Genomic DNA, 57,671 nt, shown 5'->3' on the forward strand with positions numbered 1-57,671 from the left:
GTGCACGCGGCGGGCGTACGTGACGACGGAGTCGTGTCCTCGCTGACCCCCGAGCGCGTCGACGCGGTGTTCCGGTCGAAGGTCGACGCCGCGCTGGTCCTGCACGAGCTGACAGCCGAGCTGAACCTCGACGCTTTCATCCTGTTCTCCTCCGCGGCGGGCGTCCTCGGCGCTCCCGGTCAGGGCAACTACGCCGCCGCGAACGCTTTCCTCGACGGGCTGGCCGCATACCGGCACGCTCTCGGGCTGCCCGCACTCGCCCTGGCGTGGGGATTCTGGGAGCAGGCAGGTGACATGACCGGCGACCTTGACGCCGCCGACCGCGACCGCATGTCCCGCAACGGCTTGCTCGGGCTGGCCGCCACGCAGGGATTGGCCCTGTTCGACGCCGCGCTCGGCGCGGCCGCCGACGTCGCGGTGCCCGCCAGGCTGGACCTGGCGGGTCTGCGCGCCCGGGGCGAGCCACCGCAGTCGGTGCTGCGCGGGCTGGTTCCTGCCGTGCGCCGCACGGCCGCAGGTGGCTCGGCAACCGGTGGCTCGTTCGCTGAGACGATCGCCCGGCTGCCCGAGGCCGATCAGGTCGCCGCCGCGCTGGACCTGGTGCTGGGCCGGGTGGCCGTGGTCCTCGGCTACGGCTCCGGTTCCGCGGTGGACCCCGAGCGGGCCTTCCGCGAGTTGGGCTTCGACTCGCTCAGCGCCGTGGAGTTCCGCAACCACCTCGGCGAGGCGTTGGGCAGACGGCTGCCTGTCACCCTGGTGTTCGATCATCCGACCCCGCGCGCGCTGGCCCGGCACCTCGTCGCCGAGTCGACCGGAACGGCGGTCGCCGGGCCGCCGGCCATCACCGGCGGTTCGGCCGCCGACGAACCGATCGCGATCGTGGCGATGGCCTGCCGCTACCCGGGTGGGACGACCTCGCCCGAGGACCTGTGGCGGATGGTGGCAGGCGGCGTCGATGTGGTCTCGGACTTCCCGGCCGACCGCGGCTGGGACGTCGAGCGGCTCTACGACCCCACCGGAGAGCGGCCCAACACCAGCTACGTGCGCCAGGGCGGGTTCCTGCACGACGCGGCCGACTTCGACGCGGACTTCTTCGGCATCAGCCCCAACGAGGCCCGCGCCATGGACCCGCAGCAGCGGCTGCTGCTGGAGGTCGCGTGGGAGGCGTTCGAGCGGGCAGGCATCGACCCGGTGTCCCTGCGCGGCAGCGACACCGGCGTGTTCGCGGGCCTGATGTCGCACGACTACGCCGCCAACAGCAGCACCGGCGCGATCGCGTCCGGCCGGATGTCCTATGTGTTCGGTCTGCAGGGCCCGGCGATCACCGTCGACACGGCGTGCTCGTCGTCGCTGGTGGCACTACACCTGGCTGTCCGGTCGCTGCGGGACGGGGAGTGCTCGCTGGCCATCGCCGGCGGTGTGTCGGTACTGGCGACGCCGGAGATGTTCGTCGAGTTCAGCCGCCAGCGCGGACTGTCCCCGGACGGACGCTGCCGGACGTTCGCGGCGGGCGCGGACGGCACGGGCTGGGGCGAGGGCGCGGGCGTGCTGCTGGTGGAGCGGCTCTCGGATGCGCGTCGCCTCGGTCATCCGGTGGTGGCCATCGTCCGGGGCACCGCCGTGAACCAGGATGGCGCGTCGAACGGGCTGACCGCGCCGAGCGGTCCCGCCCAGGAGCGGGTGATCGCCGCTGCACTGGCGGACGGCGGTCTCACTCCGTCCGAAGTGGACGCTGTCGAGGCGCACGGGACGGCCACGACGCTGGGCGATCCGATCGAGGCGCGGGCACTGCTGAGCGCGTATGGGCAGGATCGGTCCGAGCCGCTGTGGCTGGGATCGGTCAAGTCGAACATGGGTCACACCCAGGCCGCGGCCGGTGTCGCCGGAGTGATCAAGATGGTGCAGGCCATCTCGCACGGGACGTTGCCCCAGACCCTGCACGTGGACGAGCCGACGCCGCACGTCGACTGGTCCGACGGGCAGGTGCGGCTTCTCACCGAGCCCCGGGACTGGCCCGCGGTCGACCGGCCGCGCCGGGCCGGGATCTCCTCATTCGGGATCAGCGGCACCAACGCGCACGTCATCGTCGAACAGCCGCCTGCCAAGGACATCGCCGGCGCTGAGGTGCTGCCACTTCCGGCCGTACCGGTTGTCGTGTCAGGCAAGACCGCGGCAGCCCTGCGCGAGCAGGCCCAGCGGCTGGCTGTCGCTGGTGACACCGCGCTGCTCGACCTCGCCTACACGGCCGCGGCGCACCGGTCCGCCCACGACTACCGGGCAGCCGTCGTCGCCGAGGACCGCGATGGCCTGCTGGCCGGACTGGCCGCGGTGGCAGCCGGTGAGACCACCCCGCACGTCGTGACCGGGCTCGCCAGGGAGATCGGCGGCACCGCGTTCCTGTTCACCGGACAAGGCGCCCAGCGCGTAGGCATGGGCCAAGAGCTGTTCGCGACCTTCCCGGTGTTCGCCGCCGCCTTCGACGCCGCGGTGTCCGAACTGGACGAACATCTGGACACACCGCTGCGCGAGGTGATGTGGGGTGGCGCGCAGGCCGCGCTCAATCGCACCGAGTTCGCGCAGCCCGCGCTCTTCGCCTTCGAGGTGGCGCTCTACCGGCTGGTCGAGTCCTGGGGCCTGCGCCCGGACTTCGTGGTCGGGCACTCGATCGGCGAACTGGCCGCCGCGCACGTCGCCGGGGTGTTCACCCTGTCCGACGCCGCCACCGTGGTGGCCGCCCGGGGCAGACTGATGCAGTCGCTGCCCGATGGCGGGGCCATGCTCGCGGTAGCCGCCGACGAGGACGAGATCGACGGTCCGGTGGACATCGCCGCGGTCAACGGTCCGGGCGCCGTCGTGCTGTCCGGCCCCGAGCCGGCGATCGCGGACGCACAGGAGCGTTTCGCCGCACTCGGGCGCAAGACATCGAGACTCGCCGTCTCACACGCCTTCCACTCGGCGCTCATGGACCCGATGCTCGACGAGTTCGCCGCGGTGCTCGGTAAAGTCACCCTGGCCGCGCCCGTTCTTCCCGTCATCTCGACGGTGAGCGGCGAGCGTTCGGTGGACTGGGCCGATCCCGATTATTGGGTTCGGCAGGTCCGCGCCACTGTGCGCTTCGCCGACGCCGTAACGACGGCCGCCGCCGCGGGAGTCCGCACGCACCTGGAGATCGGGCCGGACAGTGTCCTCAGTGGACTCGGCTCGGCCTGCGTTGACGCGGCCTTCGTGCCCGTCCAGCGCCGCGACCGGCCAGAGCCGGCCACCGTCGTAACGGCCGCGGCGACGGCGCACACCCGCGGGGTCGCAGTCGACTGGCAGGCGTTCTTCGCGGGCCGCGGCGCGACACGGGTCGACCTCCCCACCTACGCTTTCCAGCGCTCCCGGTACTGGATGAGCGCCCAGGACTACTGGCGTGAGGCGTGGGCGGGCAGCGCGGCAGGCCTCGGCGACGCGGCGTCCGCCGGACTGGACCCGATCGCCCACCCGCTGCTCACCGCGGTGGTCGAACTGCCCGGTTCCGACGAGACGATCATGACCGGCCAGATCTCCGTCGCGGCCCAGCCCTGGCTGCGCGACCACGCGCTCGGCGACACAATCCTGTTCCCTGGCACCGGTTTCGTAGACCTGGCACTGACCGCGGCAAGCCATGTCGGCGCCGCCGCGCTCGCCGAACTGACCCAGCACGCCCCGCTCGCCCTGTCCGAGACCGGTGCTGCGGCACTGCGCGTCGTGGTCGCCGAAGACCGCTCGATCACCGTGCACTCCCGGCTCGACGACGAACCTGACTGGACCCTGCACGCGAGCGGAATACTCGGCGACGCACTAGGCACGGCAGACCCGCTGCGCTGGCCCCCGCCCGGCGAGGCCATCGACCTCGGCGGCTTCTACGAGACGGTCGCCGAAGCGGGTCTGCGCTATGGGCAGACGTTCCAGGGCCTCCGAGCGGCTTGGCGCAGCGGGGACGAGATCTACGCCGAGGTCTCCCTGCCGGTCACAGGCGGCTTCCTGGCGCATCCCGCCCTGATCGACGCCTGTCTGCACGCGCTGGGGTTGGACCAGGACTCGGTGCGGCTGCCGTTCGCCTGGACCGGTGTGTCCGCGCACGCCACGGCAGCCACCGACGTCCGGGCCCGGCTGAGGGTCGACGGCGACAAGGTCGCCGTGACCGTCACCGACCACACAGGACAGTCGGTCCTGAGCGTCGATTCGCTGGTCCTGCGCCGGCCACCCGCCCTCGCCCGGCGCGTCGACTCCCTGCACGCGATCACCTGGTCCAAGGTCGACGTCAGGAGCCGAGCCGAACCCGCCGCGGTAGTGGACATCGAACCCGGCGTGCACGACGCCGTGCACCGCGCGGTCGAGCACGTGCGCGACTGGCTGTCCGACGAACGCGGCGCCTTGGTCATTCGAACCCGCGGTGCGGTGTCGTTGGACGGCGAGGACATCACCGACCTCGCCGGAGCCGCTGTCTGGGGTCTCATCCGGTCCGCGCAGGCGGAGAACCCCGGCCGCTTCATCCTCGCCGACTGCGCCCCCGAGGACGTCGGCCTGGTCGTCGCCTCCGGCGAACCCCAGGGCGCCGTCCGAGACGGAGCGGTGTGGGTCCCACGGCTGACCCGTGTCGCCCCGGGCGGGGAGGCCCCGCGCTTCGCAGGCACCACCCTGGTGACCGGCGCGACGGGCGCGCTCGGCGGGCTGGTGGCCCGGCACCTGGTGACCGCGCACGGAGTCCGTGACCTCGTACTGGTGAGCAGGCGAGGTGGCCAGGCGCCCGGCATGGCCGAGTTGGTCGCCGACCTGTCCGGCCTCGGCGCGTCGGTCACTGTCGCCGCCTGCGACGCCGCCGACCGCGAGGCGATGGCCGCGGTGCTGGCGGGCATCGACGACCTGCGCGCCGTCGTCCACGCGGCGGGGGTGCTGGACGATGGCCTGGTGACCGGCCTCACCCCATCGCGGGTGGAGGCCGTCCTGCGCCCCAAGGTCGACGCCGCGCTTGTCCTGCACGAACTGACCGAGGACCTGGACGAGTTCGTCCTGTTCTCCTCGGCGGCAGGCGTTCTCGGCAACGCGGGCCAGGGCAACTACGCGGCGGCGAACAGCTTCCTCGACGCCCTCGCCGTGCACCGCCGGGCGCACGGCCTGGCGGCGCGGTCCCTGGCATGGGGCCCGTGGGACGCGGCGGGGATGGCGGACGCGCTCGCCGACACCGACCGCCGTCGGCTGGCCGAGTCCGGCATCGTCAGCCTGACCACGGAGCAGGCCCTTGCCCTGCTCGATGCTCCGACCGACCGCGCCGCTGTGGTCCCGATGCGCGTCGATCCAGTGAAGCTGGCGGCTGTCGAGAACCTGCCCCCTGTGCTCGGTTCGCTGGCCCTCGGCCCCACCCGTCGCAAGACGGCCGCCGTCGCTGACCTGTCGTCCCGTATCGCGGGCCTGTCAGGTTCGGACCTGCACGCGGCGTTGGTCGACTTCGTCCGCGGCCAAGCGGCCATCGTCCTCGGCCACGCCGACGCCGAACGGATCGAACCTGACCGCGCGTTCAGCGAACTGGGCTTCGACTCCCTGACCGCGGTGGAGTTCCGCAACGCGGTGCACAGGGCGAGCGGTCTGCGCCTGGCCGCGACAATGGTGTTCGACTACCCCAACGCCAACGCGCTTGCCGACGAACTGGCCACCATTCTGGCCCAGTCCGAACCGGTGTCGGAGGACGACGACCGCATCCGCAGGTTGCTGCACTCGGTCCCGATCGAACGTTTGCGCGCCGAGGGCCTCATCGACCGTCTGCTGTCCTTGGCGACCGAGCCGCCGACTGCGGACACCTTCCCCGCGGCCAGCACCGCGGACCTGGACACCTTGGCCGCGGAGGACTTGATCGCCATGGCCCTCGGCGACAACTGACCGGCAAGAGAAAGCAAGGCACGGCAAGACAATCCGCATATGAAGGCAACGTAACCACCCGAGTGCGCGACCCACGCCAAGCAGAGGCCCTAGGGTCCTGCATCGGAATTCGCGCCGTGAGTCCGTATCGATATCCGGCTGTTTCGCGCCTGGTCCGGGTTAATGAGCGTTCTAGTGAGGGGTAAGGCGAAGGTGGCGTGATGCCAAGGTGTGTCGCGAAAGCCACTTTCGCGACGTCAGATGTCCCGAAAGTGGCTTTCGCGACGCGGCCGCTGGGTGGTCGTGAGTGTTTCGGGTCGTTAGAACGCAATGCCACTCAGCTTGAGTTGATCATGAGCGGGGGTCTTCAGTGGCCGCCGGTCTGCTTGATCAAGCCGGATAAGTCACCGGCAGCGGACCCGGCGTGCGACTGTCCACACGGGACACCGATCGAGATCCGTGTGCCCGATTTGGGTGCTTTGCGCGGCTGCGTGCAGGGGTCGTGAGTGGCAATGAGCGTTAGAACGACCTTTGCCACTCACGACCCCTTGACAAAGCCGCCCATTTCGTCATCAATCGGACATTCAGTCAAGGAAATGTGTCCACAATGGACGCTCGGGGGCGTGGCAGCTCCCGTCAGGCAGGGCAACCGAGCGCTTGACCTGCGGCCGCTGAAGATCCCCGCTCATGATCAACTCAAGCTGAGTGGCATTGCGTTAGAACGACACATGACACTCACGACCACCCAGCGGCCCCCTGTCCTTGGACACTCCGCACGGGGCCGGCTCCCGTGGCGGTCCGGAACCTCGCCATGAAGGCTTCCTGGCTACCTTGAAGTCAGCGAAATGCTCGCGGCCTCAGCCGGCATCGTCACCGCACGAAACAAGAAACAAGATCCTTCGGCGCCACGCCGAATCACCACCCGAGCGACGCGCCCGCGCCACGCCAAGCGGAGGCCCTAGGGGCACTTAGGGGTGGGGACACCGCCACTACGCGAATAGCGTCGTTCATGGCTCGCACACACCGGGAATCCCTGACTGAGAAGGCAACGATGACTGATCTCGCCAACGTCGATCCCAGCATCAGCGATCTGCCTACCTTCCCGCTGGCCCGCAAGTGCCCATTCAGCGGCACCCCGGAGTACGACCGCCTCCGCGCCGAAGAGCCGGTCAAGCGAGTCCGCATGCCGGTCACCGGCAAGCCCGCTTGGGTGGTGGCCCGCCATGACCTGGTGAAGGACGTCCTCAACAGCCCCACCATGAGCTCCAGCTGGAAGAACCCCGGCTACCCCCACCAGGTCCCCCTCTCCGAGGACTTCCTCGCCAACGTGGAACTCCCCCTGCTCGCCCTCGACGCCCCAGCCCACACGGTCCGCAGGCGCCTGCTGATCCCGGAGTTCACCGTCAAGCGCATGCAGGACCTCCGCCCCCGCATGCAGCAGATCGTCGACGACCGCATCGACGCGATGCTGGCCGACGGCGGCCCGATCGACCTGGTCCAGGCCCTCGCCGTCCCCGTCCCCACCCTGCTGTTCGCCGAGCTGATGGGCGCCCCGCCTGAGGATTCGGCCATGTTCCGGCGGCACGCCGAAGCCACCATGACCCGCGGCATCGACGCCGAAGCCCTCGACCACCTCCAGACGCGCATGGAAGCGCACCTGGACAAGCTGGTCACCGAGAAGGCAAGCCACCCCACTGACGACCTGCTCAGCCGCATCATCGGCAAGAACAGGGAGGACGGCGAACTCCAGCACCACGAGATGGTCGCCATCGCCCGCATGCTCATGTTCGGCGGCTTCGACACCGCCGCCAACATGATCTCCCTTGGCACGCTCACCCTGCTGCGCCATCCCGACCAGCTGGACCAGATCAAGCGCGACCCGTCGCTCACCCCGAAGGCGATCGGCGAGCTGCTGCGCTATCTGAGCATCAACGATTCCGCCAGCGGCCGGGTCGCCACCGCCGACACGAAGATCGGTGACGTGCTGATCCGCGAGGGCGAGGGCGTCGTGCTGCTCTACGGCTCGGCCAACCGCGACGAGGACGTGTTCCCCGACGGCGACACCTTCGACATCCACCGCGACACCCGCGGCCATGTCGCCTTCGGCGGCGGCGTGCACCAGTGCCCAGGCGCGAGCCTGGTCCGGCTGGAGTTGGAGATCGTCTTCAACACGCTGTTCGCCCGAATCCCCGGGCTGCGCCTCGCGGCGCCGTTCGATGAGCTGTCGTTCAAGGAAGACGCGCTCGTCTATGGCATGTACGCGTTGCCGGTGACCTGGTGAGCCGGCCGCACCTGGAGGTGGACCGCGAGCGGTGCGTCGGCACCGGCTCCTGCGTGTTCGCCGCCCCCGAGGTATTCAGTCAGTCCGAAGTGGACGGACGGGTCGTCGTGCGGGACAACCATCCCGGCGAAGACCAGCGTGAGGCCGTCGAAGAGGCGGTCGACGTGTGCCCCGTCGCGGCGATCCTGCTGCGCGGCGCGGCCGAATCAGAGGGAGCCCGACCATGACCGGATCCGTCGTGCTGGGCGGTGGACTGGCGGGGATGCTCGCCGCCGCGGCGCTGGCCCGCCACTGCGACACCGTCACCGTCGTCGACGGCGACACGTTCCCCGCCGAGCCCGCCCCGCGTCGCGGCCTGCCGCAGGGCAAGCACAGCCACATGTTCATGGCGGGCGGCGTGGAAGCGCTCAACGCGCTCGTGCCCGGCCTGGTCGACGCGCTCGTCGCCGGAGGCGCGAACCGGCGCGGGATGCCGTGGGCCATGCTCACCCTTTCCGCGGGTGGCTGGTTCCCCCGCCACGAGGGCCCCTCGTACATCGTGGTGTGCAGCCGCGACCTGATCGACCACGTGGTGCGCGACCGGGTGCTGCGCGACCCCAAGATCAGCCTCGTCCCCGCCACCCGCGTCGTCGGCCTCACGGGCGACAGCGCACGGGTGACCGGTGCCCGCGTGTCCGGGGCGGACGACGTGGAGCGGGTGCTGCCCGCCGACTTCGTCGTCGACGCGACCGGCAGGCGCTCCAAGGCGCCGGAGTGGCTGGCCGAGCTGGGGGTGGACACGGTCGACGAGGAGTTCGTCGACTCCGGCCTGGCCTACGCGACCAGGCTGTTCACCGCGCCGAAGGGCACCAGCCCGGAACTACCCGCTGTGCTGGTGCAGCCGCGCGCCGGGACCGGCGAGCCCGGCCGGGGCGGCACGCTGTTCCCCATCGAGGGCGACCGGTGGATTGTCACGATGACCGGCACCCGCGGCGGCGAGCCACCGACCGACGACGCGGGTTTCGTCGAGTTCGCCCGGTCGCTGCCGAGCCCGCTCATCGCCGAGCTGTTCGCCAAGGCCGAGCCGATCACCGACGTGGCGCCCTACCGCGGCACCGTCAACCGGCGGCGCCACTTCGAGCGGATCGATGGCCCGGAGGGCTTCGTGGTGCTCGGCGACGCGCTGGCCGCGCTGAACCCGGTGTACGCGCACGGCATGTCCGTTGCGGCCCAGGAAGCCTTGGCGCTGCGCGACGAGCTGGACAGTATCGGCGTCAAGCCAGGGCTGGCCGCCGCCGCGCAGGCCGCGATAGCCGCCCGGGTGGAGACGCCGTGGGCGATGGCGGGGGATCAGGACCTCGCCTTCCCCGACGTGCGCACCAATCGGCGGCCGTCGCCGCCGCCGAGTCAGCAGGAACTGGACTTCCTGGCCCGGATGGCGCAGACCGCGCTCAGCGAGCCCGAGGTCGCCAACGCCCTGTTCGGCGTCTACACGCTCATCACGCCGCAGGCGGAGATGATGACGCCCCGCCTGCTGGAGCTGATCGAGCGCGGGCCGACCGCGGCGCCGCTGACCGCCGAGGCCGCCGTCGCGAACTTCCCGGAGTTCGGCGACCTTCTGTGACGTTTCCGGTTGTCCACTTTCCAATGAATGCCAAGGGGGTGCCCCGTGGGCGGTGACCGGTTTCCCTGGGTGGTGTCGGGGGCGGGTGCGGCTGCGCTGCGCGGGCAGGCCGCCCGGCTGCGGGAGCACCTCACCGGCGACATCTTCCGTCCGGTCGATGTCGGGCTCACGCTGACCAGCCGGTCGGCGCTGCGGCACCGCGCCACGGTGATCGGGTCCGATCCGGAGGAAATGCTGGCCTCGCTGGACGCGGTGGCCGCCGGCCGGCCCGGCGTCATCGCCGGCGTCGTGGCAGACCGTCCTCGGGTCCTCATCGACTACTCCGACGGGGAACCGGTGAACGCGGGTGCGCTGCTCGACGCATACCCGGCGTTCGCCACGCGGATCGCCGAGTGCGGACGGGCACTGGCCGACGTCGTCGACTGGGACCTGGAGCGGGTGCTGCGGTCGGGCGCGGACTCCCCGGACGTGGCCGGCGTCGCCACGTGGGCCGTCCAGGTCGCGCTGGCTGAACTGTGGCGGTCGTTCGGTGTCGTCCCCGACGCCGTCCTTGGCGACCGTTCCGGTGAGGTCGCCGCCGCTTGTGTCGCCGGCCTTCTGTCCCTCTCGGACGGTGCGCGGATCGCGGTCGTGCGGTCGAAGATGGTCGCCGCGGGCGCGGGTGCCACGGTCGCGGTGCGCGAGGCGATGTCGGTGCTGCTGGGCCAGGTGCGGACGACGACAGGCCGGATTCCGCTGTACTCCGGGCTGGCAGGGGAGGAGAAGGCCACCCTCGACGCCGACCACTGGTACCGCGGCCTGCACGAGCCGTCCCGCCGGGCGGACGCGTTGGCCGAAGCCCGTGCCGACCTGGTCATCGGAGCAGGCTCCGACCTGCTCACCGGGCTTGCCGAGGCGTGGGTGAAGGGCGTCGCCGTGAACTGGCCGGCCTGGTTCGCGGGCGCCGACGCGGTGCCGGTCGACCTTCCGACGTACGCATTCCAGCGCAAGCGCTACTGGATGGACGCGACGCGCGGCGACCGTGCCGTCAACGGGGCGGACTCGATCGACCACCCGCTGCTTGCCACCGTCGCCGAGCTGGCCGACGGCACGGGCCACCTCTTCGTCGGCGACATCGCGACGCGAACCCACCCATGGCTGGCCGACCACGCCGCGCTGGGCACGGTGCTGCTCCCAGGCACCGCCTTCGTCGAACTGGCCTTGTGCGCGGGCGAACGCCTCGACGCGGGCACGCTCGCGGAGCTGACCCTGGAGGCGCCGCTGCCGGTGCCCGCCGTGACGTCCGTCCGATTACAGGTGATGGTGGGCGCCCCAGAGCCCGACGGTGGCCGCACCGTCGCCATCCACTCCCGCGTCGCGGACGGTGCGTGGGTACGCCACGCCGTCGGCACCCTGACCTCCCGCTCCGCCGACGTCCCCGCCGCGATCGCCTGGCCCCCGCCCGGCGGCGAGCGCCTCGAGCTCACCGACGCCTACGACCTGCTGCGCGAGCGTGGCTACGCCTACGGCGCCACATTCCAGGGCCTGCGCGCCCTGTGGCGACAGGACGATGTTCTGTTCGCCGAGGTCTCCCTTCCCGAGTGGACCCACCCCGACGCGGTCCGGTGCGTGCTGCACCCCGCCTTGCTCGATGCCGCCCTCCACGCCGACCTGGTCGCGGGCCCGGACAGCGGGCCGGTCCTGCCGTTCGCCTGGCACGGCGTGACCGCCCACTCGACCGGCGCGACCACTCTGCGCGTGCGCCTCGCCCCGGCTGGGCAGGACAAGACCGAGATCACAGCGGTGGACGAGGCGGACCGCCCGGTCCTGTCGGTGACCTCGCTGTCGGCCCGCCCGGTCACCGCCGACCGAATCGCCGCGGGCCGCTCCACCACCGCCCCGCTAGGCCTGGTCTGGAACCCCGTCCCCCTGCCTGAGCCCGCCGCTTCCCTCCGCCTGGCCTCGCTGAACGAGGCGAACCCCTTCGAACTCCCCGGCTACACCGAGGTCCCGGACGCCGAGCTTGTCCTCTGTCCCATCACCCGGTCCGGCGGTGCTGTCCCCGACGCCGTCCGGGCGAGCGCCGCCCGCGTTCTCGAGCTCGTCCAGCGCTGGCTGGCCGAAGATCACGCCGCCCGTCTCGTCGTCATCACCGCCGAGGCCATGGCGGCCGGCCCCGCCGAGTCCGGTGACCCCGCCCTTGCGCCCATCTGGGGACTCGTCCGCGCCGCCGAAGCCGAACACCCCGGCCGGTTCGTCCTCGTCGACACCGACAGCTCCGCCGAGTCCACCGCCGCCCTGCACGACGCCTTGGCGCTCGGGGAGCCCGAGTTCGCCCTGCGCGCGGGCGAGGTCCGGGTGCCAAGGGCAGCCCGCCGCGCGCCCACCGACTCGGCCCCACGGCTCGACCCTGACGGCACCATTCTCGTCACGGGTGGCACCGGCGGACTCGGCGCGGTCGTCGCCCGCCACCTCGTCGCCGCGCACGGTGTGACACGGCTGCACCTGGTCTCCCGCCGCGGCCCCGCCGCCCCCGGTGCCGGCCAACTCCGCGACGCCCTGACCGCGCTCGGCGCGGAGGTCACCATCGCCGCCGCCGATCTCGCCGACCGGGACGCGGTCGCCGCGCTGCTAGGCGGCATCGATCGGCTGACCGGCGTCGTGCACTGCTCGGGCGTCCTCGATGACGGGGTGATCGAGTCGATGACACCCGAACGGCTCGACGCCGTGCTGGCCGCCAAGGCCGACGCCGCCTGGCACCTGCACGAACTCACCGAGAACCTCGCCGTCTTCGCGGTCTTTTCCTCGGCCGCCGGCGTCCTCGGCGCGGCGGGCCAGGCCAACTACGCCACCGCGAACGTATTCCTCGACGCCCTCGCCGCGCACCGTCGCGCACAGGGCCTGCCCTGCACCGCCATCGCCTGGGGTCTCTGGGCGGGTGACGGCATGGGCGCGCACCTGACCGAGACCGACTTGAGCAGGCTGCGCCGCCAGGGCTTCCCCGCACTGTCCCAAGAGGATGGTCTGGCGCTCTTCGATGGCGCTCTGCGTGCCGACACCCCGGTCGTCCTCGCGCTCAAGCTCGACATTCCGGCACTGCGCGCCGACGGAGCGAGTCAGCCGGTGCTCCGTGACCTGGTCCGGGCCCGCCAGACCCAGACCGCCGACTCCGACCTGGCCCGCAGGCTGACCGGGCTGACCGGCGCCGACCGCGACCGGGCTCTGCTCGACATCGCCCGCGCCCATGTCGCCACCGTGCTGGGACATGAGACCACGGACGCCGTCGAGCCCGATCGCGCGTTCTCCGAATTGGGCTTCGACTCCCTCGCCGCCGTCGAACTGCGCAACCGCCTCCAGACGGACACGGGGGAGCGGCTGGCCGCCACCCTCGTGTTCGACCATCCGAGCTCCCGCGCCGTCGCCGAGCACCTACGCGACCGGATCAGCGCGCCTCCAGTCGCCCGCCAGGCCGTCGTGACCGCCAAGACCGACGAGCCGATCGCCATCGTCGCGATGGCGTGCCGCTACCCGGGCGGCGTGCGCTCGCCGGAAGACCTCTGGCGCCTGGTCGACGATGGTGTCGACGCGACCTCCCCGTTTCCGGCGAATCGTGGCTGGGACGTCGACGGCCGCTACCACCCCGAGCCCGGCACCCCCGGCCGCACCTACACCCGCCGCGGCGCGTTCCTGCACGACGCCGGCGCCTTCGACCCCGCCTTCTTCGGCATCTCGCCCGCCGAAGCGATCGGCATGGACCCGCAGCAGCGGCTGCTGCTGGAGCTGTCCTGGGAGCTGTTCGAGCGGGCGGGTGTCGACCCGGCCACGCTGCGCGGCAGTGACACCGGTGTCTTCACCGGCGTCATGTACCACGACTACCCGCTGGCGAGTGCGATCGGCTCGATCGTCTCCGGCCGCCTCGCCTACAACTACGGCCTGGAGGGGCCCGCGATCTCGCTGGACACGGCGTGCTCGTCGTCGCTGGTCGCGCTGCACCTCGCGGTTCGTTCGCTGCGGTCTGGCGAGTGCTCGCTCGCGGTCGTCGGCGGTGCGACCGTCATGGCCACCATGGACACATTCATCGAGTTCAGCCGCCAGCGCGGGCTTTCCTCGGATGGCCGCTGCCGCTCCTTCGACGCCGCCGCCGACGGCACCGGCTGGGGCGAGGGCGCGGGCCTGCTGCTGATCGAACGCCTCTCCGACGCCCGGCGGCACGGCCACCCGATCCTCGCGATCGTCCGCGGCACCGCCGTCAACTCCGACGGCGCGTCCAACGGGCTCACCGCCCCCAACGGCTCCGCTCAGCAGCGGGTGCTCACTCAGGCGCTGGCCGACGCCGGGCTCGAACCCTCCGATGTGGACGCTGTGGAGGCGCACGGCACCGCGACGACCCTCGGCGACCCGATCGAGGCGCAGGCCCTGCTCGCCACCTACGGCCAAAACCGGACCGAGCCGCTCTGGCTCGGTTCGATCAAGTCGAACATCGGCCACACCCAGGCCGCCGCCGGGGTCGCCGGTGTGATCAAGATGGTCGAGGCCATCCGCCGCCGCGCCCTGCCGCGCACCCTGCACCTGACCGAGCCCACCCCCGAGGTCGACTGGACATCGGGCGCGGTCGCCCTGCTCGCCGAGCCACAGCCATGGCCCCACGCCGACCGGGCCAGGCGCGCGGGGGTGTCGTCCTTCGGGATCAGCGGCACCAACGCCCATGTCATCATCGAGCAGGCCGACGCCCTCGACCGGTTCGCGCTGCTGTTCACCGGACAGGGCGCCCAGCGCCTTGGCATGGGCCGCGACCTGTACCACCGGTACCCGGAGTTCGCGTCCGCCTTCACGGCGGCGGTGTCCGAACTGGACGACCACCTCGCGACCCCGCTGCTCGACGTCATGTGGGGCGACGACGACTCCGCCCTCGGCCGCACCGAGTACGCGCAGCCCGCCATCTTCGCGATCGAGGTCGCGCTCTACCGGCTGCTGGAGTCGCGTGGCGCCGCGCCGGACTTCCTGGCCGGGCACTCGATCGGCGAGCTGGCCGCCGCGCACGTGGCCGGAGTGCTGACCTTGCCCGACGCCGCCCGCCTCGTCGCCGCGCGTGGACGACTCATGGGCGCGCTCCCGCCGGGTGGCGCGATGCTGGCGGTCCAGGCGAGCGAGGCCGATGTGGCGCACCTGTGCGGACCGGACCTCGCGCTCGCCGCAGTCAACGGCCCCGACGCCGTCGTCTTGGCGGGCGCCGAAGCGGCCGTCGAGGCGGCGCGCGCGGCGCTCAAGGACCACAAGACCAAGCGCCTCGCCGTGTCGCACGCCTTCCACTCCGCCCTCATGGAGCCGATGCTCGCCGATCTCGCCGAGGTCGCGCGGTCGATGACCTTCCATGAGCCGCGCATCCCGATGGTGTCGACGGTCACCGGCAAGATCGCCACCGACCTGTGCGACCCCGACTACTGGGTGCGCCAAGTCCGCGCCACCGTCCGCTTCGCCGGCGCCCTGCGCACCCTCGCCGCCGAGGGCGTGTCCCGCTTCGTCGAGCTGGGGCCCGAAGCCGTGCTGTCCGCGGCGGGACCCGCCAGCGTGGAAAACGGCGTCTTCGTCCCGGCCGTCAGCAGCCGCGACCCGCGGGCGCTCGACACCGCGTTCACTCTCCTGGGCCTGCAGGCCCGCCCAGTGGGTGACGTCGTGCCACTGGTCATCTCGGCACCGACCGCGGACACGCTCGCCAGCCAGGCCGCCGCGCTCCGCGAGCCGCTGGCCGAGAACCGTCCGCTCGATGTCGCGTTCGCCGCGGCGACCACCCGCACTCCGATGCGCCACCGTGCCGTCGTCGTCGGCGCGGACCGGGAGGAGTTGTCGCGTGGCCTCGACGCGGTCACGACGGGGGAGCCGGTCACGACCGGCGGGCTCGCGTTCTTCTTCACCGGCCAAGGCGCCCAACGCCTGGGCATGGGACGGGAGCTGGCGGCCGTGTTCCCGGTGTTCGCCGAGGCGTTCGACGCCGTCGTCGCCGAGCTGGACCGCCATCTGGACCGGCCGCTGCGCGACGTCGTGTGGGGCGACGACCAGGACACCCTCGACCGCACCGAGTTCGCCCAGCCCGCCCTGTTCGCCATCGAGGTCGCGCTGTACCGGTTGTTCCGGTCCTGGGGCGTGACGCCGGACCTGCTGGCCGGGCATTCCATCGGCGAGCTGGCCGCCGCGCACGTCGCGGGTGTCTGGACGCTGCCGGACGCCGCCCGCGTCGTGGCCGCCCGCGGCAGGCTGATGCAGGCGCTGCCGCCGGGCGGTGCCATGGTCGCGCTGACCGCGACCGAGGCCGAGGCCCTGACGCTGTGTACCGACCAGGTGAGCGTCGCCGCGGTTAACGGGCCCGCCTCCGTCGTGCTGTCCGGGCAGGCCGACGCGATCGCCGAGATCACCGCACGGTTCGTCGCCGACGGCCGCAAGGCCAAGCGGCTCGCGGTCTCGCACGCCTTCCACTCGCCGCTGATGGAACCGATGCTCGACGAGTTCGCCGCCGTCCTCGCGGGCGTGGAGTTCGCCGAGCCCGCCGTGCCGATCGTCTCGACGGTGACCGGTGACTTGCTCAAGGACTGGAACGACCCGGGCTACTGGGTTCGCCAGGTCCGCGAGCCCGTGCGGTTCGCCGACGCCTTGTCCGCCGTGGACCGTCTCGGCACGGGCACCGGCTTCGAACTGGGACCGGATGCGGTCCTCACGGCTATGGGCGCCGACTCGAACCTGGGCGGATTCATCGCCGCCCTGCGCCGCGACCGCGGTGAGGAACACGCTGTCGTGACGGCCGTGGGCGCTGTGCACACCCGCGGTCACGCCGTCGACTGGCAGGCGTTCTTCGCAGGCCGCGGCGCCCGCCGCGTCGACCTGCCCACCTACGCCTTCGGGCACCGGGAGTTCTGGCTGGAGGCGCAAGCGGCAGGCGACGCGACCGCCGTCGGGCAGACGGCCGCCCTGCACCCGCTGCTCGCCGCGGTCGTCACCCTGCCGGAGACCGGCGGGGTCGTGCTGACCGGCAGGCTGGGCGTCGCCAACCAGCCGTGGCTGGCCGACCACACCGTGCACGGCGTGCCCGTGTTCCCGTCGGCAGGCCTGGTCGAGCTGGCCCTGCACGCGGGTTCCTATGTGGACACTCCCATGCTCGCCGAGCTGACCGTCGAGCGGCCGCTCGTCACCGCCCACCTGGTCGCGGTCCAGGTCGCGGTCGGAGCGGCAGGGGAAAGCGGCGTCCGGCCGGTCTCCCTGCACTCCCGCCGCGAAGGCGGGTCATGGGTGCGCAACGCCGTGGGCACGCTCGCCGCCGCGGACGACGCGCCCGTCGACCTGACCGGCGAGGACGTGGACGTTCCCGACGGCATCGACCCGTCGGGGTACGGGCTACACCCCGCCGTGCTCGACGCCGTGCTCGCCGGGGACGGCGTCATCGCTCGTCGCTGGCGCCGGGTCGTCCTGCACTCCCCGGGCGCACATCCGGCCCGGGTTCGGAGGAGTTCGCCGCCCGACGACGGTGTGGGCGTCGCCGTGTTCGACGCCATGGGCTCGCCCGTGCTCACCGTGGAATCCGTGGTGTCCGGCCCGGTCACCCCCGAGGAGGTCGCCGTGCCCGACGACTCGCCCGCCCCGTCCCTGTTCGGCCTGCGGTGGGAGGTCCTCGCCGACCCGCCCGCCCCGGACGGCACGCACTTGGTCACCATCGAGGAGGCACGCGGGCTCGACACCGTGCCTGCCGTCGTCATCTACCGTTGCCCCCACGCGGACGGGACGCCCGCGGAAGCCGCGACCGCGGTGGCCCGCGAGGTGCACGAGGTGCTGGACGAGTGGCTGTCGGACCCCCGCTACGCCCACGCCAAGCTCGTCATCGCCACCGACCGCGGCGTCGTTATCGAGGACAGCCCGATCACCTTGGCGCAGGGGCCGCTCTGGGGTCTCTGCTGGTCAGCACAGGACGCCAACCCCGGCCGGTTCATGCTGCTCGACACCGACGACAAGAGCGACGCCCTGCTCTCCGCCGTCGCCATGACCGGCATGCCGGTGGCGGGCCTGCGGGAAGGCCGTGTTTTCGCCCCGCGCCTGCTTCCCGCGCCCGACAACGCGAACCCCGCGCCCTGGCGCACGGGCGGCACGGTCCTCATCACCGGCGGCGCAACCGGTCCAGGCGCGCTGATCGCCCGACACCTCGTAGCCGCGCACGGAGTACGCAAGCTGATCCTCACCGGCCCGCCCGCCCCGGACCTCGTGGCGGAACTGACCGCCGCGGGCGCCGAAGTCCGCATCTCCGACGATCTTCCGGAGCTGCCCGACCTGGCGGGCGTCATCCACACCGACGGGGCGGCCGACCCAGCGGCCGACGACGCGGTCGTCGACACCGTGGTGCTTCCGCGCGCCGAGCGGGCCTGGCGGCTGCACGAGCTGACCCGGGACATGGACCTGTCGGCGTTCGTCCTCGTCTACAGCGCCGCCGGTCTGCTCCCCGGCCCGGCCCAGCCCGTATACGCCGCGGCGAACGTCTTCCAAGACGCGCTCGTCCGCCACCGCGCCGCCGCCGGGCTACCCGGCCTGTCGCTGGCGCTCGGCCCGTGGAGCGTCGACGGCTCGCCCGGACTTGCCCCCGCCCAGGCGCTCGCCGTCTTCGACGATGCGGTCCGCAGGCCCGACCCGGTGCTCATGCCGCTGGTACTGGACCAGATCGCCGCCCGCGCCGAGGTACCGAGCGCCCCGGCTCCGATGTCGTTGCGGGACCGGCTCGACGGCTTGACCGACGGCGAACGTGACCGCGTCGTGCTGGACGCCGTGCGCGGGCAGGTCGCCGACATCCTCGGCCACGACGGCCCGCACGCGGTCGGCACGGACGACCCGTTCACCGATCTTGGTTTCGACTCGCTCGCCGCGGTCGAACTGCGCAAGCGGCTGTCCGAGGCGACCGGCCTCGACCTGCCCGCCACGCTCGTCTTCGACCACCCGACCGCCCGCGGCGTCGCCGGGGTGGTCGCCGACGGGCTCATCGCCCCGACCGACCCGATGCGGTCCGTGCTGACGGAGATGGACCGCCTCGACGCCGCGCTCGCCACGCTGACCCCGGTCGACGGCGACCACGACCGGGTGGCCGCCCGCCTTGAGGCGATGCTGCGTCGCTTTCGCGACGACCGCGGCGCTCCCGCCGAACCCGACGCGGACCTGGCGAGCGCCACCGACGACGAGCTGTTCGACGCCCTCGATCGCGAATTCGGCCTGTCCTGAAGGAAACGGTGGTTCTTCCCATGACAAGCGACGCCGACGACAAGCTCAGGGACTACCTGAAGCGCGCGACGGCCGACCTCCGGCAGACCCGGCTGCGGCTGCGGGAGGCGGAGGAGCGTGCCCACGAGCCGATCGCGGTGGTCGCGATGGGCTGCCGGTTCCCGGGCGGTGTGGAGACTCCCGAGGACCTGTGGGCGCTGGTCGACTCCGGTGGGGACGCGATCAGCGCGTTCCCGGAGAACCGCGGCTGGAACGCCGCCGCGCTGTTTCACCCAGAGCCCGCCACGCCTGGCCGTACGTACTCCGTCAACGGCGGATTCCTGCACCAGGCGGGCGAGTTCGACGCCGACTTCTTCCGGATGAGCCCGCGCGAGGCTCGCGAGACCGACCCGCAGCAGCGCCTGCTGCTGGAGGTCGCGTGGGAGACCGTCGAGCGCGCGGGCATCGATCCGACCTCCCTCCTGGGAAGCCGGACCGGGGTGTTCGCGGGCGTCGCCTACCACGACTACGCGGGTCGCGCGCCCTACGGCGAGCGCGGCATCGGCGCCCTCGGCAGTGTCGTCTCCGGACGCGTGGCCTACGCACTGGGCCTGGAGGGCCCGGCGGTCACCATCGACACGGCCTGTTCGTCCTCCTTGGTCGCCCTGCACACCGCCGCCCGGTCGCTGCGCGCGGGCGACTGCGACCTCGCCCTGGTCGGCGGGGTCACCGTCATGAGCACACCGGACGCCTTCGTCGGCTTCAGCCAGGACCGCGGTCTCGCCCCGGACGGCCGGTGTAAATCCTTCGCCGCGGCCGCCAACGGCACCGGCTGGGGCGAGGGCGTCGGCCTGCTGCTGGTCGAACGCCTCACCGACGCCCTGCGCGAGGGCCGCACCGTGCTCGCGGTCGTGCGCGGCACCGCCGTCAATTCCGACGGCGCGTCCAACGGCATCTCCGCACCCAACGGTCCGTCCCAGCGGCGGGTCATCGAAGCCGCGCTCGCCGACGCGCGGCTGGCCGCGGCCGAGGTCGACGAGGTCGAGGGCCACGGCACCGGCACTGTGCTCGGCGACCCCATCGAGGCGCAGGCGCTGCTGGCCACCTACGGCCAGGGCAGGCCCGCCGACCAGCCGTTGTGGCTGGGGTCGGTCAAGTCGAACATCGGGCACGCGCAGGCAGCGGCGGGCGTGTCCGGCATCATCAAGATGGTCGGCGCGCTGCGCCACGGCGTGCTGCCCCGGACCCTGCACCTGGACGCACCAACGTCCAAAGTGGACTGGACGGCCGGCGGCATCCGGCTGCTCGACACCTCGATCCCGTGGCCGGACCGAGAGCGCCCGCGCCGCGCGGGCGTGTCGTCGTTCGGGCTCAGCGGAACCAACGCCCACGTCATCCTGGAGCAGGCGCCTGAAGCGGAGCCGGTGTCCGAGCGCGAACCCCGGTCGTGCGCCACGCTGGCCTTCCCGTTGCACGCCCGGAGTCCGGCCGCGCTGCGGGCGCAGGCCGAGCGGCTGCTCGCCCACCTCGCCGACCGCGCCGGCCGCGATGTCGAACTGGAGGACATCGCGTACTCGCTGGCCACCACTCGCGCGGAGATGGAATGTCGTGGCGTCGTCATCGCGGCCGACCGCGACCACTTGGTGCGTGGGCTGACCGCGCTCGCCGCCGACGGGCCCGCACCGGGCCTGGCGCGCGGGGTCGTCCAGCCGGACGGGCTGACCGCGTTCCTGTTCACCGGCCAGGGCGCGCAGCGGATCGGCATGGGCCGCGAGCTGCACCGGGCCTACCCCGAGTTCGCCGCCGCGTTCGACGACGCACTCGCGGCGATAGACCCGCATCTCGACCGTCCGCTGCGCGAGGTGATCTGGGGCGAGGCCGCGGAGCGGTTGAACCAGACCGGATACGCCCAGTGCGCGCTGTTCGCCGTCGAGGTGGCCCTGTTCCGGCTGCTGTCCGCGTGGGGCGTGCGGCCGGACTACCTCGCGGGCCACTCGGTCGGCGAACTCGCCGCCGCGCACGCCGCCGGGGTGCTCGGCCTCGCAGACGCGGCCGCGCTCGTCGCCGCCCGCGGCAGGCTGATGCAGGCACTGCCCGAGGGCGGCGCGATGGTCGCGATCCAGGCAGGCGAGGACGAGGTGCTTTCCGTGCTGGTCGACGGGGCCACCGTCGCAGGCGTCAACGGTCCGATGTCCACAGTGGTCTCCGGCGACGTCGACGCCGTGCTCGCCGTGAAAGCGCACTTCGACGCGGACGGGCACAAGACCAAGCGGCTCGCCGTGTCCCACGCTTTCCACTCCGCGCGGATCGAGCCGATGCTGGCCGAGTTCGCCCGGCTCGCCGCGAGCCTGACCTACGCCGAGCCGGTCATCCCGGTCGTCTCCACGGTCACCGGGGACCGGTCCGCCGACCTGGCATCGCCGGAGCACTGGGTGCGGCAGGCCCGCGCCGCCGACCGCTTCGGCGATGCGGTCGCGTGGCTGGCCGAGCAGGGCGTCGGCACGTTCATCGAGGTCGGCCCGGACGCCGCGCTCTCGGCCACGGTGCCCGACTGCGCTCCCGGCGCCGTGGTCGCCCCGCTGATGCGCCGCGACCACGCCGAGGCGGCGCAGCTGATGACCGCCCTCTCCGCCGCCCACGTCGCGGGCACCCGGGTCGACTGGGCCGCCGCGTGCCCCGGGAGGCGGGTCGAACTGCCCACGTATCCCTTCCAGCGCTCGTGGCACTTCTGGGAGACCTCGCCCGCCACCGCCGATCCGGTCGACGGCTCGTTCTGGTCGGCCGTGGCCCTCGCCGACGCGGACGTGCTCGCCGAGCGGTTCGACGTCGCTCCCGAGGCGTGGCGGGCGGTGCTGCCCGCGCTGACGCGGTGGCGAGAACGGCATCGAGAAGAGTCGACTGTGGACGGCTGGCGGTACCGGGTGGTGTGGCGTCCGGTTCCCGAAGCGCCCGCCACGCCGGACGGGACCTGGCTCGTGGTCGTCCCGCCCGGGCTTCCCCGTGAGTTCGTCGACGGCCTTCGCGGGTTGTCCACTGTGGTCGTTTCAGTCGACACCGCCGATCGGTCCGCGATCGCCTTGCCGTCCGGGCCGTTCGCGGGTGTGCTGTCCCTGCTCGCTCTCGAGCACGCCGCCGACCGCCCCGGCGTGGCGACCGGAACCCTGCGCACGGTCGCCCTCGTGCAGGCCCTCGCGGACACCGGGATCACCGCGCGCCTGTGGTGCCTCACCCAGGACGCGGTCGCGGCCGAGCGCACCGACGAGCCCGTCGACCCGCGCCGCGCGGGACTGTGGGGCCTCGGCGTGGGCTTGGCGCTTGACCACCCCGACACCTGGGGCGGCCTCGTCGACCTGCCCGCGGCCACGTGCCCGGACACCCTTGCCCGCGTGCTCGCGGCCATCGCCGACGGGACCCAGGACCAGGTCGCCGTGCGCGCGTCCGGGTTGTACGCCCGCCGCATGGAGCGCGCCCCGCTCGACGGCGCACCCCCGGTCCGGACGTGGACCCCCGACGGCCTGACCCTGATCACCGGCGGCACCGGCGGACTCGGCGCCCACGTTGCCCGTGACCTGGCCGCCGCCGGCGCGGACCATCTGATGCTGGTCAGCAGGCGCGGCCTCGCCGACGACGAACTGGTCACCGAGCTGACCGGGCTCGGCGCGAAGGTGACCGTCGCGGCCTGCGACATGGCCGACCGCGCGTCCGTCGCCGCACTCCTGGACGGGCTACCCGAGCCGCCGACCGCCGTCTTCCACGCTGCGGGCGTCATGCAGCACCTGGGACCGGTGACAGGGCAGAGCATCGACGAGTTCGCTGACGTCGCTGCCGCGAAGGTCGGCGGAGCGCTGCTGCTCGACGACCTGCTCGGCGACCGCCCGCTGTCGGCGTTCGTACTGTTCTCCTCCGGCGCCGCGGTGTGGGGAAGCGGCGGCCAGGCCGCGTACGCCAGCGCCAACGCCTGCCTTGACGCCCTTGCCCACTCGCGCCGCGCCCGCGGCCTGACCGCGACCGCGATCGCCTGGGGTCCGTGGGAGGGCGGCATGGTCGACGGCGCGGTGGCGGCGGCCGCCCGGCGGGTCGGCGCTCCGCCGATGTCGCCCCGGCTCGCGGTCCGCGCGCTGCGGCAGGCGCTCGATCACGACGAGACCGACCTGGTGGTCGCCGACTTCGAGTGGTCCCGGTTCGCGCCGACGTTCCGCATGTCCCGCCCGCACCCGCTGCTGGACGGCATCCCCGAGGCGGCCATCGCCGACGACAAGCCCGCCGTCGACCCGGGCCTGGCCGGGCTGAGCCCCGCCGACCGGGAGCGGACCGTGCTGGACCTGGTGCGCACCAACGTCGCCGCCCTCCTTGGCTACGACGACCCGAGCGCGCTGGACACCGCCAGGTCCTTCACCGACCTGGGGTTCGACTCCGTCGCCGCGGTCGACCTGCGCGGGCGGCTCGGCTCGGCCACCGGGCTCAGCCTGCCCAGCACGCTGGTCTTCGACCACGCCAACCCGACCGCCCTGGCCGGGTTCCTGTCCGCCCGACTGGCCGAGGACGACGCCGTCGATCTCGACGGTGAACTCGACCGGATGCGGCAGCGGCTGGCGGAATCCCCGCCGGCGGCGGGGGAGCGGGACCGCATCGCCGCCCGCTTGCGCGCGCTGGCCGACTCCCTCGCCGCGCCCGTCGATGTCGACCTCGCGTCGGCCTCCGCCGACGATGTGCTGGCCTTCATCGACTCCGAACTCGGCTTGCAGGAAGGGTGATCGGGTCGTGACCGCTGACGATCGGCTGGTCGAGGCACTGCGGGCCTCGCTGAAGGAGACCGAGCGGCTGCGCGTTCGCAACCGCGAGCTGACCGACGCGGCTGCCGAGCCCATCGCCATCGTGGCCATGGGCTGCCGCTACCCGGGCGGGATCGCCTCGCCGGAAGACCTGTGGCGTGTCGTGGCCGGCGGCGTCGACGTCGTCTCCGACTTTCCCTCCGATCGCGGCTGGGAGGTCGAACGCCTATTCGACCCGACGGGTGAGCGGCCCAACACGACCTACGTGCGCCGAGGCGGCTTCCTGCACGACGCCGCCGATTTCGACGCCGGACTGTTCGGCATCAGCCCCAACGAGGCCCGGATCATGGACCCGCAGCAGCGGCTGCTGTTGGAGGTCTCCTGGGAGGCCTTCGAGCGCGCGGGCATCGACCCCCTCTCCTTGCGGGGGACCGACACCGGCGTGTTCGCCGGCGTCATGTACCACGACTACCCGGCCAACGCGAACACCGGCTCGGTCGTGGCAGGCCGGCTGTCCTATGTGTACGGACTGACCGGTCCATCGGTCACCCTCGACACCGCGTGCTCGTCATCGCTGGTGGCCATGCACCTCGCGGCCCGCTCGCTGCGGGCGGGGGAGTGCACTCTCGCGTTGGTCGGCGGCGTGACCGTCATGGCCACCCCGGAGACGTTCGTGGAGTTCAGCCGTCAGCGCGGATTGTCCCCAGACGGTCTCTGCCGCTCATTCGCGGCGGGCGCGAACGGCACCGGCTGGGGCGAAGGGGCGGGCGTCCTGCTGGTCGAACGCCTCTCCGACGCCCAGCGTCTCGGCCACCCCGTACTCGCCGTCGTCCGCGGCTCCGCGGTCAACCAGGATGGCGCGTCGAATGGCTTGACGGCCCCGAGCGGCCCCGCGCAGCAGCGGGTGATCCGCGCGGCACTGCGGAACGCGGGCCTTGTCGCCTCCGAGGTGGACGTTGTCGAGGCTCATGGAACGGCGACCACTCTCGGTGACCCGATCGAGGCGCAGGCCCTGCTCGCCACCTACGGCCAGGACCGATCCGCACCACTGTGGCTGGGCTCGGTGAAGTCGAACATGGGTCACACCCAGGCGGCGGCGGGGGTGGCCGGGGTGATCAAGATGGTCCAGGCCATCGGGAAGGGCATCGTTCCGCCCACACTGCACGTGGACGAGCCGACCTCGCACGTGGACTGGACGGCAGGCAAGGTCCGACTCGCGACGGAAGCCCTGCCATGGCCCGACGGCCGGCGCAGGGCGGGGGTGTCGTCGTTCGGGATCAGCGGCACCAACGCGCATGTGATCCTCGAACAGGCGCCGCACACCGAGCGCGCGCCCACCCGGCCACTGCCCGTCGTTCCCCTGCTGCTGTCCGGAAAGGACGCGACCGCGCTCCGCGCCCAGGCGAACCGTCTCGCCGTTCACCTGTCGTCGTCGGACCTGACCGTGACCGACGCGGACCCCGCGCTCGACGACCGCGCGCCGGGTGGCCGAGGGGTCAGGCCCGCATACCCCACTTCTTCGGCTGATCCGATGCTGACCGACGTCGCCTACACCTTGTCCGGCCGAGCCCGGCTCGACCACCGCGCTGTCGTCGTCGGGGCCGACCGAGACGAACTCGTCCGTGGCCTGACCGCGCTCGGCGAGTCGGTCCCGGCCCGCTCCGGCGGCGCGATCGCGTTCCTGTTCACCGGCCAGGGCGCCCAGCGGATCGGCATGGGACGGGGGCTCGCCGACTCGTTCCCCGTGTTCGCCGCCGCGCTGGACAGTGTCGTGTCCGAACTGGACAAACACATGGACCGCGGGCTTCGGGACGTCATCTGGGGCGATGACCAGGCGCTGCTCGACGACACCGGCTACGCCCAACCATGCCTGTTCGCCGTCGAGGTCGCGCTGTACCGGCTGGTCGAATCCTTCGGCGTCACCCCAGCCTTCCTGGCCGGGCACTCCATCGGCGAGCTCGCCGCCGCGCACGTCGCCGGGGTGTTCACCCTGGCCGACGCCGCCGCGGTCGTGACCGCCCGGGGCAGGCTGATGCGTGCCCTCCCGGAGGGCGGCGCGATGGCGGCCATCCAGGCCACTGAGGACGAAGTCGCCCCCCACTGCTCAGACCGCGTGGTCATCGCCGCGGTGAACGGTCCCGCCGCTGTCGTCGTCTCCGGCCATGCGGACGCCGTGGCCGACCTGGTGGCTCACTTCGCCGACCGCAAGACGACCACGCTCGCGGTGTCGCACGCGTTCCACTCGCCGCTGATGGACCCGATGCTGGCCGACTTCCGCGCCGTCCTGGCCCGCGTCACCCTCAGCCCCGCCAACCGGCCGCTCGTCTCCACGGTGACCGGCGAGCGCGCGGGTGAGGAACTGCTCGACCCGGCCTACTGGGTCCGCCAGGTGCGCGAGCCCGTCCGCTTCGCCGACGCTGTCCGCGCTCTGCGCGACGCCGGGGCCACCCGCTTCCTCGAACTCGGCCCCGACGGCGTGCTCACCGCGATGGCGTCGCAGACCGTCGAAGCGAATGTCAGCACGCCGACAATGCGCCGGGACCGGCCGGAGCCCGCGACCTTCCTGACCGCGCTCGGCCACCTCCACACCGCAGGTGCCGCTGTCGACTGGAGCCCCCTGTTCACCGACGCGGCACTGACCCCCCTGCCGACGTACGCCTTCCAACGCCGGCGCTACTGGCTGGACCCGGTCGGCTTCCTCGCCGACTCCTGGCTGGGCGCCGACATCGGCGGCCTCGCCGCGATCGGCGTCGACCCGGCACGCCATCCGCTGCTGGGCGCTGAAGTCGTCGCTCCGGAAGACGGCACAGTCGTCCACACCGGCGCACTCTCCCTCGCCACCCACCCGTGGCTGGCCGACCACGCCCTCGGCGGCACGGTCCTCGTCCCCGGCGCCGCCCTGGTCGACCTCGCCATCACCGCCGGCGACACGATCCAGGAGCTGACCCTCGACGCCCCGCTGATCCTGCCCGAGCGCGGCACCGTCTTCCTCCGCGTCGTCACCACACCTGGCCGGACGGTCACCATCCACTCCCGACCGGAGCCCGACGCGCCCTGGACCTGCCACGCGACCGGCCTCCTCACCACGGCCACCGCCACCGGCGAGCCCCTGACCGACTGGCCCCCCGCCGCTGACCCCATCGACCTTCACACCCTCTACGACGACCTCGCGGACGACGGCCTCGACTACGGTCCAGCCTTCCGTGGCCTGCGCTCCGCCTGGCGGTCCGGCCAGGACGTGTACGCCGAAGTCGAGCTCCCCGACGACGTCGACGTCGACGGCTTCACCCTCCACCCCGCCCTCATCGACGCCTGCCTGCACGCGATCGCCCTTGGCCCCGAAGGCAGGCAACCCCGCGTGCCCTTTTCCTGGACCGGCGTCACCGCGCACGCCGCCGGCGCCACCGCCGCTCGCGTCCGGATTCGCCGGACCGGCGACGGCGCGGTATCCCTGGCCATCGCCGGCCGCGACGGCCAACCGCTGGCGACCGTCGACGGTCTGGCCCTGCGCCGCATCCACCCGGCGGCCCCGGACTCCCTGTTCCACGTCGTCTTCACCCCGGTCGAGCCGATCGGCGCGGCAGGAGACCACCGGGTGCTGATCGTCGAACCCGGCGACGTCCACACCACCCTTCACGCCGTGCTCGCCCACCTCCAGCATTACGACGACCCCGTACCGCTCGTCGTGGTCACCAGCGGCGCGGTCGGCGAGGACGTCACCGATCTGGCAGGCGCGGCCGTCTGGGGCCTCGTCCGCTCGGCCCAGTCGGAGAACCCGGGGCGGTTCGTCCTCGCCGACGTCGACGAACTCGCCGGAATCGCCATCGCCGTCGCCACCGGAGAACCGCAGGTCGTCGTCCGCGACGGCAAGGCCCATGCCGCCCGGCTCGCCCGGGTGCCCAGCGTCCCCGCCGACATCCCGACGTTCGATCCGGCGGCGACCACGCTCCTCACCGGCGCCGCAGGCGCCCTCGGCAAGCTCTTCGCCCGCCACCTGGTCACCACCCACGGCGTCCGCCACCTGCTGCTGGTCAGCAGGCGTGGCCCGGACGCCGACGGTATGCCCGAACTGCTGGCGGAGCTGTCCGAACTCGGCGCGAAAGCCACGGCGGCCGCCTGCGACGTCGCCGACCGCGACGCCCTCGCCGCCACCCTGGCCGCCATCGGCCCGGCCCACCCGCTGCGGGTGGTCGTCCACGCCGCAGGCGTCCTCGACGACGCCACCCTGCCCGCACTCACCCCGGATCGCCTGGACCGCGTGCTGCGGCCCAAGGTCGACGCCGCCATGGCCCTGCACGAGCTCACCACCGACCTCGACGCGTTCGTGCTGTTCTCCTCCGCCGCGGGCGTGCTCGGCAACCCCGGCCAGGCCAACTACGCCGCCGCCAACGCCTTCCTCGACGCCTTGGCCGCCCATCGCCGCGCCAACGGCCAGCCCGCTCACTCGCTGGCGTGGGGACTCTGGGCCGACGGCATGGCGGACCACCTGACCGAGACCGACAACGACCGGATCACCGGAAGCGGTGGCCGTGTGCTGGCGGAGCCCGAAGGAGTGGCGCTGTTCGACCGCGCCATCGCCGTCGACCTGCCCGCCGTGGTCCCGATGGGCCTGGACTTCGCCGCACTGGCCCGCGTTGACGATCTGCCCCCGCTGTGGCGCGGCATCGTCCGTGCCCGCCCGGCGCGCACCCCGGGCGAGGACCCGATCCAGCTTCGCCGACGCCTGGCCGCACTCAGCGACGGCGATCGCGAACGCGAACTGCTCGACCTGGTCTTGCGCCGCGCCGCCACCGTCCTCGGCCATCCCGACGCGGACGTCGTCGATGCCGAGCGCGACTTCCTCGAGGCGGGCTTCGACTCGCTGAGCGCGATGGAACTGCGCACCGCCTTGGCCTCGGCGACCGGCCTGACCCTCCCGCCCATGGTCGTGTTCGACACCAAGGCGCCCGCGGGCCTGGCCACGTGGCTGGCAGGCGCTTTCGCCGACGGCGAGCCGACACCGCGACCGTCCACTGAAGACCTTGTGAGCGCCCTGTTTCGCCAGGCCATCCTCGAAGGCCGCTCGACGGCGGGCTTTGCCCTCTTGCGCGCGGTCGCCGACCTACGCCCCCAATTCACCTCCGATGCCGACCTGGGATTGCGACCCGTCCACCTCGCCGACGGCCCGGCCCACCCCAAACTCATCTGCCTCAGCACCCCGATGGCCACCGGCGGCGTGCATCAGCACGCCCGGCTCGCCGCCCCGCTGCGCGGTGTCCGCCCGGTGATCACCCTGCCGACACCGGGATTCACCGAGGGCGACGCCCTGCCCGAGTCGGCCGAAGCGGTCGTCGAGGTGCTCGCCGACGCCATCCTGCGCGCCGCCGACGGCGAGCCGTACGTGCTGCTCGCCTATTCATCGGGCGGTCTCATGGCCAACGCGATCACCGCGCGGCTCGAACGCGAAGGTGCCGGCCCGGACGGTTTGGTGCTGATCGACTCCTACCGCGTCGACGGTGGTGGAGTCAGCTCAGGAGTCTTCGACGAGATGAGCCGCGCGCTCGTCGCGCGCGACTCGGAGTTCGGGCTGTTCGACACCGCGAGCCTGTCGGCGATGACCCGCTACTTCGACCTGCTGCCCCACTTCACCCTCGACCCCGTCGCCGCGCCCGTCCTGTTCGTCGGCGCGGGCCGCTCGTTCGTGCCCGGCGACGCGGGCGACGATTGGCGCGCGCTGCCGTGGGACCCGGCGCACGAGCTGCGCACGGTCCCCGCAACGCACTTCACCATCGTCGAGGAAGACGCCGAGGCGACCGCCCGGGTGATCGAGGACTGGATCGGGAAGAGGAGCACATGACCGTCGCCGCCAGCAAGAAAGGCCGGATTGCCTTCGGCGAGCACAAGACGTGGTACCGGGTCACCGGCGACCTGACCGCGGGCCCGCCGCCGATCGTGGTCGTCCACGGCGGTCCGGGAAGCACCCACGACTACCTGCTGTCGATGGCCGACCTGGCCGAGCACGGCTGGCCGGTCGTGCACTACGACCAGATCGGCAACGGCGGATCGACTCACCTGCCCGACCGGGGCGCCGACTTCTGGACCGTCCAGCTGTTTCTGGCCGAACTCGACAATCTCCTGCGAGCGCTCGGCATCGCCGACAACTATGTCCTCTTCGGACAGTCATGGGGTGGCCTCCTCGTCGCCGAGCATGCCGCCGCGAAACCGGTCGGCCTCAAAGGCATCGTCGTCGCCAACGCGCCCGCGTCCTACCCGCTGTGGCTCGCGGAGATGGACGTTCTCCGCGCAGCCTTGCCCGAAGGCGTCGAGAAGACGCTGCGCGAGCACGAGGCGGCCGGCACGACCAGCAGCGACGAGTACCACGAGGCGATGCGCGTCTTCTACGAGCGCCACGTATGCAGGCTCACCCCATGGCCGCGCGACTACCAGGCGTCCTTCTACGAGATCTACAACGACCCGACCGTCTACTTCACCATGAACGGCCCCAGCGAGTTTCACGTCAACGGCACGCTCAAGGACTGGGGCGTGGTCGACAAGCTGCCCGAGATCGCTGTGCCGGCCCTGGTGCTCTCCGGTAGGCACGACGAGGCCACCCCCGTCACCGTGCGCCCGTATGCCGAGCTGATCCCGGACGTCCGGTGGGAGCTCTTCGAGGAGTCCAGCCACCTTCCCCACCTGGAGGAGCCCGAGCGGTTCACCGAGGTGATGCTGGAGTACCTGAAGGGACTGGGGTGAAAGGCTCAGTGGTGACCACTTAGGGACCGGTAGGGGTGTCCGAGCACGCGCGCGCGGCCGACACTGACGAGCATGGCAACCGACCGCGCAGCGTTCGTCTTCCCCGGTATGGGACCGACCAGGTTCGCCGATGTCGCCAGGTTCATGGTGGTCCATCCCAGCGCCCGGGACCTGGTCGCCGTCGCCGACGACCGGCTCGGCTACTCGCTGGTGGACCGGTTCTCCGAAGCCGACGGCGACTACAGCACCGAAGCCCAGATCGCCTTTCTGGTCAACTGTCTGGCGATGGCGGCCTGGGCGGAGAGCGAGTTCGGCGTCAGTCCGGACTACTGCACCGGCCCCAGCTTCGGCGGCAAGGCGGCCGCCGCCTACTCCGGGGCGCTGTCGACCTCCGACGCGGTCTGGCTGACCGCCGAGTTCGCCCGCTGCCTCAAGGAGTACTTCGCCGTCGAGCACGCCGACGCCGTGACCCAATCCTTCGCCCGCACCCCGCCGGACCGGCTCGCCGAGATCACCGCCGAACTCGACGACGCGGGCGCCTGGTACGAGTTGTCCTGTCGGGTCGACGAGGACTTCGCCATGCTCACCCTGTCCGAGAGCCGCGTGGAGTGGCTGGGCGACAGGCTGCGCGCGGCGGGCGGGCTGCCGTTGTACCAGATGCGCCCGCCGATGCACTGTGCCGCCTTCACCGGGCTGGCCATGAAGGCCGACGACGAGGTTCTGTCCCGATTGGACTTCGCGGACCCGGCCGTCGCGGTGGTCGCGGACCAGGACGGCACCGTGCTCACCACCGGGGCGCAGGTGCGCGCGATGCTGCTGGACGGGTTCACCAGGCCGGTCCAATGGCCCGCCGTCGTCGGCGCGCTGACCGGGGTCGGTGTGTCCACTGTGTACGTGTGCGGTCAGGACGCCTTGTTCGGCCGGGTGGGCGTGACCACGGAAAGCTTCACCGTCGTGTCGGCCGACCCGACCAGGGCCATGCAGCCCAAGCGCAGGCGTGCGGCGGTGTGAGGCCGCGCGCCGGACAAGCCATGGCGGCCGAACCGCCACGGCTCGCCGCTCGGCTCACGCCGCGACGCCCGCCATCCGCTGCAGCGTCGACCACAGGCTGCCCGCGGTCTCGAAGGTCGCCAGCGTCAGCGCGTCGTCGACGAAACGCGTCTCGTAGGCCTGCTCAAGGCGGGCCAGCAGCTCGACCATGGCCAGCGAGTCCAGCCCGAGATCGCGCAGGGCGGTCTCCGGGGTGAGCGCCTCTCCGTCGGACAGGAAGGGAAGGTAGCCGCGCAAGATCTCCTCGAACCGCTTGTCCCACATCATATTTGTCGCCTTTCGCCCGGTGGACATGCCAGATCGGCTTCGACGCTATGGCAGCGGGCAACCCGCGCGAACCCCTATCGCCCCCATCGCTTCCCTCGTCAGGAGAAGACCATGACAGACGGCGCCCTGCACGCTCGGTTCCTGCGTGGCCTGTCGAAAGCCCCCGACCGGCCCGCCATCCGCGTCGGCGCGACGACCGTGACCTTCCGCGAGGCGCACGAGCTGGCGCTACTGTGGGCGGGCTCGCTGCTCGCCGCGAACCGCCCGCCGCTGCGGGTAGGAGTGCTCGCCGGCAAGAGCATCGAGTCCTATGTGGGCATTCTCGCCGCGCTGTACGCGGGCGCGACGGCCGTGCCGCTGCACCCGGCGTTCCCCGCTGCCCGGACCCGTAGGATGCTCGAACTCGCCGAGATCGCCGGGCTGATCGTCGACGACGCGGGCCGGGCCGGGCTGCCCGCTCTCGGAGTCGAGATCCCCGTGCTCGGCACCCATGCCCTGCCGGTGAGGGAGAACCGGGCGCTGCGGGAGCCGCGCGTGTCCGAGTCCGTGGCGTACCTGCTGTTCACCTCGGGCTCTACCGGCACCCCCAAGGGCGTCCCGATCTCACACGCGAGCACGGCGCACTACTTCGACCTGCTGGACGCCCGCTACGACTTCACCGCGGACGACGTCTTCAGTCAGACGTTCGACCTCAACTTCGACTGCGCGATGTTCGACATGTTCTGTGCGTGGGGCGTGGGCGCTTGCGTCGTAGTCGTGCCGCCGGCGGCCTACCGAGAGATGCCATCGTTCCTGCGTGACCAGGGCGTGACGGTGTGGTTCTCCACCCCGAGCGCGATCGCCCTGATCCGCCGCATGGGCGGCCTTGAGCCGGGTGCGATGCCGTCGCTGCGCTGGAGCTTCTTCGCCGGCGAGGCCCTGCGCTGCCAGGACGCCGCCGACTGGCAGGTCGCCGCGCCCGCGTCGACCCTGGAGAACCTCTACGGCCCGACCGAGTTGACCGTCACCATAGCCGCCCACCGCTGGGACTCCGCGGCGTCGCCCTCGTTGGGAGTCAACGGATTGACCCCTATCGGCACCGTCCACCCCGGCCACGAGTACATCCTGCTGAACGAGTCGGGCGACCTCGCCGCCGTGGAGGGCGAACTCTGCATCACCGGTCCTCAACTCACCGCGGGCTACCTCGACCCCGACGATGACGGGGGCCGCTTCCTGGACCGTGACGGCAAACGCTGGTACCGCACGGGCGACCGCGTCCATCGACAGCCGGACGGCACCCTGGTGTACGTGGGCAGGCTCGACGCCCAGGTCCAGATCCAGGGCTGGCGGGTGGAACTGGCCGAAGTCGAACATGCCTTACGTACGTGCGACGGAGTCGAGGACGCGGTGACGGTGGCCAGGGTTGTCCATGACACGACGGAACTGGTCGTCTTCTACACCGGCGTTCAGGTGCCCCCGGCCCGGCTGGCGGGCGGGCTGCGGGAGATTCTCCCCGCGGGCATGCTGCCCCGCCGGTACGAGCACGTGGCGGAGTTTCCCCTCAACCCCAACCGCAAGATCGACCGCCGGGCGCTGACCACCCGGGCACAGGCCATGCCGTGATCCACGGGCACAGCACCGGTTTTCGCGGCTCCTTCATTCGCTCATGCCGCTGGTCGCGCGTTGGTGGAATGCCCTGTGTCCTCCAACTCGGTAGAACCCGGCAGCCAGCGCACGTTCTCAATTGAGCCCCATGCGTGCCAAGGGGATCGCTCGGCAACGACCTCACCGCGATGTGGACCGGGCGGACCAGCCCCGCCTGCGCGGGGGCGGAACCCGGTCAGCATGACGAACGCGATTCGCCAGATTGAGCGGGCGATGACGGGATGGCCCGCCTCGGCGAGCGTGGTGCCGAGGTCGGCCAGGTTGACGGCCTCGGCTCGGCGGTCACAGCTGGCGCGGTGGAGAGGCATGCCCCAGGTGATCGATCAGAACGTGCACCTTCTCATCAGGCCCCCGCGGTGGGCCGTTGGAGTGAACTCACCGGCGCCGTGACATCTCGCGGTCCTGCCACCCGAACCAGGTCGACCAACCTCGACAGGGAAGGAGCAGGACATGCGTCTGCTTGCACGACTTCTGCCGATCGTGGCCGCCATCGGCCTGATACCGGTGGCACCCGCACAAGCCGCAGTGCCGCCGTTCATCAACGACCTCACTCGCGCCTATCTCAGCAACCCGCAGACCGGCCTGGTGTTCGACGTCCCCGACGCGAGCACCGAGAGGACGGCGCCCATCCGCGCGTGGTCGTTCCACGGCGAGCGTAACCAGCAATGGGAGATCAAGTGGCTCGGCGAGTACTACACGATCGGCGCGCGGCATAGCGGCCTGTGCCTCGACGTTATCAACGGCAACCCGGCCGACGGCACCCGCGTGTGGCAGTGGCACTGCTACGGCGGCGACGCGCAGCTGTGGAAGGCCGAGGTGCACACCGTCGACCGGTACGGCTACAGCACCTTCCGGTTGGTCAACAAGGGCAGCGGCAAGTGTCTGGAGATCCCCGGGGGAGTGCAGCCGCACGGGGCCGTGCTCGGCATCCGGGAGTGCCACGGCGGCGCGAACCAGGAATGGCGGCAGGGCAACTTCCTGAGCCAGCCGGTCGGTTCGCAAGTGATAGACGCGCGGGGCTGGGCCATACATGTCGGGGCACCGACGTGGATGTGGGCCTTCCACGGCGGCGCCGACCAGGAGATGAACGCGTGGCCCGTGGCCAACTCGTGGGCCACGAGGTTCCGGTTCCGGCATTCCGGGCTCTGCCTCGGGTTGGCGCAGCGTGGGGCGGCCAACGGGACCGCTGTGGTGCAGGTGCGTTGTGACTTGGCTGACCAGTTCCAGCAGTGGATGCCGGAGCCGATGGCGGCCGACCGGTTCGGGCAGCCGGTGCATCGGTACCGCAACGTCGGGTCGGGCAAGTGCCTCGACCGATGGATCCACGACCAGCCGCCCGGCGCGAGATTGGTGCAGTGGGAGTGTCACCGCGACTGGAACCAGCAGTGGCGATTCGCCTGATCGGGTCCTCATCGTGCGGGCGGCGAAACGGCGCCGCCCGCACCGGCGACGCATTCTTACGAGCAGGGGGAGGACGAGTGACTACCCAGCGAGACGATCGGGAAACACAGGACCGGGAGCTGGTACGCCGCGCGAAGGCGGGCGACTCCGGAGCGTTCGAAGAGATCTGGCAGCTCTACTGGACGCCGGTGTACGTCGCCGCGATGAGCGTCCTGCACCATGACCGTGACGCCGCAGGCGACGCTGCCGCCGAGGTCTTCGCCAGTGTGGTGGCCGGCGGGTTGCGCAAGTTCGACGAAAGCCGGCCGCTGCTGCCGTTTCTGCGCACCATCGCGACCAGGCGGGCCATCGAAGCCGTGCGGCGCAGGAGCAAGAACGTCAGCGTCAGTTACACCGCGGAGGTGCCGGACGTCGCGACCACCGACCTGGTGTCCGACGGCGTCGTGTCGCAGGAGCACGGGCTGGCGTTGTTCTGGGCATTGGCGAATCTGCTCACCGTCGATGACGAACGCAGGCTTTTTCCTTTGTGGGTGCTGGAAACCACCGGTCGGATGACGCGAGAGGAGGTGGCCGCCGAGCTTGGCTGGACCGTCGGGGCCACCGCGACGCGCGTGCATCGCCTGCGCAAGAGCCTCAAATACGCCGGGACGGCGATCTCGTTGGTCCATCACGGAGATCGCACGTGTGGCGGCTTCCGAGCACTCGTGCCCGACACAGAGCCGCCTCCGTCGGATTGGCGGAAACTGGTGACGCACGTGCGTTCCTGCGCCGAGTGCGGGCCGAAGGGCGAACGGTTGTTCCGCGCCGACCGGATGCTGCCCACGATCGCGGCGGCGGTCATCGCGGCGGCCGAGGCCGCCCGCCCTGATCCGGAGGCCCGGTCCGCGGCCGCCCTCACCCCGCTCGCGCCCGCGGAAGCGATCGATCTGCCCGCGTTCGACGACCCGGCGCCCATCATCGTGGAACCGCCTGTCGTATTTACGGAAACCGTCTCGCCGCCGGCACCCGTCGATTTGGGATCGGCGATCGGCAAGAAGCTCGCGGTCGCCGGGACCATCGGCACCGCCGTGATCACCGGGTTGCTGCTGCTCACTCCGGGTGTAGTGCTGCGCCCGGTCACACCGCCGGGCGCTCTGCAGACACTGCCGCCGGCTCCACCCGGCCCATCGGATTCGCAGGCGGCGAGCACACTGTGGCTCCCGCCACCGAGCACGTCCACGACGGGAGTCCCCAGGGTCACTTCGCCGGGCGCTCCGATCGGCGGAGTGACCGGGGGACCCACCGGTGGTCGCCCGACCGCGGCCACACCCGGTCCCGGCGTGCCCGGACCCCAGGCCGGATCGACATGGGCACATTGGCAGGTCCGCTGGGCGAGCGAGCCCGGCACGCGCCAGCTTGGACCGTTACCACAGCACCCCGGGAACGAGGAGTCCAACTGGACCGCCGGTGACTGGACCCCAGGCCGCAAGGCCACTGTGACCCGCACCGGCGCCGGCCGCTACACCGTCGTGCTGCCGGAGGTCGGCCGTCCAGGAGGCTTCGTGCACATTACCGCGAACGACCTGGGCGCGACCGGCTCGACCTGCCAGCCGGTGCGGTGGTGGCAGCAGGGCGCGGACGAGGCGGTCGAGGTCGGCTGCTTCGCCCGATCCGGCGCACCCGCCGACAGCCCGTTCACCGGCCTGTTCACCGTGGGCACACATCGTGTTCCGGTGATCAAGACCGGCGTCGGCACCTATCAGGTCGCGCAGGCGGCGGTGCATCAGCTGACCCCGGTCGGTTCCGCACTCCGGCACTGTTCCGGAGCGGGGCAGGTGGTGCGGTGTACCGATTCGGCGGGCATACCGGCGGACACCGAAGTGGTGGCCACCGGGGCGAGCACCACCACGCTCGTTCCAGGACATCCACATGGTGCCGACTTGCGGTTCACCACGGCTGTCGAACACCAGTGGCTGTCCCGGCCAGGCAACGCCACCGTTGAGCGCACCGGCACCGGTCGCTACACGGTGCGTGTCCCCGTGGGCTGGCTGCCGAGCTACACCCACGTGTCCGCGATCGGTCCCGGATACTGCACTCTGGTGTCCCGCAACGACATCGGTGAGAACAACACAGTACTCGCCGTCGCCTGCTTCACTCCGGCGGGCGCTGCGGCCGACGGCGGCTTCCACCTGAGCTACACGACGACGTCGGTGTACGTGAAGTAGGTTGTCCGGCTTCCCTGCGAGACACCGGATCCGTACGGGCGGGTGAGAACCTCCAGCACATGACCGTCGGGGTGTCGAAGTGCACGCCCCGGCCGCCGTCATTGGTGTCGATCTCGCCCGCACTGCGGCGTTCCCGCCTCGCCCGGAACAGACCGAGTTCGGCGAGGCTCGGACAGGCCGAGGATCAAGGCTTCATGGCCATCGGACCGGCGGCCGTGTTCGACGTACCGTTGTTGACCGACAGGTGACGCCGGGAAAGTGCCGCTTTCAGAGGTCGTGGGTGTTACCGACATCTTAGCGAGAGGACCGGCGTCCGGGTCGCACATCAGGCGCACCATCCGAAGACACTGATCACGCGACTGCCTGAGGGGCGCCGAAACGCAGCCCAGCGCATGAACCCGCCGTGAGCGGGCCGTGCCGTACACAGTTCGGCGTGCTCATTCGAGACGCCCTTGGTTGTCCGTTTCCGGAACGGGGGAGCGACTTCATACGGTTGGCTTCGACTGGAATGAAGGCACCGCACTCGGCGAGGCGGCGCTCCCGTTCGGCCATCACGGGGCAGGGCTTCGAAGCGGCCAGATTACACATCGAGGTCAGCTTCGAGCCTGCACAGCGATCTCCTCTGCGAAGGCACGCGCACTGCCGCCGTCCTCCGCATGCCAAACCACGCCGAGCACAGATTCCGGCAGCCCGGTGAGCGGTACGAAGACGACCGAATCCCGCCGTCCTTGGTGTTCGGCCGTCGAGCGGCACAGCACCATGCCGCCCTGGCCTGCCGCGGCGAGACCCATGCCTTCCTGCAGTGTGCCGACGGTCGGGCCGCGCGGTATCCGGCGGCCTCCGGGGGTGATTTCGGGGGCTTGGGCGTGGCGCCAGTATTCCGGGGCCGGACCGCGGATCCCGATCAGAGGACATTCCGCCAGCTCCTCGATGGCGACGGACTCCCTGTGGGCAAACCGATGCCGAGGCGAGACGGCGAGCATCTGCGGCTGACGAGAGAACACCGGGCCGAGCATGAGATCCGGTTCCTCCACCGGAAGCAGCACCACCGCGGCATCGATCTCCCGACGGCGGAGCGAGCCGAACGGATCGGCCAGCGGGATTTCGGTGAGCTCGACCGCACAGTCCGGGTGGTGCTTCTCAAATCCGCCGATGGCGTTCGCGAGGTGGTCGTCGATGATGCCCTGGAAACCGATTCGCAGCACCCTGCCGATCCCTCGCGCGGTGGCGCGCGTGTGATCCACGGCGGCCCGCAGCGCCTCATATGCCGGACTCAGCTCGGCGAGGAATTTCTCCCCCAGCGGAGTCAGTTCTGCCCGGCGGCTCGTGCGCTCCACGAGCGTCGCGCCGATCCGTCCCTCCAATGAGCGGAGCAGCTGACTGACCCGGCTCTGAGAGACGTACAGGCGCTCGCCTGCCCGGCCGAAGTGCAACTCCTCGGCGAGCACCAGGAACGCCTCCAGCTCACGGATCTCCAGGCCGCTCATCGGGCCCCCTCCATCCCCGTGGATCCAGTAGTCTCGCTCATAGAAGGATGAGACATCGGCCGTTGTTCCCGGCAGCGGGCGACGGTTGCCTGGAACACGTGACGACAAGGGAAACCGAACAGAGGAAAAAGGGCTGGCCGGCGGTGCGCTCACTCGCCGGGGCAACCTTCACCGTGGTCACCTCGGAAATGCTGCCGGTGGGCTTGCTGACCCCCATCAGCCGCGACCTGCAGGTCACCGAGGGTATGGCGGGTCTGACGCTCATGGTCACCGGTCTGGTCGCGGCCGTCTCCGGACCCCTGCTGATCCCGGCGCTCGGGAATCTCGACCGGCGGGCCGTGCTGTGCGCCTTGATGGCGCTGCTGGCGGTAGGGAATCTCCTGGCAGCGTGGTCGCCCGGCTTCGGCGTCATGCTGGTCGCCCGAGTCCTCGTCGGAATCGGCATGGGCGGAGTGTGGGCGATCGCCGCGAGCCTGGCCGTGCGGCTGGTTCCACCGCGGTCGATCGCATCCGCGACCTCGCTGGTCTTCAGCGGAATCGCCGTGGCATCCGTGCTGGGTGTACCGGCAGGCACCTATCTCGGCGAACTGGTCGGCTGGCGGATGGCCTTCGTAGGTGCCGGCGGCCTTTCACTGGTGGTACTGGCCGCGCTGGCGATCTCACTGCCGTCGTTGCCGACGGAAGGGGCCGTTCGCCTGGGCGCGATGCTGCGGCTGGCAGGTGTGCCGCGGGTGCGCCTCGGGCTGATCGTGGTGGCGCTGATCGTCACCGGGCATTTCGCCGCGTACACCTACGTCCGGCCGGTACTGGAAAAGGTGTCCGGGGTCAGCGCGGGACAGATCGGAACGCTTCTCCTGGTCTACGGGCTCTTCGGGGTCGCGGGCAATTTCGCCTCGGGCACCGGAGCGGCGCGATCACCACGGGTGACCTTGCTCGTGCTCGGCGGGACTTTGGCGGCGACGATGGCGCTTGTCCCGATCCTGGGGCTGACCACGCCGGCGGCGGCGGCGCTGTTGGTGGTCTGGGGCCTGGCGTACGGCGGTGTCTCGGTGGCCTCGCAGTCATGGATGCTGGTGGCCGCCCCGGACGCCCGCGAAGCGACGTCCGCTCTGTTCACTGGAGTGTTCAACGCGGCGATCGCGGCCGGGGCATTGGTCGGCGGGCTGGCCACGGACGCAGCCGGGACCACCGCGGTGATGTGGCTCGGTGGGGTATTTGCGGCCGGGGCGGTGCTGGTTCTCGCCACCGCCGGTGGCCGGTCCGCCTAGGGGATCCGGATGGCACGGCTTCCGTCTCCGAGCCCGCATCTGCCCGTCGCCTTTCGCCAGTCGGTCCGCTGCATTCCGGCGATCGACGTTGCGATTCATGACGAAATCCCGCTGGCACGGCAAGCCTCGTCCTGTTATCCGCTGGGGCGGAGGTGGCTCACCGCCCGCAGTCGCTGCTCCGCTGGCGGCGGATCGCCGCTAGAAAGGGTATTTGGAACGCACAGCCGATTTTCCACCATGTGCCCGCTGCCGGAGAGGCTGCTTGCCCGGCCGTGGCCGGTTCGGGTGAGTGAAACGAGGGCCCCGCCACCAGAGACCTCCCGCGTCGCCGGTTGGTGGTCGGATACCCTGCCGTACCGATCTTGAACGGGCCGTGGTGCCGGGCCGAGGGCTCGGCACCACGGTCTCAGCTCAGCACTTCTTCGTGGAGCCGCCGTTACTGAGGTACTTGTCGGAGAACCAGCCTTCGCGCTGTGTGCCCGCGACACGCCCCCAGGTCCAGGTACTCACGCCGCCGACCGATTCACCGGCAGCCCAGCAGTGGTAGTAGATCAGCGCGTTACTGCTGGCTTGTCCCAGTGCAGCGCAGTTGGTGTGCGGCCCAGTCCGATAGCGCAGTACGGTCGTCGTCCGACCCGACCCGCGGTCCTTGTTCGAATGTGAGTGACTGCAGTCCATGGTCTGAACCGGTTCGTTTTGCGGTCCTGCGGGTGCGGCCGTGGCTGTCCCGCTGACGCCTACCAGCGTCGTCACGACCACGGCAGGCAGCGTGAGCAAGGCGCGGTGTAGCGATTTTCTCATCATTCTCTCTCAATCGGTCGTTCCGATGTGAAGGTATGTGTCGCCGTGAATGCACTATGGAAATCATGCGATGGCCTCAGCTGAGTCGTAACCCCTCTTGGAACTTGATCCAGTGGATCGCATGACCAGTGTCTGGCAGTCTCGACTGTGCTGCCATGTGTTCAACCACAACCAAAACGTGCGGTCGAGCCGAGCCTGGGGGATGACGTGCTGAAGGTGCGCTTCACTGCACAAGACCTGTTGAATGTCATTGTGGCGGACACTCCCGCTCCGCTGATGGAACTGGCCCTTGCGCTGATGACGCTGCAGCGCGACGACAATTGCCACGTTTTCGGTGGCTGGCGAAGAAGGACGATACGTAATCTGCCAACGCGGGCCGAGCCGCTACTGCAATTGCTGTCTCCTACCGGTATCGGGCCTCTGTTCCTCGACCCGCCGAGTGCCGGGCTGGACGATGGCTTGTCTCAGGTTCTCGCTACCGACCGAGCGGTCGTCGAGGCAGAGTTGCGACGGATCTGCGCGACCGACCGGCCGCAGACCGCCTGGATCCGTCAGCTCGCCGCACAGGATCGCCACGCCTGGCACATCCTCAAACATGCCATCGTGGAAGCACACAGGCACGTCTTGGCCGCGGAGTGGCCACGGCTCCAGGTCGCCTTCCACGCCGAATCCGCTTGGCGCACGCATTTCCTTGCCCGAAATGGACTCGAGCGCACCCTCACCAGTCTGTCCGCCGGGTTGCGGTGGCGCGACATGAGCCTGGAGATCGACTCGCCCGACGTTGACAGGGAAGTGACGTTGTGCGGCGAAGGTGTGGTGCTCCTACCGTCACTGCTGTGGGCCGGCCGGGTCCTCGCGGCTCCTCAGCCTGCAGGACCGGCGTTGATCATCTACCCCGCCCTCACTCCGCTTCCCCTGCACGATGCCGAAACGGTCGGCGATCCTCTCGCAGCACTGCTGGGCAGCACACGAGCGGACACCTTGCGCGTTCTGACCAAGCCGCACACCACGACCGAACTCGCACACGCCCTGCATGTCTCTGTGTCTGCGGCCTCGGTGCAGGCCAGGACCCTCCGCGACGCCCGGCTGATCACCACCCATCGCGACGGCAAAGCCGTCCTGCATTGGTGCACACCACTCGGCGTCAGTCTGATCGCGGCGCCAACAACCGGGCCCGTGAACAACCGCAGCGTGGTAGCGGGTTAGGCGGCGAAGCCGGTCGGTGTGGAGTTGCGGCACAGCTCCGCGTTGTGCGCTGGCGAGCTGAATGGCCTAGGGAGGAGTCCTGCAACGCGCGGGCGATGGTGCGAAGTGTCCGGTGGGTTCGTGGGGCTGGACGCCGTGGTTGTTGCGGGTCTCGGCGGTCGTGACGACCAGCTGCGCGAACCGCGACAGCACCAAGCAGGTGCCGCTCGCGCACAACACCTCGGAGATCCTACCCCGGCGAAATCGAGAACCGCGCGGAGAGCGCTGCCCGAATCGATGGCGTGCCCCTACCCGCGAAGACTTTGGCCGAACTCCACGACCTCGCGGCATCCTGCGGTATCGAGGTAGACCTGCCCCGGACTGGGAGGGTCGCCTGATGTTCACCGTGCTGGTCACTCTGGACGTACTTCCCGAACGACTTGACGAATTCCTGAGCGGAATCCAGCAGAACGCCAGGGCATGCCTGCGCCACGAGGCCGGATGCCTGCGCTTCGACGTCCATCGCTCGGCTGAGGATCCCCATCGGTTCCATCTGTATGAGATCTATCGGGACCGGGCCGCGTTCGAAATCGAACATCGCAGCGCGCCGCACTATGCGGCTTGGCGCGACGTGGCCGCCCGCTGTGTGCGGCCCGGAGCCCACGTGAACGCGTTCGCCATCCCAGCGTTTCCAGAAGATCTGCCCGAGAATTCCTCGTCCGAGTAGACTCCGACGCAGGCAGGTGGTCGCGCCGTGCACTGACCGCGCGCGCACATCTCGGCACACGCCACCCACAGGTTGGCGGTCGTGCCAGAGCCGATCATGGTGAGGCAAACGAACCCGCATTCGAGTGCGATCTCGGCGCGCGATTCGCTCAGGGCGTCCTCGTTGTAATCGGATGTCACCCAGACCTGAGACAGGCAGGCGCCGAATCCGCGGATCTCAGCGGGCTCGGCACCTGCCTGCGGCCGGTCATTGCTCCATCGGAGCCTGGCGCCGCAGTCTCACATTGAGACGCAAGTCACTCACGATCGGCAACACACTCTCCTTGTCAGACGCACGGCCGGGCTGAGAGACCCCGGTTTCGAGGAGGCCGATTTTGAGCAGGCAAAGTCTCACCAAGGCGCACAACAAGATCACGGAACTGTCGTGGGAACCGACGTTCGCGACCCCGGCGACGCGCTTCGGAACGGATTACACGTTCGAGAAGGCGCCCAAAAAGGACCCGCTCAAGCAGATCATGCGGTCCTACTTCCCGATGGAGGAGGAGAAGGACAACCGCGTCTTCGGCGCCATGGACGGCGCGATCCGCGGGAACATGTTCCGGCAGGTACAGCAGCGCTGGCTGGAGTGGCAGAAGCTGTTCCTGTCGATCATCCCGTTCCCGGAGATCTCCGCGGCACGCGCGATGCCGATGGCGATCGACGCGGTGCCGAACCCGGAGATCCACAACGGGCTGGCGGTGCAGATGATCGACGAGGTCCGCCACTCGACGATCCAGATGAACCTCAAGAAGCTGTACATGAACAACTACATCGACCCGGCGGGCTTCGACATCACCGAGAAGGCGTTCGCGAACAACTACGCGGGCACCATCGGCCGCCAGTTCGGGGAAGGGTTCATCACCGGCGACGCGATCACCGCCGCGAACATCTACCTCACCGTGGTCGCGGAGACCGCGTTCACCAACACGCTGTTCGTGGCCATGCCCGACGAGGCCGCCGCCAACGGCGATTACCTGCTGCCGACCGTGTTCCACTCGGTGCAGTCCGACGAGTCCCGGCACATCAGCAACGGCTACTCGATCCTGCTGATGGCGCTGGCCGACGAGCGCAACCGTCCGCTGCTGGAACGCGACCTGCGGTACGCGTGGTGGAACAACCACTGCGTGGTGGACGCGGCCATCGGCACCTTCATCGAGTACGGCACGAAGGACCGCCGTAAGGACCGCGAGTCCTACGCCGAGATGTGGCGGCGCTGGATCTACGACGACTACTACCGCAGCTACCTGCTCCCGCTCGAGAAGTACGGGCTGGTCATCCCGCACGACCTCGTCGAGGAGGCGTGGAACCGCATCACGAACAAGTTCTACGTCCACCGGGTGGCTCAGTTCTTCGCCACCGGCTGGCCGGTGAACTACTGGCGGATCGACGGTATGACCGACGCCGATTTCGAGTGGTTCGAAGAGAAGTACCCAGGCTGGTACAACCAGTTCGGCAAGTGGTGGGAGAACTACAACCGGCTGCGGTACCCGGGCCGGAATAAGCCGATCGCGTTCGAAGAGGTCGGATACGAGTACCCGCACCGCTGCTGGACGTGCATGGTTCCCTGCCTTGTCCGCGAAGACCTGGTGGTCGACAAGGTCGACGACCAGTGGCGGACCTACTGCTCGGAAACCTGTGCCTGGACGGACAAGACCGCGTTCCGGCCGGAATACGAAGGCAAGCCGACGCCCAACATGGGCCGGCTGACCGGGCAGCGTGAGTGGGAGACCCTGCACCATGACCGGGATCTCGCCGACATCGTCTCCGACCTCGGCTACGTCCGCGACGACGGCAGGACGCTGATCCCGCAGCCGCATCTGGATCTCGACGACCCGAAGAAGCTGTGGACACTCGATGACCTGAGGGGCATCCAGTTCGCCAGTCCGAACGTGACCCTCAACCAGATGACCGATCAGGAACGAGAGGCTTGGGCGGCGGCGTACCGCGCCAACCCCAACGTTTCGGTTGCCTGACGGCCTGAGGACCAGCGGCCGGCGGTGGTGGCCACCGCCCTTCACGGGTGTAGATGAGCCACCGTCGGCCGCTCCCGAGAATCGAGAGACCAGATGGCTGACAAGCATCGCATCTCCTTCGAACCGGTCGACATCGAGATGGAGGTCGAAGAGGACGAGAAGATCCTAGACGCCGCGTTCCGGCAGGGCATTCACCTCATGCACGGCTGCCGTGAGGGCCAGTGCTCGGCGTGCAAGTCCTATGTCCTCGACGGCGAGATCCAGATGGAACGCTATTCGACCTTCGCCTGCAACGACGCCGAAGTCGAGGAGGGCTACGTGCTCCTCTGCCGGGCGCACGCCTTCAGCGACTGCACGATCGAGCTGCTCAACTTCGACGAAGAAGAGCTGCTCAACTCCGCCCCGTTGCAGGAAGTCCAGGCCGAGGTCCTCGAAATCGTGCGGCATACACACGACATCGTGGGCCTCAAGCTCAAGCAGGCCGGCCCAGCCGCCTTCGAGTTCAAGCCTGGTCAGTACGCCGACTTGACCATTCCGGGCGGCGACGAGCACCGTTCGTTCTCGATGGCGACCACACCGTCCACAAAGGACCACATCGAGTTCGTCATCAAGAAGTACCCCGGCGGCCGGTTCTCTTCTTTGCTGGACGAGGGAATCGCCGTCGGCGACACGATCCATCTGACCGGACCGTACGGCAACTTCACCCTCAAGAAGGGACACGTGCTGCCCCTGGTGCTGATGGCCGGAGGGGCCGGGATGGCGCCGGTGCTGGCGCTGCTCCGGCACCTCAGCGAGACGGGCGACACCCGCCGGATCCGCTTCTACTACGGCGCGCGTACGCCCGGCGATCTCTTCTACCTGGACGAGATCCGCGCGCTGGGTGACCGGCTGGCCGACTTCGAGTTCGTCGTCGCGCTCTCGGAGTCCAGCGATGGCGTCGAGGACCTCGATGTCATCGCGAAGCCGGGGATGGTCACCGATGTCGCCGAGGCCAGGGAACCCGAACTGCACCGGACCGAGGTCTACCTGTGCGGACCGCCGCCCATGGTGGACGCCGCGCTGGCGCTGGCCGCACGTCAAGGCGTGCCGGACGACCAGGTGTTCTACGACAAGTTCACGACGTCGGTCCACGAAGACGAGTAAGAGGAGAGAACAGATGGCGAGTAGTGCGACACCTGCGCCGAAGGTGCGCAGCTTCCCTACGGTGGAGTTCACCGACTCCGAAGCCGGCGCCTTGGAGTTTCCCAGCTCCAAGAGCCGGACCTTCACCTACTTCAAACCGGCCAAGCTCCGCGCGACGGTGTACGAGGACGTGACCGTCGACGTGCAGCCGGATCCCGAACGCCACCTGGCGCAGGGCTGGATCTACGGCTTCGGTGACGGGCCGGGCGGCTACCCGCCGGAGTGGACGCGGGCGAAGTCGTCGGACTGGCACGCCTTCCTCGATCCCAACGAGGAATGGGAGCAGACCATCTACCGCAACAACTCCGCGGTGGTGCGTCAGGTTTCTCTCGGACTCGAGAACGCGAAGCGCGCCAATGCCTACGGCGACTGGAATCCCGCGTGGCAGAAGTTCATCGCGCGCAACCTCGGCGCCTGGATGCACGCAGAGAACGGCATGGCGCTGCACGTGTTCACCTCGATCCAGCGCTCCGGCCCGACGAACATGATCAACACGGCGGTCGCCGTGAACGCGGCGCACAAGATGCGGTTCGCCCAGGATCTCGCCCTGTTCAACCTCGACCTGTCCGATTCGCTCGACACCTTCGACGGCTCGGTCCACAAAGAGGTGTGGCAGTCGGCCGAGGAGTGGCAGCCCACCCGCCGGGTCGTCGAAGAGCTGACCGCGGTCGGCGACTGGGCAGAGCTGCTGTTCGGCACCAACGTCGTCTTCGAGCAGCTCGTCGGTCAGCTCTTCCGGTCGGAGCTCGTCATGCAGATCTCCGCCAAGAACGGTGACTACGTAACACCGACCATCGTCGGCACCGGTGAGTACGACTACAGCCGCGACCTCGCCTACACCCGGTCCCTCTTCCGGCTGCTCACCCGTGACGAACGGTTCAGCGCCGGCAACAAGCGGCTCTTCGGCGAATGGCTCGCGACGTGGGTGCCGCGGTGCCTGGACGCCGCGCTGGCCCTGCAGCCGATCTGGTCGCAGCCGTCGGACAAGGCGCGCACGTTCGCCGACTCGCTGAGCGCGACCAAGGAGAAGTTCGCACAGGTGCTCGAGGAGATCGGGCTCGACGTTCCGAAGGAGTTGGACCAGTGAGTGTTTCCCTGCAGTTCGGTTCGCAGACCGATGCGTCGAACATGTGCGGCGTCACCCTGATGAACACTCCCGTCGGCCGTGTCGTCGCCGATGTGATGGGCGCCAAAGAAGACGTCTCCCTCGTCGAGTACCCGTCGATGATCCGGGTGGACGGCAAGAAGCTCCTGGAGTTCGACTACCAGGAGCTGACCGACGCGCTCGGCCAGCCCTTCGACGGCTCGATCTTCGAGGAGATCAGCTCCACCCACTACGGCCGCATGGTGCATCTCGACGACCGCACACTGCTCTTCGCCAACCCGGAGGACGCGGCCGAGTACATCGGGTTCGACCTGCCCGCACAAGGCTGACGCCGCACCGCACCACCGGTGGTGGGGCGCCCGGGGAGGTCGCGCCCCGCCACCGGTTCCCACCACAAACCCCGAGAGGATCTCCGATGTACGAAAAGGACGGCGAGCGCTACTACGTCGTGGACGGGCACGTCCACCTCTGGGACGGTCGCGAATCGAACATCAAGAACGTCCACGGCAAGCAGTTCATCGACTGCTTTTACGACTACCACAAGAACCTCAGCCCGGAAGAGGTCGTCTGGGACTACGACACCTACACCTATTACGGTGCCGAGCGCCTGATGAAGGACGTCTTCCAGGAGGGGCACGTCGATCACGCGATCTTCCAGGCGACGCTGCTCAGCGAGTTCTACAAGACCGGGTTCGGACAGACCGAGGAGGCGTTCGGGCTCGCGCGGAAACAGCCGGACAAGCTGACCTACAACCACGCCTACGATCCGCGCAACGGAGAAGCCGGACTGGAGCAGTTGCGACGGGACGCCGACCGGATGAACCTCAAGGGAGTCAAGCTCTACACGGCCGAATGGCACGGTGAATCGCGCGGGTACAAGCTCGACGACCTGTGGTCACGCCGCTATCTCGAAGAGTGCATCAAGCTGGGTATCAAGAACATCCACGTCCACAAAGGACCTACGATCCGGCCGCTCGACCGGGACGCCTTCGACGTCGCGGACATCGACAAGGTCGCGACCGACTACCTCGACCTCAACTTCATCGTCGAGCACGTCGGCCTGCCGCGCTTGGAGGACTTCTGCTGGATCGCGACACAGGAATCGAACGTCTACGGTGGACTCGCCGTCGCGATGCCGTTCATCCACGCGCGGCCGCGGTACTTCGCGCAGATCATCGGAGAACTGCTCTACTGGATCGGCGAGGACAAGATCCTCTTCGCGAGCGACTACGCGCTGTGGACGCCCAAGTGGCTCGTCGAGCGGTTCGTGGACTTCCAGATCCCCGAGGACATGTCCGAGTACGCGGCCATCACCACAGAGCAGAAGAAAAAGATCCTCGGGCTGAACGCGGCCGCGTTGTACGACCTCGACGTGCCGCGGAGCCTGCGGTTGCCGACCGAGGCCGGTACGGCGGAAGCCGAGGTCGCGGCCGGGGCCGGTGCGCGATGACGACCGCCGCCCTGTCCTTGGAAGCCGAGGTGCTCTCGGCATTGGCGACCGTGCTCGACCCCGAGCTGGACCTCCCGATCACCGAACTCGGTTTCGTCCGGTCGGTGACGATCGACGACGAAGGCGTCGAGGTCCACCTGCGACTGCCCACTTCGTTCTGCGCACCGAACTTCGCCTTCCTGATGGTCTCCGACGCCTACGACGCGCTGGCCGTGGTTCCCGCGGTGGGCCGGGTTCGCGTGCTCTTGGACGATCACCACGACTCCGAAAAGATCAACAGCGGTCTCGCCGCCGGTGCCGGCTATGTCGGCACTTTCGGGGTCGAGGCGGAGGACAGTTTGGCGGAGTTGCGCGACACCTTCCAGCGTAAGGCGCACTTCGCCGCGATGGAACGCTCCTGCCGGGCGGTGCTGGCCGGTGGCGCGTGGACGCTCGAGGAACTGCCGTTGCTGGAACTGTTCGACCTCCCCGAGAACGAGCTGAAGTCGGCGTTGCTACGCAGGCGTGAGGCCATCGGACTGCCCAACGACTCCCACGCCAGGGTGTTCGTCGACCACGGCGGCGAGCCGATCGCGAAATCGGAGGCCGCCTTGTGGCTGCGCCTCGCCGCGGCCACCCGCGTCTCCATCGACGGCAACGCGCACTTCTGTCGCGGACTGCTCGCCACCCGGTACGCCGACACCGACCCGGAGGGAGCGGCCGGCGGCTTCGCCCCGGTCATGACGAACACCAGGAGCCATTCATGAAAGCCGCACAGGTCACCGGGTATCACCAGAACCTGGAGCTACGCGACGTCGAAGAACCCAAGATCTCCGGACCACTGGACGTCGTGGTCAAGGTGGGCGCCGCGGGCGTGTGCCGGACCGACATCCACATCCTCGAGGGTCAATGGGCGGAGAAGACGGGCGTCGGCCTCCCATACACGATCGGCCACGAGAACGCCGGCTGGGTGCACGCCGTCGGTGACGCGGTCACGAACGTCGCGGTGGGGGACAAGGTCATCCTCCACCCGCTGGTGACCTGCGGTCTGTGCCGGGCCTGCCGGCGTGGCGACGACGTACACTGCGAGAACTCGCGCTTTCCGGGGATCGACACCCACGGCGGGTACGCCGAGTACGTCCTCACGTCGGCACGGTCCTGCGTCAAACTGGCCGACAACCTCGAGCCCGCGGACGTCGCCGCTCTCGCCGACGCCGGGCTCACCGCCCAACACGCCGCCGCGAAAGCCGCGAAGGTGCTCAGGCCGGGAGAAGTCTGTGTCGTCATCGGAGCGGGCGGGCTCGGCCACATCGGTATTCAGTGCATGAAAGCGATGAGTGCGGCGACGCTCGTCGTGGTCGACCGTAACGCGGCGGCGCTCGAACTCGCCGAACAGGTCGGTGCAGACGTCACCGTCGTCGCCGATGGCTCCCATGTGGACCGGGTACTCGAACTGACCGGTGGCCACGGCGCCGAGGCGGTCCTCGATTTCGTCGGCGAAGGCGGGTCCACCGGCGAAGGCGTCCGCATGCTCCGGCGCGCAGGAAACTATTACGTCGTCGGATATGGCGAGAACATCGACGTGCCGACGATCGACATCATCTCCACGGAGATCAATTTCATCGGCAACCTGGTCGGGTCCTATACGGATCTGCAGGATCTGATGGTCCTCGCCGCCCAGGGCAAGGTGAAGCTGCACACCGCCCGATACCGGCTCGGGCAGTTCCAGCAGGCGATCGACGATCTGAGCGCGGGCAACGTCCGCGGCCGGGCAATTCTCATCCCCTGAATCGAGTGCGTCCTTCTCGCACGGAAAAGGAAGTAGGTCATCATGGCGAAGGAGTTGCGGTTCGGCGTCGATGCGCGGCGCCAGCTCGAGCTGGGCGTGAACACCCTGGCCGACGCGGTGAAGGTCACCCTCGGCCCCAAAGGACGCAACGCGGTACTGGAGAAGCTGACCGGACCGCCGACCATCACCAACGACGGTGTGACCATCGCCCGCGAGGTCCAGCTGAGCGAACCGTTCGCCAACATGGGCGCCCAGCTCGTCAAGGAAGTCGCGATGAAGACCAACGGCGTGGTGGGGGACGGGACCACGACCGCCACAGTGCTCGCGCAGGCCATGGTGCGGGAGGGATTGGTCGCGCTCGGCGAAGGAGCGAACCCCATGCGGGTCCGCCGCGGTATCGAGGAGACCGTCGAGGCGATCGTCGAGTACCTCCGGAAGTCCGCGGCCGCCGTCGCGGGTGAGGTGGAGCTGGAACGGATCGCGACCCTGGCGGCGAGCGACGACGAGCGGATCGGCCGGGTGATCGCACAGGCGCTGGCCGCCGTGGGACGTGAGGGCGTCGTCGAGATCGAGGAGTCCGAGGATCCCGGGCTGAGTGTCGAACTGGTCGACGGAATCGAGTTCGACCACGGCTACACCTCGCCCTACATGGTCACCGACCGGGACCGGATGGAGGCGAGTTTCGACGATCCGGTGATCCTGTTGACCAACAAGAAGATCAGCCAGGTCCAAGAGCTGATGCCCACGGTGGAAGCGGCCCGTCGCCTCGACCGGCCGCTCGTGATCCTCGCGGAGAACGTCGACGGCCCGGCTCTGCAGATGATCGTCGCGGGCAATGTGCACGGCACCTTCCCCGCGGTCGTGGTCCGCGCGCCCGGCTTCGGACACCGGCGGCTGGCCGAACTGGAAGACCTGGCCGCGGCGCTCGGCGGACGTGTCGTCAGCGAGGACGCGGGAGTCACTCTGACCGACGTCACGGAGCGGGATCTCGGCCGGTGCGAGCACATCACCATCACCGAAGACACGACCACGATCATCGGCGGCGCCGGCGACGAGGCCACCGTGCGGGCGCGTATCGGTCAGCTGGACAAGCAACTCGGGCGGGCCGGATCGAACATGACCAGGACAGCCTCAGGCTGCGGATCGCCAGGCTTTCCGGCCGGGTCGCCGTGGTCAGTGTCGGTGCCGCGACCAGTGTCGAGCTCAAGGAGCGGATGCTGCGCGTCGAGGACTCGCTGGCAGCGGCCAGGGCTGCCCTGGAGGAAGGAGTCGTCGCCGGAGGTGGCGCGGCGCTGGCACAGGCCGCGACGTCCGTCCAGTTGGGCGTCCTCGACGGCGATGCCGCCCAGGGGCGCGAGATCGTACGGCGGGCTCTCGGTGAGCCGCTGCGCTGGATCGCGGCCAACGCTGGTTACGACGGAGCCGAGGTGCTGGATCGGGTCGCCGCCATGGACAACGGTCAGGGGTTCGACGCGCTCACCGGCGAGTATGGCGACCTCTTCGCGGCGGGCGTCATCGATCCGCTCAAGGTGACCCGGTCTGCCCTGGAGAGTGCGGCGTCGATCGCGGCCCTCCTGATCACCACCGAAACCGCCGTCGTCGAACAGGTGTTGGTCAACCCGGGCGCGATCATCGCTCCCGGCGTCGGCGACCTCGCCGAGGGCATGGTCCGCCCGTCGAACATCTATTGACGGGTACGGCAAACGTATTGTGAAGGGGACTTTCGCCGCATTGGCTGCGGGGAAAGTCCCCTTTCACCCGTAGTAGGTGGCCCGACGCTACCTCGTCAGCGCCGCGCGCGATCGGTCGTGGGCGGCCAAGCGCAGTGCGAGATCGAGGAGGTTTCCGGGTGAGCAATGGAGTTCCACCAGCCCGGCTTCCGCCGCGGCTTTGGCGTAAAAGGACTCGCCGGATCGAGTCGAGGGCCGGACGATTCCCCCGGACATGATCCGCATGTCGGCGGCTTCGGCCAGGGTGTAGCCAGCGCCGATCGCGTCACCATTGATCGCGGCCACGATAGGACATGGGTGAGCGCGCAGCGCGTTCAGCGCGCACTGCAATCGTTTCCACCCCTCAGTCCGGGCCAGGCCAGCCACCGGATCGAGGTCCGGTGCGAAAACGTCGCGGTCGCCGGTGAGGATGATCGGCCGGTCGGGACCGATATAGGCGAGTGCCGCGGCCAGCCGGTCCAGCAGTTCGGAGTCCAGCACGCCGGACTTCGTCGACCGGATGCGGATCACCGCGGTCTCCCGCCGGTATTCCAAATCAATCATCTGAGGCCTCCTCGGAAACCGCGGGCCGAATTTCGAGCGTCTGACTCGCTGAAATCGTACTGAGGCTCGGTTATTTCTTTGTCTCACATTGAGACCGTCACGCAATGACGCATGTGGTGTGATCTCAAGAAGAAGATTCTCCGACGAGTCGATCGATTGGTTCTGGTATCGATGAGTGATCAAGGCCGATCCCGCCCTGGCGAATCGAACCCGCTTGCCGGGCCGTCGGCCGATGCCGCCGCGGATACGCACCTTCCGTGCTTCGAACACGCCTGCCGCACCTTGGTTCCGTCCGGCTGGCGGATCGATGCCGTGACGATCCGCCGTCGACGCGGGCCGGTCAGCCGGCGCAACCCGCCGTCGTGATCCCGTACAGGCGGATCTTCCGGTAGATCGTGGCCCTGGACATCCCGATCGTCTTCGCCGCACTCGTCGGGTTGCCGGCGTTCGCCTGCAAGGCGTTCACGATCGCGTCCCGCTCGAGCGCCTCGATCGGGGAAAGCAGCCGGTGGCTGCTGGAAAGACCTTCCGGCGGCAGATCCGCGAGCTCGATGGTGCCCGTGGAACGGCACCTGGCCGTCGCGGCCAGAACGGAGCGCAGCTGTGCGATGTTCCCAGGCCAGTTCAGCCGGGCCAGCTGGGCCAGCGCGGCGGGTGAACAGGACAGCTGGTCGTCCGGTGAGAGCTGGCGCAGCAGATGCCGAACGAGTTCGGGGAGGTCGTCGATGTGGTGACGCAGGGCCGGGACCTCGACGATCCGGGGGAAGACCGAACGTAGCCTCGGCGGGAATTCGGAAGACCCGCCGGCGTTCACGATCGCGATGACCCGTGCAGCCCCCTTGTCCTCCTGGTCGTGCGCGGAGAGCAGGTCCGTCACTGCGGCGGCCTGCTTGTCGGTCAGCTGTTCGGCATGCCGGAGCACCACCGTCGCATCGGCGATCGCGAGGTCCGCGGACAGCTCGCCGAGCCAAGTGCCGAAGTCGGCGGTATCCGGCGGAACCAGGCTTCGTAGCGGTCGATGAGGGTCCCGGCTCATGTGGAGGGCGCGGAGAAGGGTGGCCTTGCCGGCGCCTGGTTCGCCCTCGATGGCGAACCAGTCGCCACGTGTCCAGCAGGCCACACCCTGCTGGACACAGCGTGTCCAGGCTGGGCCGCTGCCCGCGATGCCGGGTAGCGCGGCCGTGCGCCGCTGGGGCAGGACGATCCCGCAAGCGGTCGGATCCGGGCGTTTCTCGAGCCGGATCCGGAACATGCCGCCGGCGAGCCCGTTGTCGGCTGAGACCGGCGTGTAGCGCAGCTGAGCCGTACGCCCGCTGGGCAATTCGACGGTGCGTTGCGTATGCCGGTTGTCCGCGCGCATCGTGTCGACCGCGTAGCCGATGAGCGTTTGCTGTTCGGCCGGGTCGACGGAAAGCCGGAGCGCGTCGTTCATCATGACGACATCGTTGTTGAGGGCGAGCACGGGTGAGGAGGTCCGCTGGCAGACCTTCATGTACTCGCGCATGAGCGCGACTTCCCGCTTGCCGGTCTGGGTGACCAACTCCGCCTCGATCTGGCGGGCGGTCGCCGAGGCCAGCGCGGTGAGCATCGGCCCGGGTGCCTGGCTCCAGGTCGTGATGTCCAGGACGCCGACCACCTTGCCGCGGACCGGGTGGCGGATGGGTGCGCCGGCGCAGGCGAACTCGCGCAACGCTCCGGTGTAGTGCTCGCGACCGTCGACGAAGGCCGGTGACCGGCTCGTCAGGGCCGTCCCGATCCCGTTCGTGCCGACGAACTGCTCGGCGTAGCTGAATCCGGGCGCGAGCTGGACCGCGTCCAGTGATTGCTCGATCTGGTGGCTGGAGGAGCGCCGGTCGAGGACCAAGCCTGCTTGATCGGTCAAGATCGTGCTGACCGCTTCGCCTCGCAGCTGGTCGTGCAAGGCGTCGAGAATATGAGCAGCGCTGCGGGCCAGTGGCGCTTCGAGGTCTGGATCGCGGATGAAGGGTGCGAGAATCCGGTCGGCGTCCACGTTGTTGTCGCGCGATCGTTCCCAGGACGCGAGAATTTCTCGCCTTATCTGCGGGTCGCGCTCGCCTTCGCCGCTTAGGAACCGATCCCGGGCATCAGCAAGCCCAGCGCCGTCGGTTACGAGAGCGCTGGCGGTGTTCGGCCCGCGTAGCTCCATTGCCACGGGAGGCTCCCTTCGCGTCGCCCCTTCCCGCTCAGGGTAGACCGGCTACGTGTGACCGGTATCTCAAAATGAGACGATCCCCGCCCGGGGGTTCGAGGGCAGGCCGCGTCTCAAATTGCGACGGACGCGTGGCCCGCGCCGGTGTCCAATGACGAGTGAGCTTCGACTGCGCACAAAAGGAGCGCGCCATGGTTGAACAGAACCCGAGCCTCGGTCTTTCGAGTCGTGAGCTGGCCATGTTGAGGGCGGTCGCCGCTGGGCGTGCCCAGCTTTCGTTGAGCTGCGAACCGGATTTGTTCGTCGACGGCCTCGCCTGCTGTGACCAGATCGCCGCGCGCCGGCTGGCTCGGCTGAACTTGGTCAGGCCCGCGAGGCCTGGCCGTCCAGGTCGGCGGGTGCCTGCCAAGCTGACCAGCGCCGGTTACGCGGCGGTCGAATCCGGCAAGGTCGCGGCCTAGGAGGCCGTCGGCGATGAAGGGCGAGATGGCGGCGGTGGTGTGGTCGGCGCCGAAGTGGAGGGCGAACTCGCGGCCGTGGCGGTAGGAGGCGTGGGCGGCCCCGAGTGCGACCAGGGCTATGCAGCAGCACTGAACGGCCAGAGTTGGAATGCGCCACAGCCCGGGCGGGGTTGCTCCGTTCGGGCTGCCCATGGCGGTCACCAGGCCTTGCGGCTGTGCCGCTCGATCACGATCGTCGCGGAGATCCGCAGCTCACGATGCGATTTCGGTTCGTGGGGTTGTTGTCGGAATCGCGCCAGGGATTCGAACTCACACACCGTCATCGCGCCTTCGAGCCGGTGTTCACAGCTGTGCACACCCGCGACGCCCGTCCCCGAGCCTTGAAATAGAAGAAACCTTCACTCGGTAAGGTTGAGTGAAGGTTCTCGCAACTGGTGAGATCTCACCTAAAGCGGTGTCCGAGGGGCGATTGCTCACTATCCACACGGCTCTGGCTTGCGTGACATTTAGTAGTTGAGCGTCTCGGTAGTCGGCAGCGAGTACTTCCGTGTTTAAGAATACTCGAACCCGCGTCAACAACCTCACGACCCGCAACAACTAGTTCTTCCCGCGTCGGTACTCGCTGGGGCTGCAACCGTGTTCTCTGCGGAAAGTGCGCGAGAAGTAGAACGCGTCGTTGTAGCCGATGGTCCTGGCGATCTCGGAGATGTCGCGGGACGTGGTAACCAGCAGCTCGCGCGCTCGGGCCATCCGCAGGCGCTTGGCGTATTCGACCACGCCGCAGCCCGCCGCCATCCGGAAAAGGGCCGCGAAGTGCGAGGGGGACAGGCCCGCCGTGCGCGCGAGCTCTTTGACGATCACCGGCTTCGCGAAGTTGTGCCGCAGGTACTCCTGCGCCTGGCGAACAGGCTCGGTGGGCTGGTGGGCTTCGGTCAGTGCGTCCGCGGCCAGCTGCGCCAGCAGAGTCCAGCCCGCGCCGGAGGCCGAGATAAGGTGCGGGAAGGTCTCGTCCCGCTCGAGGAAGCCGATGGCGTCGTCGATCGCCGAGACGGCCCGGTAGACGTCGCGCACCTCGATGATGGCTTCTCCGCCGTCCGGTGTGACGACCGAGAGCAGCTCCGAGACCTGGGAGCCCGCGGCGTGCAGCCACCAGATCGTCCAGGGGGCGCGCGAGTCCGCCCGGTAGAAGTGCGGGAGGGATGGGGGCAGGACCAGGGCATTTCCTGGCCTGATCACGTTCACTCTGCCGTCGACCTCGCAGTGCCCGACCCCGTCGGTGCAGACGATCACGATGGCTTCCGGTGCGCTGCGCGGGCGGTGCATGCCGTGGTTGGCCGCGCTGGGGAAGTACCCGGCGTCGGTGACGAGCAGGCCCGAGGTCGGGGCTCTGCGCAGGGCCGACGCCACCAGCGGCCGCGGCAGCACGCGCAACCGCTGACCTGGGAAGCCATCGGGCAGCAGCATCCGCACACCGTACAGCCGGCCGTCGAATCGTCCAGGTGACTCGGTCGATTCGGCCATCCCGCCGAACGGGTGCCCGGGCATAGCGTTGCCGCATGTCACAGGGTGAATCGACGCTGATCCTGCCGTCCCGCCCCGCCGAGCACGCCGAGGCCGGGGTCGCGGCGTGGCGGGCGGGGGTGATGATCGACAGCTACCTTCCCGAGGCGCCCGACCGGTATCCCGCCTACCTGGACCGGCGCGTCTATCAGGGCTCCTCCGGGCGGGTGTATCCACTGCCGTTCCATGACCGGATCAGCCCGGTGAAGGCCCCGGCGGAGTGGGACGCGGTGCACCTGGAGAACCGCTGGTTGCGGCTGATGGTGTTGCCCGAGCTCGGTGGCCGCATTCATGTTGCTTTCGACCGCACCCGAAACTACGACTTCTTCTACCGCAACCCGGTGATCAAGCCCGCTCTCGTCGGCCTGACCGGCCCGTGGATCTCCGGCGGAGTCGAGTTCAACTGGCCGCAGCACCATCGGCCGGCCACGTTCCTGCCGGCCGACGTCGAGATCGAGCACGAGCCCGATGGCGCCGTGACCGTGTGGTGCTCCGACCACGACCCCTTCGACCGGATGAAGGGAATGCACGGCGTCCGGATGCGGCCCGACAGCGCCGTCCTGGAGTTGCGGGTGCGGCTGTACAACCGCTGCGAGCGGACCCGGACGTTCTTGTGGTGGACCAATATCGCCGCGCGAGCGGATGAGAACTACCAGTCGTTCTTCCCCCGTGACGTGCGGGTGGTCGCCGATCACGCCAAGCGCGCGACGACCGGCTTCCCCGCCGCGGATCGGGCCTACTACGGGGTCGACTACCCGGCCCGGCACGACGAGGTCGACACGGTCGCCGGTGGCGGGCAGGTCCGCGGCGACCGCCTTGACTGGTACCGCAACATCCCGGTGCCGACCTCGTACATGTGTGTGGGCAGCAAGGAAACGTTCTTCGGCGGCTATGACCATGCGGCGCGGGCCGGGTTCGTGCACGTCGCCGATCGGCAGATCGCTGTCGGGAAGAAGCAGTGGACTTGGGGCGCTTCGGAGTTCGGTGATGCGTGGGGCCGCAATCTGACCGACGACGGTTCGGCCTACGTCGAATTGATGGCCGGGGTCTTCACCGACAACCAGCCGGACTTCTCCTTCATCGCGCCCGGGGAGACGAAGGTGTTTTCCCAGTTCTGGTATCCGATTCAGGAGATCGGCCCGGTGCAGGCGGCAACCGTGGACGCCGCGGTGCGGGTGGACCTCCGGGGAA

30 protein-coding genes and 2 pseudogenes (2 of these 32 cut by a window edge) are annotated in these 57,671 nt (G+C 69.9%); 26 read left to right on the plus strand and 6 right to left on the minus strand.

Features of this window, described 5'->3' with window-relative positions; translation table 11 throughout:
• The 9 genes from DL990_RS13395 to DL990_RS13435 form a co-directional block, all read left to right on the plus strand.
• Nucleotides 1-5,898: the 3' portion of a type I polyketide synthase gene (locus tag DL990_RS13395; protein WP_125798838.1), read on the plus strand. 4,302 nt of this gene lie to the left of the window's left edge; 5,898 of the gene's 10,200 nt are visible here — the last part of the coding sequence; the start codon falls outside the window, past its left edge; its stop codon occupies nucleotides 5,896-5,898.
• 1,030 nt (nucleotides 5,899-6,928) lie between these two features.
• Nucleotides 6,929-8,158 (plus strand): cytochrome P450, encoded by a 1,230-nt coding sequence (locus DL990_RS13400; RefSeq protein ID WP_125783286.1) that lies wholly within the window; start codon nucleotides 6,929-6,931, stop codon nucleotides 8,156-8,158.
• Entirely contained in the window at nucleotides 8,155-8,385 is a 231-nt protein-coding gene (locus DL990_RS13405; RefSeq protein WP_233598764.1) for a ferredoxin, read from the plus strand. Before DL990_RS13400 ends, DL990_RS13405 begins: the two co-directional genes overlap by 4 nt.
• On the plus strand, nucleotides 8,382-9,761 hold the full coding sequence (locus DL990_RS13410) for an NAD(P)/FAD-dependent oxidoreductase (RefSeq protein WP_125798839.1): 1,380 nt from the start codon (nucleotides 8,382-8,384) through the stop codon (nucleotides 9,759-9,761). Before DL990_RS13405 ends, DL990_RS13410 begins: the two co-directional genes overlap by 4 nt.
• 45 nt (nucleotides 9,762-9,806) lie before the next feature.
• Nucleotides 9,807-18,983 (plus strand): type I polyketide synthase, encoded by a 9,177-nt coding sequence (locus DL990_RS13415; protein ID WP_158632610.1) that lies wholly within the window; start codon nucleotides 9,807-9,809, stop codon nucleotides 18,981-18,983.
• Nucleotides 18,984-19,003: 20 nt separating this feature from the next.
• Nucleotides 19,004-23,716: a type I polyketide synthase gene (locus tag DL990_RS13420; RefSeq protein WP_125798841.1), complete on the plus strand. Its 4,713-nt coding sequence runs from the start codon at nucleotides 19,004-19,006 to the stop codon at nucleotides 23,714-23,716.
• Nucleotides 23,717-23,723: 7 nt separating this feature from the next.
• Nucleotides 23,724-29,570 (plus strand): type I polyketide synthase, encoded by a 5,847-nt coding sequence (locus DL990_RS42295; RefSeq protein ID WP_125798842.1) that lies wholly within the window; start codon nucleotides 23,724-23,726, stop codon nucleotides 29,568-29,570.
• Complete coding sequence (locus DL990_RS13430) at nucleotides 29,567-30,466, plus strand: proline iminopeptidase-family hydrolase (protein WP_125783296.1); 900 nt, start codon at nucleotides 29,567-29,569, stop codon at nucleotides 30,464-30,466. The genes DL990_RS42295 and DL990_RS13430 overlap by 4 nt, the downstream gene beginning before the upstream one ends.
• A gap of 72 nt (nucleotides 30,467-30,538) precedes the next feature.
• On the plus strand, nucleotides 30,539-31,477 hold the full coding sequence (locus DL990_RS13435) for an ACP S-malonyltransferase (protein WP_125798843.1): 939 nt from the start codon (nucleotides 30,539-30,541) through the stop codon (nucleotides 31,475-31,477).
• 54 nt (nucleotides 31,478-31,531) lie between these two features.
• Here the strand turns inward: DL990_RS13435 and DL990_RS13440 are convergent, their stop codons facing one another.
• The gene (locus DL990_RS13440) at nucleotides 31,532-31,783 is read right to left on the minus strand and encodes an acyl carrier protein (RefSeq protein WP_233599138.1); all 252 of its coding nucleotides are present in this window, start codon (nucleotides 31,781-31,783) and stop codon (nucleotides 31,532-31,534) included.
• A 111-nt stretch (nucleotides 31,784-31,894) separates the two neighbouring features.
• Between DL990_RS13440 and DL990_RS13445 the strand changes: the two genes are divergently transcribed.
• The 3 genes from DL990_RS13445 to DL990_RS13455 all read left to right on the plus strand — a co-directional run bounded on the left by DL990_RS13445 (nucleotide 31,895) and on the right by DL990_RS13455 (nucleotide 37,032).
• Entirely contained in the window at nucleotides 31,895-33,385 is a 1,491-nt protein-coding gene (locus DL990_RS13445; RefSeq protein WP_125798844.1) for an AMP-binding protein, read from the plus strand.
• Nucleotides 33,386-33,877: 492 nt separating this feature from the next.
• Nucleotides 33,878-34,828: an RICIN domain-containing protein gene (locus tag DL990_RS13450; RefSeq protein ID WP_125798845.1), complete on the plus strand. Its 951-nt coding sequence runs from the start codon at nucleotides 33,878-33,880 to the stop codon at nucleotides 34,826-34,828.
• A 77-nt stretch (nucleotides 34,829-34,905) separates the two neighbouring features.
• The gene (locus tag DL990_RS13455) at nucleotides 34,906-37,032 is read left to right on the plus strand and encodes an RNA polymerase sigma factor (protein WP_125798846.1); all 2,127 of its coding nucleotides are present in this window, start codon (nucleotides 34,906-34,908) and stop codon (nucleotides 37,030-37,032) included.
• A gap of 593 nt (nucleotides 37,033-37,625) precedes the next feature.
• On the opposite strand, the gene DL990_RS13460 is transcribed toward DL990_RS13455, so the two are convergent.
• Nucleotides 37,626-38,519, minus strand: a complete 894-nt coding sequence (locus tag DL990_RS13460) for a LysR family transcriptional regulator (protein ID WP_125798847.1) — start codon at nucleotides 38,517-38,519, stop codon at nucleotides 37,626-37,628.
• A gap of 98 nt (nucleotides 38,520-38,617) precedes the next feature.
• Between DL990_RS13460 and DL990_RS13465 the strand changes: the two genes are divergently transcribed.
• The 11 genes and pseudogenes from DL990_RS13465 to groL all read left to right on the plus strand — a co-directional run bounded on the left by DL990_RS13465 (nucleotide 38,618) and on the right by groL (nucleotide 51,707).
• Nucleotides 38,618-39,787, plus strand: coding sequence for an MFS transporter (locus DL990_RS13465; protein ID WP_125798848.1), 1,170 nt, complete (start codon nucleotides 38,618-38,620; stop codon nucleotides 39,785-39,787).
• Nucleotides 39,788-40,795: 1,008 nt separating this feature from the next.
• Nucleotides 40,796-41,794 (plus strand): helix-turn-helix transcriptional regulator, encoded by a 999-nt coding sequence (locus tag DL990_RS13470; RefSeq protein ID WP_125798849.1) that lies wholly within the window; start codon nucleotides 40,796-40,798, stop codon nucleotides 41,792-41,794.
• 376 nt (nucleotides 41,795-42,170) lie between these two features.
• Entirely contained in the window at nucleotides 42,171-42,500 is a 330-nt protein-coding gene (locus DL990_RS13475; protein WP_125798850.1) for a putative quinol monooxygenase, read from the plus strand.
• A 373-nt stretch (nucleotides 42,501-42,873) separates the two neighbouring features.
• Nucleotides 42,874-44,511 (plus strand): methane monooxygenase, encoded by a 1,638-nt coding sequence (locus tag DL990_RS13480; RefSeq protein WP_125788202.1) that lies wholly within the window; start codon nucleotides 42,874-42,876, stop codon nucleotides 44,509-44,511.
• Between the two features lie 93 nt (nucleotides 44,512-44,604).
• The gene (locus tag DL990_RS13485; RefSeq protein ID WP_125798851.1) at nucleotides 44,605-45,654 is read left to right on the plus strand and encodes an FAD-binding oxidoreductase; all 1,050 of its coding nucleotides are present in this window, start codon (nucleotides 44,605-44,607) and stop codon (nucleotides 45,652-45,654) included.
• A gap of 13 nt (nucleotides 45,655-45,667) precedes the next feature.
• A complete protein-coding gene (locus DL990_RS13490) occupies nucleotides 45,668-46,780 on the plus strand; it encodes an aromatic/alkene monooxygenase hydroxylase subunit beta (protein ID WP_125798852.1) in 1,113 nt (370 codons plus the stop codon).
• Nucleotides 46,777-47,127, plus strand: coding sequence for a propane 2-monooxygenase effector subunit MimD (gene mimD / locus DL990_RS13495; protein ID WP_233599137.1), 351 nt, complete (start codon nucleotides 46,777-46,779; stop codon nucleotides 47,125-47,127). Before DL990_RS13490 ends, mimD begins: the two co-directional genes overlap by 4 nt.
• An 86-nt stretch (nucleotides 47,128-47,213) precedes the next feature.
• Nucleotides 47,214-48,248, plus strand: coding sequence for an amidohydrolase family protein (locus DL990_RS13500; RefSeq protein WP_125788199.1), 1,035 nt, complete (start codon nucleotides 47,214-47,216; stop codon nucleotides 48,246-48,248).
• A complete protein-coding gene (locus DL990_RS13505; RefSeq protein ID WP_125788198.1) occupies nucleotides 48,245-48,994 on the plus strand; it encodes a metal-sulfur cluster assembly factor in 750 nt (249 codons plus the stop codon). Before DL990_RS13500 ends, DL990_RS13505 begins: the two co-directional genes overlap by 4 nt.
• Nucleotides 48,991-50,016: an NAD(P)-dependent alcohol dehydrogenase gene (locus DL990_RS13510; RefSeq protein ID WP_125798853.1), complete on the plus strand. Its 1,026-nt coding sequence runs from the start codon at nucleotides 48,991-48,993 to the stop codon at nucleotides 50,014-50,016. The genes DL990_RS13505 and DL990_RS13510 overlap by 4 nt, the downstream gene beginning before the upstream one ends.
• 42 nt (nucleotides 50,017-50,058) lie before the next feature.
• Nucleotides 50,059-51,707, plus strand: a pseudogene (groL, locus tag DL990_RS13515) (chaperonin GroEL).
• 87 nt (nucleotides 51,708-51,794) lie between these two features.
• Here the strand turns inward: groL and DL990_RS13520 are convergent.
• Nucleotides 51,795-52,289, minus strand: a complete 495-nt coding sequence (locus DL990_RS13520; protein WP_125788195.1) for an enoyl-CoA hydratase-related protein — start codon at nucleotides 52,287-52,289, stop codon at nucleotides 51,795-51,797.
• A 340-nt stretch (nucleotides 52,290-52,629) separates the two neighbouring features.
• Entirely contained in the window at nucleotides 52,630-54,210 is a 1,581-nt protein-coding gene (locus tag DL990_RS13525; RefSeq protein ID WP_158632611.1) for a sigma-54-dependent Fis family transcriptional regulator, read from the minus strand.
• A 12-nt stretch (nucleotides 54,211-54,222) separates the two neighbouring features.
• Between DL990_RS13525 and DL990_RS41250 the strand changes: the two genes are divergently transcribed.
• Together DL990_RS41250 and DL990_RS13530 are read left to right on the plus strand one after the other, a co-directional pair.
• Entirely contained in the window at nucleotides 54,223-54,378 is a 156-nt protein-coding gene (locus DL990_RS41250; protein ID WP_158632612.1) for a hypothetical protein, read from the plus strand.
• A gap of 272 nt (nucleotides 54,379-54,650) precedes the next feature.
• Nucleotides 54,651-54,920, plus strand: a complete 270-nt coding sequence (locus DL990_RS13530; protein WP_125798855.1) for a hypothetical protein — start codon at nucleotides 54,651-54,653, stop codon at nucleotides 54,918-54,920.
• A gap of 57 nt (nucleotides 54,921-54,977) precedes the next feature.
• Here the strand turns inward: DL990_RS13530 and DL990_RS13535 are convergent.
• Nucleotides 54,978-55,112: pseudogene (locus DL990_RS13535) on the minus strand (hypothetical protein); the annotation flags it as partial.
• A 405-nt stretch (nucleotides 55,113-55,517) separates the two neighbouring features.
• Nucleotides 55,518-56,384 carry an AraC family transcriptional regulator gene (locus tag DL990_RS13540; protein ID WP_233599136.1) on the minus strand — a complete coding sequence of 289 codons (867 nt, stop codon included), beginning with the start codon at nucleotides 56,382-56,384 and terminating at the stop codon, nucleotides 55,518-55,520.
• A gap of 92 nt (nucleotides 56,385-56,476) precedes the next feature.
• Between DL990_RS13540 and DL990_RS13545 the strand changes: the two genes are divergently transcribed.
• Nucleotides 56,477-57,671 carry the 5' end (the start) of a DUF5107 domain-containing protein gene (locus tag DL990_RS13545; protein ID WP_125798856.1) on the plus strand. It continues 2,120 nt past the right edge of the window, so the window shows 1,195 of its 3,315 coding nt (coding positions 1-1,195); it begins with the start codon at nucleotides 56,477-56,479; the stop codon falls past the right edge of the window.

Origin of the sequence: Amycolatopsis sp. WAC 01416 (assembly GCF_003947485.1) — a bacterium.
In the GTDB taxonomy this organism is placed as follows: Bacteria; Actinomycetota; Actinomycetes; order Mycobacteriales; family Pseudonocardiaceae; genus Amycolatopsis.

What these genes read in the sequence shown, in the direction of transcription:
- DL990_RS13400 (WP_125783286.1), top strand. Translation starts at nt 6,929, where the DNA reads ATGACTGATCTCGCCAACGTCGATCCCAGCATCAGCGATCTGCCTACC.
- DL990_RS13410 (WP_125798839.1), top strand. Translation starts at nt 8,382, where the DNA reads ATGACCGGATCCGTCGTGCTGGGCGGTGGACTGGCGGGGATGCTCGCC.
- DL990_RS13420 (WP_125798841.1), top strand. Translation starts at nt 19,004, where the DNA reads ATGACAAGCGACGCCGACGACAAGCTCAGGGACTACCTGAAGCGCGCG.
- DL990_RS13430 (WP_125783296.1), top strand. Translation starts at nt 29,567, where the DNA reads ATGACCGTCGCCGCCAGCAAGAAAGGCCGGATTGCCTTCGGCGAGCAC.
- DL990_RS13435 (WP_125798843.1), top strand. Translation starts at nt 30,539, where the DNA reads ATGGCAACCGACCGCGCAGCGTTCGTCTTCCCCGGTATGGGACCGACC.
- DL990_RS13440 (WP_233599138.1), bottom strand. Translation starts at nt 31,783, where the DNA reads ATGATGTGGGACAAGCGGTTCGAGGAGATCTTGCGCGGCTACCTTCCC.
- DL990_RS13445 (WP_125798844.1), top strand. Translation starts at nt 31,895, where the DNA reads ATGACAGACGGCGCCCTGCACGCTCGGTTCCTGCGTGGCCTGTCGAAA.
- DL990_RS13450 (WP_125798845.1), top strand. Translation starts at nt 33,878, where the DNA reads ATGCGTCTGCTTGCACGACTTCTGCCGATCGTGGCCGCCATCGGCCTG.
- DL990_RS13460 (WP_125798847.1), bottom strand. Translation starts at nt 38,519, where the DNA reads ATGAGCGGCCTGGAGATCCGTGAGCTGGAGGCGTTCCTGGTGCTCGCC.
- DL990_RS13475 (WP_125798850.1), top strand. Translation starts at nt 42,171, where the DNA reads ATGTTCACCGTGCTGGTCACTCTGGACGTACTTCCCGAACGACTTGAC.
- DL990_RS13485 (WP_125798851.1), top strand. Translation starts at nt 44,605, where the DNA reads ATGGCTGACAAGCATCGCATCTCCTTCGAACCGGTCGACATCGAGATG.
- DL990_RS13490 (WP_125798852.1), top strand. Translation starts at nt 45,668, where the DNA reads ATGGCGAGTAGTGCGACACCTGCGCCGAAGGTGCGCAGCTTCCCTACG.
- DL990_RS13500 (WP_125788199.1), top strand. Translation starts at nt 47,214, where the DNA reads ATGTACGAAAAGGACGGCGAGCGCTACTACGTCGTGGACGGGCACGTC.
- DL990_RS13505 (WP_125788198.1), top strand. Translation starts at nt 48,245, where the DNA reads ATGACGACCGCCGCCCTGTCCTTGGAAGCCGAGGTGCTCTCGGCATTG.
- DL990_RS13510 (WP_125798853.1), top strand. Translation starts at nt 48,991, where the DNA reads ATGAAAGCCGCACAGGTCACCGGGTATCACCAGAACCTGGAGCTACGC.
- DL990_RS13520 (WP_125788195.1), bottom strand. Translation starts at nt 52,289, where the DNA reads ATGATTGATTTGGAATACCGGCGGGAGACCGCGGTGATCCGCATCCGG.
- DL990_RS41250 (WP_158632612.1), top strand. Translation starts at nt 54,223, where the DNA reads ATGAGCAGCGCTGCGGGCCAGTGGCGCTTCGAGGTCTGGATCGCGGAT.
- DL990_RS13530 (WP_125798855.1), top strand. Translation starts at nt 54,651, where the DNA reads ATGGTTGAACAGAACCCGAGCCTCGGTCTTTCGAGTCGTGAGCTGGCC.
- DL990_RS13540 (WP_233599136.1), bottom strand. Translation starts at nt 56,384, where the DNA reads ATGCTGCTGCCCGATGGCTTCCCAGGTCAGCGGTTGCGCGTGCTGCCG.